The following is a 57,671-nucleotide window of genomic DNA, read 5'->3' on the forward strand; positions in this document are numbered from 1 at the left end:
TCTTTGCCTTGGACGGCGCGATCTATGCGCCCGAGAACCTGCCCGGCCTGCCGATGAACCTGGCCGGGTTCCTGATCCTCGGGTACCTGTCCTGGACGGTCATCCGCTTTGTCATGGCCAGTTTCCAACGCCAGAAACGCAACGTCGAGGCCCTGGCCGCCCAGGCCGCCAAGCTGGCCGAGGCCAATGCCGCAATGGCCCGGCGCGAGATCGAGACCCGCCGCCTGGCCACGGCCGTGCGCAACGCCAATGACAGCGTGCTGCTCTGCGGGGCCGACGGGCGGATCACCTGGGTCAACGATGCCTTCACGCGCATCACCGGCTATCCGCTGGACGAGGCCGTCGGCCGCATGCCGGGCGACCTGCTCAATACCGATGGCACCGATCCGGCGGCGATCGAGGCCATTGCCCGGGCGGTGCGCGGGGGCGTGCCCTTTCGCGGCGAGATCCTGAACCGGACCAAGACCGGCGAAGAGGTCTGGATCGAGACCAGCCAGGTGCCCGTGGTCGAAAGCGGGGCCGGTGGGCGGCCCGACATGTTCGTGTCGATCGAGCGCGACATCACCGAGGCCAAGCGCCAGGCCCGCGAGCTGGCCGAGGCCAAGCAGGCCGCCGAGGATGGTGCCCGGGCCAAGGCCGAGTTCCTGGCCACGATGAGCCACGAGATCCGCACGCCGATGAACGGGGTGATCGGCATGGCCGACCTGCTCTGCGACACCGACCTGACCGACGACCAGCGCGACTACGCCCAGACCATCCGCGGCTCGGCCCGGGCCCTGCTGAAGATCATCAACGACGTGCTCGACCTGTCGCGGCTGGAAGCCGGCAAGATGGACCTGGCCCCCGAACCCTTTGACCTGCGCCATTGCATCGACGGCGTGCTGACCTTGATGCGGCCCCAGGCCGAACAGAAGGGCCTGACCCTGGTCGGCCGGCTGCCCGTCGACATCCCGGCCCGGGTCAGGGGCGACGACGGGCGCATCCGCCAGGTGCTGGTCAACCTTCTGGGCAACGCGATCAAGTTCACCGAGACCGGCGGCGTGACCCTGACGCTGGAACTGACCCGCGAGGGGGCCGACTGGCGCGCGGTGATCGACGTGGTCGACACCGGCATCGGCATTCCGGCCGACAAGCTGGCGACGATCTTTGAAAGCTTTGCCCAGGCCGATGCCACGACAACCCGGCGCTATGGCGGCACCGGGCTGGGGCTGACCATCTCGCGCCGGCTGGTCCAGGCCATGCAGGGCGAGCTGTCGCTGACCTCGGAAGAAGGGCTGGGATCCTGTTTCCGCCTGTCTCTGCCGCTCGAAGCTGCGGCCGACCCGGTGATCGCCGAGACCGGCGGGCGGGGCGAGGGCGCCGGGCCGGACGGGGATGACATGCCCCAGCTGGCGGGCATCGACCTGCTGGTTGCCGAGGACAGCAGCGTGAACCGTTTCCTGATCGAACGCTTCCTCGCGGACACCGGCATGCGCCTGCGCTTTGCCCATGACGGCGGCCAGGCCGTCGACATGGTCGACCAGCGCGTGCCCGATGTCATCCTGATGGACATGTCCATGCCCGTGCTCAGCGGCATCGAGGCCACCCGCGAGATCCGCTCGCGCCCGGGCGCGCAGCCGCTGATCGTCGCCCTGACGGCCAATGCCTTCGACGAGGACCGCCAGGCCTGCCTTGACGCCGGGATGAACGACTTCCTGACCAAGCCGATCGACCGCGCCCGGCTGCTCGAATGCCTGACCCGGCTGTTGCCGCAGGTTGCGGAGGCCGCAGAAGCCTGATTTTCTGCGCCCCGGCGCGGGGAGAGCCCCGCGCGCACCAGGAGGGGCCCGGCCTTGGACATCGCGACGCGCGTTTATAACCACAAGTGGAAGATCGACCCGATCGTCCGTTCGCTGATCGACACCGATTTCTACAAGCTGTTGATGTGCCAGTCGGTCTTTCGCAACCGGCCCGACACCAAGGTGGAATTCTCGCTGATCAACCGCACGACAACGGTGCCCCTGGCCCGGCTGATCGACGAAGGCGAGCTGCGCGAACAGCTCGACCACATCCGCTCGCTGTCGCTGTCGCGCGGCGAAAGCACCTGGCTCCGGGGCAACACCTTTTATGGCAAGCGCCAGATGTTCCGCTCGGACTTCATGGAATGGTTCGAGAACCTGCGCCTGCCGGCCTACGAGCTGGAGCGCCGGGGCGACCAGTACGAGCTGACCTTCGAAGGCACCTGGCCCGAGGTCATGCTGTGGGAAATCCCGGCGCTGGCCGTGCTGATGGAACTGCGCTCGCGGGCGGTGCTGAACGACATGGGCCGGTTCGAGCTGCAGGTGCTCTATGCCCGGGCGATGACCCGGGTCTGGGAAAAGATCGAACGCCTGCGCGAGGTCGAGACCCTGCGCATCGCCGATTTCGGCACCCGGCGGCGGCATTCCTTCCTGTGGCAGGATTGGTGCGTGCAGGCGATGATCGAAGGGCTGGGCGAAAAGTTCACCGGCTCGTCCAACTGCCTGATCGCCATGCGCCGCGAGGTCGAGGCCATCGGCACCAATGCCCACGAGCTGCCCATGGTCTATGCCGCCCTGGCCGAGGATGACGCAGCCTTGGCCCGCGCGCCCTACGAGGTGCTGTCGGACTGGCACGAAGAGCATTCCGGCAACCTGCGCATGATCCTGCCCGATACCTATGGCACCAAGGGGTTCCTCGACCGCGCGCCCGACTGGCTGGCCGGCTGGACCGGCATCCGCATCGACAGCGGCGATCCGGCCGCCGGGGCGGAAACCGCGATCGACTGGTGGAAGGCCCGGGGCGAGGATCCGACGCAGAAGCTGGTGATCTTTTCCGACGGGCTGGATGTCGACAAGATCGTCGAGCTGCACCACCAGTTCCAGGGCCGGGTGCGGGCAAGTTTCGGCTGGGGTACGCTGCTGACCAACGATTTCCGCGGGCTGGTGCCCGGCGACCGGCTGGCGCCGTTCTCCCTGGTCTGCAAGGCGGTGTCGGCCAACGGGCGCCCGACGGTGAAACTGTCGGACAATCCGGAAAAGGCCATGGGCCCCGCCGACGAGATCGCGCGCTACAAGCGGGTCTTCGACGTGGGCGCGCAGGAACGGATGGACGTCATCGTCTGACGTCCATCGCGGTCAATGTTCGGTGGGCGTGGTCACCGCCCGCTGCTTGACCCGCTCGCGCCAGATCACGGTCAGCCCGCCGACCATGATCAGCAACCCGCCGGGAAACAGCGTGCTGAAGGGCGTTTCGCCGAAGAAGGCCCAGCCAAAGACAAAGGCCACGGGAATGCCGAAATAGGTGAACGGGGCCAGGTTCGATTGTTCGGTCATGCGGAATGAGATCACCATGACCAGCACGGCCGTGCCGCCGAATATGCCCATGGTCAGCAGCCAGAAGGCATCCGACCAGCTGGTGATCGGTGAAAAGCCCCCGGTCAGGGCGGCAATGACCAGCGAAGCCGCCATCGACACGCTGACCGAATAGAGGTTCATCAGCGGCGAGGGCACATCCGGGTCGATCAGCCGCGAGGTGATGCCCGACACGGCATAAAGCAGGGCCGACAGCAGCGGCGCCATGGTCGCCAGCTGAAAGGTCGAGGCGCCGGGCTCCATCACCAGGATCACGCCGACAAAGCCGATCAGCACGGCGAACCAGCGCACCGGCCCGACCTTTTCGCCCAGGATGGGAATGGCCAGGGCGGTCATGAACAGGGCGTTGGCATAGGTGATCGTGGTGGCGGTGGCATAGGCCATGGTGCCCAGCGAAATATAGAAGAACAGCTGGGCAAAAGAGGTCGACAGCCCGCGCGCCACGGCCATGCGCCATTGCCGCAGCCGCCATGGCCGGCCGTTGCGATGCCAGGACCGCGAGGTGGCCAGGGCGATCGCGCTGGGGAAAAGACCGAAGAAATTGCGCCAGGCCGACAATTCGGGGGCCGAGAAGCGCGGAGAGAGATGCTTGATCACCAGCCCCATGGACTGGAACAGGACCAGCGCCACGAGAGAGAGCACGATGGCCAGCACGACATTGTCGCCGTCCTTCGCGCTCATCCCCGGTCATCCATGGTGGGCGGCCACCGTCTTGAGTTGTGAAAAGCCATAGAGCGCCTCGAATCCTTTCTCTCGGCCGTGGCCCGACTTGCCGCGGCCGCCGAAGGGCAGTTCGACCCCGCCCCCGGCTCCGTAATTGTTGAGGAAGACCTGTCCGGTCTTCAGCCGTTTCGCCAGCCGCATCTGCCGCGCGCCGTCGCGGGACCAGACCGAAGACACCAAGCCGTAATCGGTGCCATTGGCAATGGCCACGGCCTCGTCTTCGGTGTCGAAGGGGACAAGCACCTGGACAGGGCCGAAAATTTCATCCTGTGCAAGGATGTGATCACACGGCACATCGGCAAAGAGCGTCGGCGTGACATACGCCCCGGAGGCGGGCGCGGATTTTGTGATCACACCGCGGCCCGCGACGGTCAGATCAGCGCCCTTGTCGAGAAAGGCAGTGACGATGTCGCGCTGCCGATGCGAGATCAGCGGGCCAAGCCGCAGGTCCTCCATGGCCGGGCCGACGGTCAGCGCGCCATAGGCCGCGCCCATCATCTCGCGGATCCGGTGATAGACCCCGCGCTGCACCAGGATCCGCGACGAGGCCGAACAGGTCTGGCCCGCGTTCTGGATGCCGGCATTGACGAGGAAGGGCAGGGCGGCCTCAAGGTCGGCATCGTCAAAGACCAGCTGGGGCGACTTGCCGCCCAGCTCCAGCGTGACGGGCACCACGTTTCGCGCGGCGGCGGCCTGTACGGCGGCGCCGGTGGCAACCGAGCCGGTAAAGGAAATGTGGTCGATGCCGGGATGGCCCGACAGCGCCGCGCCGGCCTCGGGGCCAAGGCCCGGCACGACGTTGAGCGCACCGGGGGGCAGGCCGGCCTCGGTGGCGATATGGGCAAAGGCCAGGGCGGTGAGGCAGGCCTCTTCAGCGGGTTTCAGCACGCAGGCATTGCCCATGGTCAGCGCCGCGCCGACCGAGCGGCCAATGATCTGCATCGGGTAGTTCCAGGGCACGATATGGCCCGTCACCCCGTGCGGTTCGCGCAGGGTGTAAACGGTGTAGCCATCAAGATAGGGCAGCGTTTCGCCATGCACCTTGTCGGCCGCGCCGCCGTAGAATTCCAGGTAACGGGCCAGGGCCACCGCATCGGCCCGGGCCTGGGTCAGCGGTTTGCCCACGTCCAGCGCCTCCAGCCGGGCCAGGTCGTCGACGCGGTCCAGCACGAGGCGGCTCATCTTCATCAGGATGCGGCCCCGCTCCAGCGCCGTCATCCGGCCCCAGTCGCCGTCCATGGCCGATTGCGCGGCGGCGACGGCGGCGTCGATCTCGGCCGCGCCGCCCCGGGCGATCTGGCACAGGGTCGATCCGTCGGACGGGTTGAGCAGGTCGATCGTGCCGGCCTCGGCCGGGATCCAGCGGCCGCCGACCAGGCAGGTCGTCGGGTCGAACCAGGGGGTCTGGTCTGTCATCGGGCGTCTCCTCCATCCGCCGTGAACATGAAACCGTCCGCCCCTGCCGGGGCGGGCGCGTGCGAAGCTCGGGCCGCGCGGGTCAAGCGATCTCCGGCAGGACCGGGGCGGCGTCGATCAGGCTGCGCGTGTAGGGGTGGCTCGGGGCCGAAAAGACCTGTTCGGTCGGCCCCTGTTCGACGATCTGGCCCGATTGCATGACCATGACCCGATCGGTCACGGACCGGACGACGGACAGGTCGTGGCTGATGAACAGGTAGGTCAGGCCGTGGCTGCCGCAGAGATCGGCGATCAGGTCGAGGATGCGCGCGCGGACCGAGACATCCAGCGCCGAGACGGCCTCGTCGAAGAGGATGATGTCGGGCCGGATGATCAGGGCCCGGGCAATGGCGATGCGCTGGCGCTGGCCGCCCGAGAATTCGTGGATGTACTTGCCCGCGTCCGAGGGCTGCAGGCCGACGGCATCGAGGGCGGCATCGACGGCGTGGCGGCGGGCGGCGCCGGTGGGGGGGTCGTCCAGCAGGTGGAAGGGCTCGGTGACCAGCCGTTCGACCCGGTGGCGCGGGTTGAACGAGCCGTAGGGGTCCTGGAACACGACCTGCATGCGCCGGCGGATGGAGGGATCGACGGTGCCCCGGGTCAGGATCGGCCGGCCGTCGAACAGGATGTCTCCGCCCTGCACCGGGTCGAGGCCCAGCAGGGCGCGGGTGAGGGTGGATTTGCCGCAGCCGGATTCGCCGACCAGGCCCAGCCGTTCGCCGCGGTTGAGCGTGAAGCTGACGCCCTTGACGGCCTCGAACCGGCCCGGCCGGGCAAAGGGATGGGGGCGGGGCGTGCGGTAGCTGCGCACAACGTTGCGGATTTCGAGCAGCGGCCGGGGTGGCGGGGCCGGAGGCAGGGTGACCTGGTGGGCCGAGGCGGCGAAGAGCATGCGCGTGTAGGGGTGCTGGCGTTGCCGCAGCAACTGGGCGGTCGGGCCGGTTTCGACCACGCGGCCGGTCTGCATGACCACGATGCGGTCGGCCATGTCGGCGACCACGGCCAGGTCGTGGGTGATCATCATCAGGCCCATGCCGTCTTCGGCCACGAGCTGTTTCAGCAGGGCGAGGATCTGGGCCTGGGTGGTGACGTCGAGCGCGGTTGTCGGCTCGTCGGCGATCAGCAGGCGGGGTTTCAGGGCAATGGCCATGGCAATGACCACGCGCTGGCGCTGGCCGCCGGACAATTCATGGGGAAAGCGCGACAGGGGGAAGCGGTCGGGCGGCAGGCCGACGCGGGCAAGCACCTCTTCCGCCCTTTGTCGGGCGGCCTCGGGCGTCATGGCGCGGTGCACCAGGATGGTCTCGGCCACCTGGTCGCCGATGGGGCGCACCGGGTTCAGCGCGGTCATCGGCTCCTGGAAGACCATGCCGATGTCGCGGCCCCGGATGGCGCAGAGCCGGTCTTCGCCCAGCGTGAGCAGGTCGGTGTCGCCCAGCATCAGCCGCCCGCGGGCCTTGGCCCCGTCGGGCAGCAGGCCCATGGCGGCCAGGGCGGTCAGCGACTTGCCCGACCCGCTTTCGCCGGTGATGGCCAGGATCTCGCCCGGGGCGATGGCCAGCGAGACATCGCGCAGGATCGGTGTGCCGGCGATGTCCAGGCAGAGGGAATCGATGGTCAGCAGGCTCATGCGCGGCGGGCCTTCAGCCGGGGGTCGAGCATGTCGCGCAGCCCGTCGCCCAGCAGGTTGAGGCCCAGCACGGTCAGCACGACGGCCAGCCCGGGCACCAGGGCGATGTGCGGGGCGATGGTGACCAGGGTCTGGGCATCGGCCAGCATCCGGCCCAGCGATGGCGTCGGGGGCTGGACGCCCAGGCCGACAAAGGACAGGGCGGCTTCGACCTGGATGCCCAGGGCGAACTGGATCGTGCCCTGGACGATCAGCAGGTCGGAGACATTGGGCAGGATATGTTCGACCGAGATCCGCGTGGCCGACTTGCCCGACACCCGGGCGGCCATGATGAACTCGCGCTGCCACAGCGACAGGGCGGCGCCCCGGGTGACCCGGGCGCAGACCGGGATGTTGAAGATGCCGAAGGCCAGCACGGCATTGATGGCCGAGGGGCCGAAGACGGCGGTGATCAGGATGGCCATGACGAGGAAGGGAAAGGCAAAGACGATGTCGTTGCCCCGCATGATCAGCTCGTCCGGCCAGCGCCCGCGGTTGGCCGCGGCGGCCAGGCCCAGGGGGATGCCCGCGGCCAGGCCCACAGCAATGGCCAGGGCGGCCACGGCGATCGAGGTGCGCAGCCCGGCCATGGTCATCGACAGCAGGTCGCGGCCCAGCTGATCGGTGCCCAGGGGATGGGCGGCCGAGGGGCCCTGCAGCTTGTTGGGGATGTCGAGAACGGTGACGTCGTAGGGGGTCCAGACCAGCGAGACCAAGGCCAGGGCGGCCATCGTCGCGCTGAGCGCCGCGCCGATCAGGAAGTTGCGGCTCATGTCCGGGCTCTCAGGCGGGGGTCGATCAGGGCATAGGCCAGGTCGACGGCAAAGTTGATGACGATCACGGCGAAGACGATGAGCATGATGACCGATTCCACGACGATCAGGTCACGGGCCGAGATCGACTGAAAGATCAGCCGGCCCAGCCCGGGCAGGTAGAAGACCTGTTCGATGATGATCGTGCCGGCGATGAGGAACGAGAATTGCATGCCGACGATGGTCAGCACGGGGATCAGGGCATTGCGCAGGGCATGGCGCCACAGGGCCTGGCGGCGCGACAGGCCCTTGGCCCGGGCGGTGCGCATGAAATCCTGGCCCAGCACGTCGATCAGGGCCGAGCGCATGACCCGGGCCAGGATGGCGCCCTGGGGCAGGGCCAGGGCGATGGCCGGCAGGGTCAGGGCGCGCAGGCCGGCAAACAGGCCGTTGTCCCAGCCCGGGAAGCCTCCGGCGTTGAACCAGCGCAGGCGGATGGCAAAGATCAGGACGAGGAACATGGCGAACCAGAAGTTCGGGATGGCCACGCCCAGCTGGGTGGCGCCCATGACGGCGGTATCGCCGGCCCGGCCCCGGCGGGCGGCAGCATAGATCCCGGCGGGAAAGGCGATGACCAGCGACAGGACCAGGGCATAGCCGGCCAGGGGCAGGGTGATCCACAGCCGGTCGGCAACCATGCGGGCGACCGGCGTGCGATAGGTATAGGACGTGCCGAAATCCCCGGCGAGCATGCCGGTGATCCAGCTGACGTAGCGGTCCAGCCGCGACTGGTCGAGGCCCAGCTCGGCGCGCAGGGCGGCCAGGGTGTCGGGCTGGACATTGATGCCCAGCATGTAGCTGGCCGGATCGCCGGGCACGATTTCGATGACGAAGAAGATGGCCAGCGAGGCAACGGCCAGGCTGATGACCAGGGAGGCCAGTCGTTTGATCGTGTAGTGCAGCATCGGCGGCAGGTTAGGGGCGGTCCCGGGGGCGGTCCAGTGGCAAAACCCGTGGCAGGCCCGGGGGATGGCCTGCCGCAAAGGTGACTTGCCTGCTCTGCCCGTCAGGAGGCACCATCGGGGCGGAAAACGCGCAGGAGCGGGGCAGGAGGCCGGATGGCTGACCTTTTCTACGATGGGCTGACGCCGGTTGCGGCCTTCGACGCGCTGCTGCGCGACGCGGCCTATCGGCCGTTGCCCGATGATTGGTGGGTCGGGGTGGCCGATATTGCCGACAGCACCCGGGCGATTGCCGAAGGGGCCTATAAAACGGTCAACATGGTGGGCGCGGCGGTGATCTCGGCCCAGCGGAACGCCCGGCCGGGGCGGGCCTTTCCCTTTGTCTTCGGAGGCGACGGGGCGTCCTTTGCCGTGCCCGACGGTGACGCCGACAGCGCACGGGCGGCGTTGCAGGCCGTGCAGGGCTGGGCGCAGGAGGCCTTTGGGCTGCATCTGCGCGTGGCGCTGGTGCCGGTGGCGCGGATCCGGGCGGCGGGCAAGGAGCTGGGCGTGGCGCGTTACCAGGTGGCCGAGGCCGTGGATTACGCGATGTTCTCGGGCGGAGGCATGGCCTGGGCCGAGGCCGAGCTGAAGGCCGGGCGGATCGGCATGGATGTGGTGCCCGGGGCGACCGGCACGGCCCGGCCCGACCTGACGGGCCTGTCCTGCCGGTGGTCGCACATGAAGGCGCGCCACGGCCATATCGTGTCGCTGCTGGTGTTGCCCGTCGAGGGGGGCGATGCACGGGCCTTCCGGGCGCTCTGCCGCGAGGTGCTGACCCTGACCGGCGCGCTGGACCGGGGCGGCCACCCGGTGCCCGAGACCGGCGGGCGGGTGCGCTTTCCGTCGCCGGGGCTCAAGCTGGAGCTGGCGGCTTCGGGGCGGGGGCGGCTGGCCGTGCTGAAGGAGAGCTTTGCGGCCTGGGCGGTGCTGCGCACGGGGCTGGGGCCGCGGGGGTTCGACGTGGCGCGCTACGTGCGCGACACCAGCCGCAACGCCGATTTCCGCAAGTTCGACGACGGGTTGAAGATGACGCTGGATTGCGACCGGGCGACGGTCGAGGCGCTGACCGGGTTGCTGGACCGGGGTGCGGCCGAGGGTGTGCTGCGCTATGGGCTGGAGTTGCAGGACGAGGCGATGATGACCTGCATCGTGCCGTCGGCCTTCGATGACGACCACATGCATTTCGTCGACGGGGCGGCCGGGGGCTATACCCGGGCGGCGGCGCGGCTGAAAGGGCGGGGTTGAGGTACTTGGGCCAAGAAGAAGACAGGGGCGCGGCGCGGGGGCCCGACCCGCGGCACCGGCCTTTGTTCATCGGCAACGAGATCTATCGGCGGTCGACCTATGGTGGTTGGCATCCGCTGAAGGTGCCCAGGGTATCGACGGTGATGGACCTGTCGCGGGCGATGGGCTGGCTGCCGGGCGCGGCCTACCTGACCTCGCCACGGGCCAAGCCGCACCTGCTGGAGGCCTGGCACCATCGCGATTACATCGCCGCCCTGCAACGGGCCGAGGCGCGGCAGGCGGTGAGCCGGGAGGAGACGGCGCGCTTTGGGATCGGGACGGTGTCGAACCCGGTCTACCCGGAGGTCTTTCGGCGGCCAGCGACGGCGGCGGGCGGGTCGATCCTGGCCGGCGAGCTGCTGGCACGCGGGGGCGTCGTCTATCATCCGGCCGGGGGTACGCATCACGGCATGCCCGGGCGGGCCAACGGGTTCTGCTTTCTCAACGATCCGGTCCTGGCGATGCTGTCGCTGCGCCATCACGGGGTGCGGCGGATCGCTTATGTGGACATCGATGCCCATCATTGCGACGGGGTCGAGGTGGGCTTTGCCGGCGATCCCGATTGCCTGATGGTGTCGGTCCACGAAGAGGGGCTGTGGCCGCGCACCGGGGCGCTGGAAGACCGGGCCGGGGGATCGGGGCTGAACCTGCCGGTGCCGAGGGGGCTGAACGACGACGAGATGGCGGCGATCCGCGACGGGCTGATCCTGCCGGCGGTGGCCGGGTTCCGGCCCGAGGCGGTGGTGGTGCAATGCGGGGCGGATGCGGTCGAGGAGGACCCGCTGTCGCACCTGGGCCTGTCGAACAATGCCCACCGGGGAGTGGTGCGCGGGCTGATGGGCCTGGCCCCGCGGCTGCTGGTGCTGGGCGGGGGCGGGTACAATCCGTGGTCGGTGGGGCGGCTGTGGACCGGGGTCTGGGCCGAGCTCAACGGGATCGCGCTGCCCGACCGGGTGACGGGCGCGGCCGAGGCGGTGCTGCGGGCGCTGACGTTCGAGGGCAACCGGAGGGGGAAGAACCCGCCGGAGCATTGGTTCACTACGCTGGCCGATGCGCCGAGGGGCGGGCCGGTCAGGGCGGAGATCCGGGAGAGGATCGCGGTGCTGCAGGACGGGATACGGGCCTGGGCCTGATTGAGAGGCGGGCGTTTGACATCATGCGGTTGCTGGCGGGGCGGTTCCGGGTCTGGCGTCGCGCGGGTTGAGGCGGCGGCGGGCCGAGGCCCGCCCTACGGGGCCGGGGCGCCTGGGTGCGGTGTTTTTTGCCCGGGGGGCGGTATGGCCCTGGGGCCGAGGGGGCGGATTGACAGGGGGGAGGTCGATGCCCTTGCATGGGGTCGGACGGCGACATGGCGATCATGTGGCTGCAATTGACGACAATTGAGGGGATGACGATGGACAAGACCGATGCCGGCGCGGCCTATATCCTTGCGGCGCTGTTGCCCCGCCTCGAAGAGATCCGGCCCGGCCTGCTGGACGATCTGGTGTCCGGCCTGGCGGCGGACAGGGAGGCCATCACGGACGATGGCAAGATGACCCCCGAGCTGGACGCTGTGTTCCTGTCGGCCGAGCGCATCCTGGGCCGGCCCTTGCAGTGAGGCCGTCAGGGGGCGGGCAGGGCTTGGCCGGATCGATGCGCGGCCCCGAGCGATGGCATGATCGGCCCCTGGTTGAACCGACCGGTGCCCGGTTGTCGGCCGGACGGGTCGCCAATAGGGTGAGTGGGACAGGGTCCATCATGTAGGTGTCGCGCAGATGTCGTGTTTCAAAGCTGCGGTGGTCGCCGCATTCCTGACCTCGGCCGCTTCCGCCCTGCAAGGGCAGGAGGCCGGGCCGATCCTGTTCACCAACGTCAATGTCTTCGACGGTGTGAACGAAACGCTGATCGAAAATGCCAACGTCGTCGTGACCGGCAATCTGGTCACCGAGATATCGACCGATGACCTTGTCGTTGCCGGCGGCCGGGTGATCGACGGTGGCGGGCGCACGATGATCCCCGGCCTGATCGACGTCCATTGGCACACGTCCTATTGCTGCGCCGCGCAGAGTACGGTGGTCACCGGCGACATCCTGGAAGTCGCGATCCGGGGCGCGCTGGGCTCCGAGGCCACGTTGATGCGCGGGTTCACCACCGTGCGCGACGTCGGTGGCAACCCGTTTGCCACCAAGAAGATGATCGACGCCGGCGAGATCCCCGGCCCGCGCATCCTGCCGTCGGGGCCGCCAATCGGCCAGACCGGCGGCCATTTCGACTATCGCCCCTACCAGGCGGTGCCGACCAACCCGGGGGATTCGCAATGGTACTGGTATGGCGTCGGGCTGATGGCCATGGCCGACGGCGTGGCCGAGGTGACAAAGCGCACCCGCGAGGTCATGCGGATGGGCGCGTCGCAGATCAAGATCTCGGGCGGGGGCGGGGTGTCTTCGGTCTATGACCCGCTCGACGTGCGGCAATACACGTTCGACGAGCTCAAGGCCTTTGTCGAGGTCGCCGATACCTACAACACCTATGTCGCCTCGCACCTGTTCACCGACGAGGCCGTGCAGCTGGCCATCGAGGCCGGGGTGAAATCGGTCGAGCACGGGTTTCTCGTCAGCCGCGAGACCATGGAAATGATGCGCGACTACGATGTCTGGCTGTCGATCCAGCCGCTGCTGGACGACGAGGACGGGTTCACCTTTGACGATCCGTTCAGCCAGGCCAAGTGGATCGCGGTGACCAATGGCACGGACAGGGCCTATCGGACGGCCAGGGAGGTCGGCGTCAAGGTTGCCTTTGGCACCGACATCCTGTTCGACCCGGCCCTGGCGGCGCGGCAGGGCGCGTTCCTGGCCAAGTTGCAGCGCTGGTACACGCCCTACGAGGTGATGCGCATGGCAACCTCGACCAATGCCGAGTTGCTTGAGCTGTCCGGGCCCCGCCATCCCTACCAGGATGGCCCGCTGGGTGTGCTGGAGCCGGGAGCCTATGCCGACCTGATCCTTGTCGATGGCAACCCGCTGGAGGACATTGACCTGGTGGCCGACCCGGAGGCCAATTTCGACCTGATCATGAAGGACGGCAAGATCTACAAGAACGCGGTCGACTAGGCCGCGCAACAGGCGGTCGGGCCCCGCCGCGCGTTTGGACGACAGGTGAACAAGGCCCCGGACCCCGGGGCCTTGTGTCGTTTGCGGCAGGCGCGATCACTCGTCCCAGGTCACGCCGGTCAGGTCGACGGCCGCGGTCGGGGCGTTGGCCCACAGGCCGTTGATCCCGGCCTTGGCCACGGTCAGGGCGGCGAGCTGGAAGAGATAGCCGTTGACGTAATCCTCGGCGATGATCGTCTGGGCCTGGCCCAGCATCTCGGCCCGGGCATCGGGGTCGGTGGTGGCATCCAGCTCGGCCATCAGGGCCTGGAGCTCGGGGTTGTCATACTGGAAGTAATAATCAGGCCGGGCATAGATGCCGATGTCCATGGGCTCGGTATGGGACACGATGGTCAGGCCGAAATCCTTGCCCTTGAAGACCTGTTCCAGCCATTGCGCCCATTCGAGGTTGGAAATCTCGGTCTCGATCCCCACGGCGCGCAGCTGGGCGGCGACGATCTCGCCCCCGCGCCGCGCATAGGAGGGCGGCGGCAGTTTCAGCGTGGTGGTGAAGCCGTCGGGCAGGCCGGCCTCGGCCAGCAGGGCCTTGGCTGTCTCGGGGTCATAGCTGGACAGGCCGGTCAGGTCGACATAGGCCGGGTTGTGCGGGGCGAAATGGGTGCCGATCGGCGTGCCATAGCCGTACATCGCGCCGTCGATGATGGCCTGGCGGTCGATGGCATGGGCAATGGCCTGGCGCACCAGCGGGTTGTCGAGCGGGGGCAGGGCGTTGTTGGTCGACAGGATGGTCTCGCCCTCGGTCGAGCCGACAAGCACCTGGAACCGGGGATCGGCCTCGAACTGGGGCAGGTTTTCCGGGGCGGGGAAGCCGGTGAAGACATCGACATCCTCGGCCATCATCGCGGCAAAGGCGGCGGTGGGATCGGAGATGAACTTGAAGGTCGCCGTGGCCATGGCCGGCTGGTCGCCCCAGTAATCGGGGTTGCGGGCCAGGTCGATGCGGTCGCCCTGGACCCAGTCGGCAAAGGTATAGGGCCCGGTGCCGACGGGATTTGTCGTGATGGTCTCGATGGTTTCGGGGGCGACGATGACGGCATCTCCCCAGGCCAGGTTGAACAGCAGCGAGCCGTTGGGTTCGGACAGGGTGACCACGGCGGTCAGGGGATCGGGGGTCTCGACGCTGGCGATACCGGCAAAGAGCGCCTTCTGGGCGTTCTGGCTGTCATCGGCGCGGGCCCGGTCGAGCGAGAACTTGACGTCGGCGCTGTCCATGGTGGTGCCGTCGTGAAAGGTGACGCCGTCGCGCAGGTGGAAGGTATAGGTCAGGCCGTCGTCCGAGATGTCCCAGCTTTCGGCCAGGCCGGGCACGACCGAACCGTCGCCCATGAAGCGGGTGAGGCCTTCGAAGATGTTGGTATAGACCACCTGGTCGATGGCCTGGGCGGCGGCCGAGGTGGGATCGAGATGCGGCGGTTCAAGCTGCATGGCGATGGTGATGGCATCGCGGGCCTGGGCGGCGCCCATCCCGGCGACAAGCGCCAGGGCGCTGGCAAGGCCAAGGCGCAGGGTCGGGCGGCGCGCGGGGCGGGATGCGGGGCGCAGGGTGAAACGGGTCATCGTGGAGGCTCCCTGTTGGTGGCCAGCCTGTGCGCGGCGGCCTTCCGGGGGGGAGTTTTGGCAAGAAGTGTCGGTGAGACAAGTGTTTTGTCCCGGTTTGGCGTGGTTTGGCCCGGTCGCAGGCGGCGCGCGCCGGGCGGGGCCCAGGGGCTGGGCGAGGGACATGCGCGGGTGTGGGCCATGGGCGGAAGGCAGGGGACCTGCGGGGGCGTGGCGGGGCCGGCGGGCGGGATACGCGCCGGGGATGTGGCGAGGACGGGAGCGGGGAACACCAGGGCCGCACGGGGCCGGGATCGCGCAAGTGCGGCGTGGACCGTGGCGGGGACCCTGCGGGCGCGTGGCGGAGCCGGGTTGCACGGGGCCGGGATCGCATGAGTGCGGCGTGGACCATGGCAAGGAACCTGCGAGCGCGTGGCGGAGCCGGGGTGCGAGGGGGCTGTGACGAGGGCTTAGGCGGGGACCGCATGGGGCGTAGGGATGTCGGGCAGGGGGCGCGGGCGCGGCAGGGGGCACGCGGGCCGTGGTGGAGGTTCGCGGGGATCTGCGAAGGGGGCGGGGGTCGGTTCACGCGATTGTGGCGTGAAGGCGGATGATCGGCGGGGCCGGGCGGGCTATTCTCGGGGCGACGATTGTCCGTGACACCCCGCTGCGGCCGCGTCGCCGCGCCCTTGCTGGCGCGTCTCGGCGCAGGGGCACCAAGGGAGATGACCCGATGACCACCCCTTTCCACGACCGACGTTCCTTTCTGATCGCTGCCGGGATGGCCGGCGCGGGGGCGCTGATGCGGCCGGTGCCGGCCCGGGCCGCCGGGCTGGCGCCGACGCAGACCATGCGCGGGGGCAGCAACAATTACCGGCCCGATGCGCCGATGGTCGACCGGCTGGGCCGGGGCTTTTTCGTGCGGGGCAAGGTGCTGCGGGCCGGTGACGGCGCGGCGCTGCAGAACGTGCGCATCCAGATCTGGGCCGCGACGACCCTGGGCGGCGAGCGCGAGCCGCGCAACCATGGCTCGGTCCTGACCGGGCCGGGCGGGCGGTTCGAACTGGAGATGGAGCAGATCGTGCCCAATTTCGGCCAGCCCCATGCCCACCTGGCCTATGATGACGGCCAGTTCCGCACGGTGTTCCTGCGCCCGGTCATGCCCTCGGCCAGCGACACCTCGGTCAGTGCCGATTTCGTCCTGGCCCCGGCGTGAGGTCTCGGCGCGGTCGACCCTGAACATCTGGCCGCCTGAACACCTCGGTCGCATCCCGTGAGCATCCGAACGCCTCGATGAGCCCAACGCCCCGATGAGCCCAACGCCCCGATGAGCCCAACGCCCCGATGAGCCCAACGCCCCGATGAGCCCTGTGACACAACAGCGGCCCGGCGCGATCCGGGCGGCGCTGGCCTGGGCGCTGGTGGCGGGCCTGATGGTCGGGCCGGTCGTCGTGGCCGCGTTCAGCCCCTACCTGGCCTGGCGCAGCGCGGCCTATGTCATCGGCGGCTTTGCCGGCATCCTCTGCCTGTCGCTGATGCTGATCCAGCCGCTCCTGGCCGCCGGCTACATGCCCGGCCTGGCGCCGGCCCTGGCCCGGCGCTGGCACCGGCGGATCGGCACCGGGCTGGTGGCCCTGGTGGCCGTCCATGTCGGCGGGCTGTTCCTGACCAGCCCGATGGACACGCTGGACGTGCTGCTGCTGCGCGCGCCGACGCCCTTTGCCGTGCACGGGTTCCTGGCCATGTGGGGCATCGTCCTGACCGCCCTGCTGGTCGCCCTGCGCCGGCGCCTGGCCCGCCGGACGATCCTGTCCGACACGGCCTGGCGCTGGTTGCACAACCTGCTGGCCCTGGGCGTCGTGGCCACCACCTGCATCCACGCCGCCCGGATCGACGGCGCCATGGGCCCGGTGTCGAAAGCCGTTCTGCTGGTGGCCGTGGCGCTGGCCGGCGGGCTGGCCGCGCTTGACCTGCGCCTGCTGCGCCCGGCCCGGCATCGGCGAAAACCCCCGGATTCCGGCCATCTGGGTCCTTGAAGCCCGGGCTGTTAGCGCCTTACACAGGGCAGGCGAACGCAGGACAAGTGGAGTTGGGCGGGCATGCAGGACATCTTTGTCATCGGAGGCGGGATCAACGGTTGCGGCATTGCCCGCGACGCCGCCGGGCGCGGCCTGTCGGTCACCCTGGCCGAAAAGGGCGATTTGGCCCAGGCCACGTCCTCGGCCTCGACCAAGCTGTTCCACGGCGGTCTGCGCTATCTCGAATACTTCGAGATCCGCCTGGTGCGCGAGGCCCTGCAGGAACGGGAAACCCTGCTGCGGGCCATGCCGCATATCTCGTGGCCGATGCGCTTTGTCCTGCCCCTGTCGTCCGACATGCGCTTCGACACCGAAACCCCGGCGGCCCGGCTGCTGAACACGTTCATGCCCTGGATGAAGGGCAAGCGGCCGTCCTGGATGATCCGCGCCGGGCTGATGCTTTATGATACCCTGGGCGGGCGCCAGATCCTGCCGGGCACCAAACGGCTGGACCTGACCCGCGATGCGGCCGGCCAGCCGCTGCAGGACCGCTTTGCCACGGCGTTTGAATATTCCGATTGCTGGGTGCAGGACGCCCGGCTTGTCGTGCTGAACGCCCGCGATGCCGAGGCCCGCGGCGCCCGGATCATGACCCGCACCGAAGTCGTGTCGACCGTGCGCGAGGCCGATCACTGGCGGGTGACCTGCCGCGATTCGGCCGGCACCGAGACCGAGCACAGGGCCCGGCTGCTGGTCAATGCCGCCGGGCCCTGGGCGGCCGACGTGCTGGGCCGCGTGGCCCATGTGAACAGCCGCGAAAAGGTGCGGCTGGTGCGGGGCAGCCATGTCGTGACGAAACGCCTGTTCGACCACGACCGGGCCTATTTCTTCCAGGGATCCGACGGGCGGATCATCTTCGCCATTCCCTATGAACAGGATTTCACCCTGATCGGCACGACCGACCAGGACCATGGCGATGCCGACACGCCGCCCGAATGCACCGATGCCGAGGCCGATTACCTGCTGGCCTTTGCCTCGGGCTATTTCCGCCGGCCGCTGACGCGGGCGGATATCGTCTGGCGCTATTCCGGGGTGCGGCCGCTTTACGACGACGGGGCCAGCTCGGCCACGGCGGCGACGCGCGATTACGTGCTGACGCTGGATCGGACCGGGGCGCCCCTGCTGTCGGTCTTCGGAGGCAAGATCACGACCTATCGGCGGCTGGCCGAATCGGCGCTGGAGAAAATCGGCGGGGTGATCGACGTGGCCCGGGGCCCCTGGACGGCCGGCGTGGCCCTGCCCGGCGGGGACATCGAGGTGGCCGGGGTCGACCCGGCGGTGGCCGCCCTGCAGGAGCGCTATCCGTTCCTGGCGCCGGGCGAGGCGCTTCGGCTGTTCCGCACCTATGGCACCGAAACGGCCGAGGTGCTGGGCGCGGCGACGGATCGGGCCGGGCTGGGCCGCGATTTCGGAGGCGGGCTCAGCGAGGCCGAGGTGCGCTGGCTGATGACGCGGGAATATGCCCGCACGGCGGCCGACGTGCTCTGGCGGCGCACCAAGCTGGGGCTGCGGCTGAGCGAGGACGAGGCCCGGGCGCTGGAGGTCTTCATGGCCGGGGCGGTGCCGGGCGTCGGGCGTGACGAGGAGGAGACAGCACAATGAGCCATATCGTGGCGATCGACCAGGGCACGACATCGTCGCGGGCCATCGTCTTCGACGGCGAGATGCGCGCGGTGGCAACGGCCCAGCGGGAATTCCCCCAGCATTACCCGGCCTCGGGCCAGGTCGAGCACGAGGTGTCCGACATCTGGGACAGCGTGGCCGCAACGCTGCGCGAGGCGGTCGAGCGGGCCGGGCTGGAGGCCGGCGACATTGCCGGGATCGGCATCACCAACCAGCGTGAAACCACCCTGGTCTGGGATCGCGAGACGGGCGAAACCCTGGGCCGGGCGATCGTCTGGCAGGACCGCCGCACCGCGCCGACCTGCGCCCGCCTGCGCGACGCCGGCCACGAGGCGCTGGTGACCGACACGACGGGGCTGCTGCTCGATCCCTATTTCTCGGCGACCAAGCTGGCCTGGATCCTCGATGCCCATCCCGGCAGCCGCGAGCGGGCCGCCCGGGGCGAGCTGCTCTTCGGCACGGTCGACAGCTACCTGATCTGGCGCCTGACCGGCGGCCGGCGCCATGTGACCGATGCGACCAATGCCGCGCGCACGGCGCTCTACGACATCAACAGCGGCGACTGGAGCAGCGAGCTTTGCGCGCTCTTCGACGTGCCGATGCGCATGCTGCCCGAGGTGCTGGATTGCGCGGCCGATTTCGGCACGACCGACATCCTGGGCGGGGCGGTGCCGATCCTGGGCGTGGCCGGCGACCAGCAGGCGGCCACCCTGGGCCAGGCCTGTTTCGAACCGGGCATGCTGAAATCCACCTATGGCACCGGGTGTTTCGCCCTGATGAACACCGGGGCCACACGGGTCGCCTCGACCCACCGGCTGCTCTCGACGATTGCCTACCGGCTGGACGGCCAGGTGACCTATGCGCTCGAAGGCTCGATCTTCGTGGCCGGGGCGGTGGTGCAATGGCTGCGCGACGCGCTGCAGATCATCGAGGCCGCCGGCGACAGCGGGCCGCTGGCCGAAGCGGCCGACGCGGCCCAGGGCGTGACGCTGGTGCCGGCCTTCACCGGGCTCGGCGCGCCCTATTGGGCGCCCGATAGCCGGGGCGCGGTCTTTGGCCTGACGCGCGGTTCGGGCCGGGCCGAATTTGCCCGGGCGGCGCTGGAAAGCGTGGCCTTCCAGACGCGCGATCTCTGGGAAGCCATGCGGGCCGACGGGGCGGGCAGCGGCGATACCGTCCTGCGCGTCGATGGTGGCATGGTGGCCTCCGACTGGACGATGCAGCGCCTGTCCGACGTGCTGGGCGCGCCGGTCGACCGGCCGGTCATGGCCGAGACCACGGCGCTCGGCGCGGCCTGGCTGGCCGGCATGCGGGCCGGGATCTATCCCGATGCCCGGGGCTTTGCCGACCGCTGGGCGCTGGACCGCCGGTTCGAACCGCAGGCCGACGAGGCCACGCGCCAGGCCGATTACACCCGCTGGAAACGCGCCGTCGACGCCGCCCTCTCTTTCTGAGCGGCGCCGGCCCCGGCTCACCTGGCCCCGTTCCCGGCCCCGATTCTGGCCGTGCCCCACCACGCACCCGGCCCGGACCTTGTCCACCGACCCGGCTCACCCGGCCCCGGCAATGCCACTCTGCGCGCCTCAACCATGTCCCCGCGCATCTCCGGCCCCGATGCCGGGTGCCGCCCTGCTGCTTCTTTCTCTTCCCAAGTATCCGGCCGCTCGCCCTCCGCCCGTGCCGTCCCCAGGCAAAGGCCACACCCCTGCTTCTTTCTCTTTGAAAATATCCGGCCGTCCGCCTGCCCCCGGGCCATGTCCCCGGTCAGGCGCGCCATACAACCTCGCGTCCCGTCACACCGCCGGTGTCACACGGCTGGTGTCACACCGCCTCGGCAACGCCGACACGCAGCCTCGCTCACGCAACCCCGTCACACCGCTGCCATCACGCCGCGCCCAGGATCCCGTCCCGGTGCTGTTCCAGGTAGATCCGCAGCCAGGGCGTGAACCGCTCCGGCGCCGCGCCGATCTCGTCCAGCAGCGCCGGCAGGCCGACCCAGCGCGTGGCCATCACCTCGCCCGGATCGGGCGCCAGGACCGGCGGGTCGCGCACATCGGCCAGGAACACGTCGACCACCTCGTGCTCGATCATCCCCCCGCCGACCTCGGCCCGGTATTCCAGCTGCTGGCGAAAGACCGGCGCCACCCCGGTCAGCCCCAGCTCTTCGCCCAGGCGCCGCACCGCGCAGGCCCGGGCGGGTTCGTCCCAATGGGGATGGGTGCAGCAGGTGTTCGCCCAGAGCCCGGGCGTGTGGTACTTGCCCAGGGCCCGCTGCTGCAGCAGGATCTCGTCTCCGCGCCGCACAAAGACCGACACGGCCTTGTGGCGCAGCCCCGCGACATGGGCATGCAGCTTGTCCACCGGGGTCAGCCGGCCGTCGATCCAGGCGGGTATCATCGTCATCCGCGGGCAGATAGGCCGCCGGCCCGCCCTGCGCAAGCCCCCTGCCGGCGCTTCCCCCACTGCCGAAAGATGCGGCGTTTCGGCGCTGCCCGGGGCAGGGATGACCCATGGGCGCCGCCGCCCGACCGGCCTATGCTGAAGCCTCTGGACCGAGCCTAAGGTGCCGTTGACTCTGGTCCGGTGCCCCATACAACTTCGTCGAGAAGAAACAGGAGTGAGGAAACCATGCATCGCATCGTTGCAACCGTGATCGCCGGCCTGCTGGCCGCACCGGTCCTGGCAGCTGGACACGAAACCGGCGACGCTGGGAAGGGCGAGAAGGAGTTCCGCAAGTGCAAGTCCTGCCACGAGATCGTTGCCGACAACGGTGACGTCATCGTCAAGGGCGGCAAGACCGGACCCAACCTTTACGGCGTGATCGGCCGGCAAGTGGCTGGTGGAGACTACAATTACGGCGACAGCATCGTGGCCGTCGGCGAGACCGGAACGGTCTGGGAGTTCGACAATTTCACGGCCTACCTGCTCGACCCCAGCGCCTGGCTCGAAGAGCAGCTGGACGACAGCGGGGCCAAGTCCAAGATGGCCTTCAAGTTGCGCAAGGGCGGCGATGACATCTATGCCTACCTGGTGAGCGTCTCGGGCGAATGATCCGCCCGCAGACGGATTGATGCCGAAAGGCCGGGCCCCGTGCCCGGCCTTTCGCTTTTGCGGCGGTCTGTCGGGGGCGGGTGATCTCGGGGTATCCCCGCCACCGGGCGACCACCCGTCAACAGGCCGGGCGTCGGCCCCGCCAATCGACCTTGCAGATGCCCCGCCCTTGGCCGGGCGTGCCTCAAACCCGATTGGCCTCTTTCCCCTTCGCCGGGGCACGTCTCCCCGTGCTCCGCCGGCATGTTGTCTCGGGCCGATAGTCGTGGTGTCCCGCTGCGCCGGCAAGTTGTCCCGGTGCCGTTGATCTCGTTGTTCCGGAGGGGCCGGCCTTTTTACCCCGATCCGCTGGCCATTGGCCCCGGTGCCGGCCGCCTTGTCGGTCCAGTACAAACCGCCCTGTTCCCCCGGCGGACCGGGGGCACCACGCGTCAGCCGTTCAGCTCGGCCCAGCAGGGCAGCAGGTCGCCCGGGGCCGGCCTTGCCAGGTAGACCGCCCGGGCGATCGCCCGCGACAGGCACAGCGCGGCGGCATGGCAGATCGTGTCCAGCGCCCGGCTCTCGGGCGTCACGGGCCGCGCGCCGGTCGACAGGGCAAAGACCAGGTCGCCGTCGCCGGGCGCATGGGCCGGCAGGGTGGCCCTCCCGATGCCGTCATGGGCGGCAATGGCCAGCCGCTGGCATTCGGCCTTGGTCAGCGCGGCATCGGTGCCGACGATGGCAATTGTCGTGTTGGCCCGCTCGCCCGGCGCCTGGCCGGCCTGTTGCAGGAAGGCCCGGGTCTTGAGGCTGTCGAGCCGGCGGCCCAGCCCGGAGGCCGGGTCCGGCCCCAGCCCGCCGAACTCGCCGTCGATCTCGAAGGGCGCGGCCCAGAAATGCCGGTCGCCGGGCGTGGTCACCGCGCCCATCGGGTTGGACACGACCAGCGCGCCCACGGTCACCCCGTCGTCGAGCACCAGCGAGGCCGAGCCCAGCCCGCCCTTCATCCGCGCGGTCAGCGCGCCGGTGCCACCACCGACCGAGCCCATGGCAAAATCCGGCCGGGCATCGCGGCAGGCCGCATGGCCGAGCGCGGCATAGGGGTTGGCGGCCCAGGCCTTGTCGCCGCCGTTGAGCAGGTCGAAGACAATGGCCCCGGGCACCAGCGGGATGACCGCCGGGCCGATGCGATAGCCCCGCCCCTCGGCCCGCAGGGCCTCCATCACGCCGCCGCAGGCGTCGAGGCCGAAGGCCGAGCCGCCCGACAGGACCAGCGCATCGACGCGCGCCACCGACTTGTCGGGGGCAAGCAGGTCGGTTTCGCGGGTGCCCGGCCCGCCGCCCATGACATGGACCGAGGCCGTGAAGGGCGCATCGGCGGTCAGCACCGTGGTGCCGGATTTCAGCGCCGCATCGGCGGCATGGCCGACCCGCAGGCCGGCGATATCGGTGATCTGGTTGCGCGGTCCGGGTGTCATCTGGTCGTCCGTCTGGCGCGCGCCTGCGGCGCGCGGGTGGTCAGGGCGCCCCTTCGGGGCGGGGGTGAGGGAAGCGCCCCTTCGGGGCGAGGAGAGGGGGGCGCCCCTGCGGGGCGGGTTGTTACTGGTGGGCCTTCGGGGGAGGTTAACTCTGGCGCTCCTGTGGCAAGCTTATCTCAAGCGCTCCTTCGGGCAACATTACCTTTAGCGCCCCTCCGGGGAAGTTTGTTTCTAGCGCCCCTTCGGGGCGACACACCAAAAACACCCGCGCAGCGCCGACGGCAGAAAAGGCGGGTTCAGGTGTCAGATGCAGCGGCCTCCGTCGATTTCCATGGCCACGCCGGTGACCATCGAGGCCTCGTCCGAACAGAGATAGCAGGCGGCGTTGGCAATGTCCTCGGGGGTCGAGAACCGGCCGATGGGAATGGTGGACAGGAACTTGGCCCGCATCTCGGGCGTATCCTCGCCCAGGAAGGATTTCAGCAAGGGCGTCTCGCCGGCCACGGGATTGACGGCATTGACGCGGATCCCCTCTGGGGCCAGCTCGACGGCCATTGTACGCGTGGCGGTGATCATCCAGCCCTTGGACGCATTGTACCAGTTCAGCCGCGGCCGGGGCGAGACGCCGGCCGTCGAGGCCACGTTCAGGATGGCCCCCGAGTGGCGCGATTTCATGTGGGGCACCAGCGCCCGGGCGGTCAGGTAGACCGATTTGCAATTGACGGCAAAGACCCGGTCAAAGGCGTCTTCGTCGACCTCTTCCATCGGCGTCGGCAGGTGGGTCATGCCGGCGTTGTTGACCAGGATGTCGACATGGCCCAGCCCGTCGATCGCCGTCCGGGCCATGGCCTCGACGCTGGCTGCATCGCTGACATCCACTTCCTGGGCTAGCGCGCCCAGCTCGGCGGCCACGGTCTCGGCGGCCTCGGTGTTGATGTCGGCGATCATGACCCGGGCGCCCTCGGCGATGAACTTGGCGGCAATGCCGGCGCCGAAGCCGGAGCCGCCCCCGGTGATGATCGCGGTCTTGTCCTTCAGGCGCATGATGTCCCCTCCTCCTGGTCCTGGCCCGCACCTTGGGCCGGTCGGGCGGACAGTGCAAGACGGGGGAAGAGCCCTTGCGAACCGGGGGAACGGGGTTGGGTGCGTGGCCGGCTCAAGACCAGGCAGAGGGCCGGGCGGGCGGCCGTTACAGGACGCGGGAACGAGGCCGGGTGGGCAAGCCGTTCAAACCGGGAAAACGGATTAGGGCGGCCGGTTCCAGGCAATGGAACGGGGGCAATCAAGCGACCGGCGCAGGATGCGGGAACAGGGCGGGTCAGGCGACCAGCACAGGCGCGGGCGATGGCGCGGCGATCAATCGTCGCTGACGCGCCCGCGCAGGGCCTTGACCGCGCCGCGTTGTTTCTTGGCATCGACCCGCCGGCGCTGTGAACCGCGCGTCGGTTTGGTCGGGATGCGGCGCTTGGGGGCGACAAGCGCCTTGCGAACCAGTTCGGCCAGGCGCTCGCGGGCGATCTCGCGGTTGCGGGCCTGGCTGCGGGTTTCGTCGCAGAACAGCACGATGGCGCCTTCCAGGGTCCAGCGCCGGCCGGCCAGCCGCTTGAGCCGGGCCTTGACCGGCGGGGTCAGCGCGGGCGAGCGTTCGGCCTCGAAGCGCAGTTCGACGGCCGTCGAGACCTTGTTGACGTTCTGGCCACCCGGCCCGCTGGCCCGAACGAATTGTTCGGTCAGCTCCCAGTCTTCCAGCGCGATCTTGTCGGTTATCCGCAACATGGGGTCATCCATACGCCAAGTGGGGCAGGGGAAAAAGGCCACCGCGCGCGTGGTCAGGGCGTGGGGGTGCAAGGCCATACGGCATAGCGATGAGGCCACGAGGTCATGACGCGCCCGGGCTGGGCCTCACGCGCCCGTGTTCATGCGGCGGTTTGGCGGGGCCCATGTCCCTGTGGTGATGCGGCGACGGGGGTAGGGGCATCATTGTGCTGCGGTGATGCGGCGACGGGGTGATGTCCGTGCCCTACGGTCGTACGGCGATGGGCCCGTGCCCATGTGATCATTCGACGGAGAATCGCCGGCCAGCGGCGCGGTTTTCGCCACTTTGCCGGGCGGTCCGGCGCCCGGTGCGGGGGCGAAACGGAAAAGGGCCGCCCGGTCATGCCCGGACGGCCCTTTCGAAAGTTTTCGGAGGTGGGTCGGTCAGACCTTGATCCGGTCATCCGGACGGTCAACCGCCAAGGGCTGCCTCAGTTGGCTGCCTCCGGACCTGTCCCGACACCTCGCTCCAATACCTTTCTTGACACTGGACCACCTCCTTTCACGCTGTTGCTGTTAGACCCAGCGTGGCACGGACCCGGCGATCCACCAAGAAAAATCTTCAGACAAATGCCGATTTCGCCGTCAGCCGCCGCACGATCAGGCGGAACGGCACCAGGGCGATCAGGGCCAGCGACAGCTTGACGGCCCAGTCGGCCACGGCCAGCGAGACCCACAGCGGGGCCACCGGGCCGGTGCCCAGCAGGGGCAGGGCTTCGTTGGCCCAGGCCACGTCATTGGCCGGTTCGACGAAGGCCAGCGCGGCAGAAAAGGCCACCGAGAAGAAGATCGCCGTGTCGAGCGTGGCGCCGATGAGGGTCGAGGCCAGCGGGGCCTGCCACCAGGCCCGGCCGCGCAGCGAGGTAAAGACCGCCACGTCGACCATCTGCGCGCAGAGGAAGGCCGCGCCCGAGGCGATGGCGATGCGCAGGGTGACCAGCGGGCCGAACTCGCCCATGATCTGGGTGCCGACGAAGGAACAGGCGACGCCGACGGCAAAGCCGGCCAGCACGACCCTGCGGGCCTGGGCCGGACCATAGAGCCGATTGGTCAGGTCGGTGACCAGGAAGGCCAGCGGATAGGTAAAGGCGCCCCAGGTCAGCCATTGGCCAAAGAGGAATTGTACGAGGATGTTCGAGGCCACCACGATGGCGGCCATGGCCAGGATGCCCGGCCAGAGAGTGCGTGTCATGTCAGATGCCCGTTTTTACAAGGTTGCGGCGACTTGGTCCGCCGCTTCGCCGGCGGATGGGGGGCCTTAATCGCCCTGCGCGCCGGATGCAAGGGCCGCGTTGCCGGCCAGCCGGGGCTGGCGGCCGGGCGTTGCGGCCTCGTGTGTCGCGGCTGCCGTTGCCTGCGTCGCCCCGGTTGCCGTGCCTTGTCTGGCGCCCTGCGCCGCGCTGTCTGCTCTCTGGCGCGCGGCCCCGTGTGCCGCCGCGCCGGGCGGCTCGGGCAGCAGGTATTCGACCAGCTCGGTGCGCTGGAACCAGTTCAGGTTGTCGTCCGAGATCATCGTGGCGATCAGCCGGCCGTCCCCGTCGCGCCAGACCGACACGCCTTCGAGGTTGTCATGGGTGCCGGGGCCGGTCTGCAGCAGGACCTGCGGCGTGACGGGCGCGGTGGAGGCCCCATCGGGCAGTGGCAGGCGGATCAGGCGCGAGCGAAAGCCGATGCCCGAGAACCGGCGCAGCAGCAGGTAGAGCTGGCCGTCGTGGATATCGGCACCGACCGGGACAAAGCCGCCCTGGTCGGGCAGGTGCAGGACCACCGACCACGCCTGCCCGTCCCAGCGATAGACCGGGATGCGGCCATCGGCGCTGCGCATCTGTTCGGACAGGGTATAGAGCCGGCCGCGGTCATCGGCGGCCAGGGCTTCGAGCCCGCCGTTCTCGGGCATCAGGCCGAAATCGCCGATCCTGGGCAGGGGGTGGGCCGGGGCATCGGGCCGGGCGTGGCAATCGACCCGGGTTTCGCCTTCGTAGGACAGGCACAGCGTGCCGTCGGGCAGCCGGGCCAGGCCCTCGGCATCGGTAAAGCCCCGGGGCCAGGGGCGGCCATCGGGGTCCTTGATCCGCGCGCTGGTCCAGCCTTCGGCGGCCACGGCCTGTCCGTCGCGGCGCACCAGCCGGGCCCGGGCCCAGCGGCCCCGGTCGCCCAGCAGCAGCAGGTCGGTGCCGGTGTCGCGCAGGTCGATGCCCGAGAACCCGCCGAACCAGCGCCCCGGGTGGGTCAGGGTCAGCGCGCCGATCAGCTCGGCCCGGGGCAGGCCGTCATCGGCCGTCTGGGCGGCCGTGCGCGCGACGGCCAGCGCAAGGATGGCCGGGCAGAGGAACACGGCCAGGACAAGGCCGGCCAGGCGCAGGGGTTTCACGGGGCGGTCGCAGCCTTGCGGGCCGGGCGTCGGGTCATTGCGGGTTCAGCACGATTGCGCAGGCCTGGGGCAGGTCGGCCAGGACGTATTCGCGGCGCGGCGTCGGCCGGGGCGCATTGGGATCGCGGGGCTTGGGCGGCGGCGGGTTGAGGATGTTGTTGACCCAGGTCTGGGCCTCGGCACAGCCGTCGCCGGCCGGCGGGGCGGCCTGTTCGACACAGCCGTCGGCTCCGCGCGGGCAGTTCAGCCGGACGTGGAAATGGTAATTGTGGGCCGGCCAGGACCGGATCTTGCGCAGCCAGTTGCGGTTGCCCTTTTCCTGGGCACACATCTGGACCTTGATGCCCGGCGAGACAAAGATCCGGGCGGTGCGCCGGTCCTTGGCGGCCTTGCGGATGATCTCGAAATGGGCCTGCGACCAGTTGTCGTTGACATAGGCCTCGTTGCGCGTGGTCACCAGGATCGACGACAGGTTCTCGCGCATGTTGCGCGACAGCTGGACATTGTCGGCCGGGCGCATCCAGATATCGACATCCAGCCCGACCTGGTGGCTGCGGTGGCCCGAGGTCATCGGCCCGCCGCGGGGCTGGCTGATGTCGCCGATGTAAAGCCCGTTCCAGCCCGGCTGGCGGGCGGCAAAGGCCGAAAGATCCTGGATGAAATCGATGGTTTCGGCATGGCCCCAGTTGCGGTTGCGCGACAGGCGCATGGCCTGCCAGGTCGGGCCGGTCTCGGGCAATTGCTGGCCGCCGGCCAGGCAGCCCTTGGAATAGCCGCCAAAGGGCTCGGACACATGCGGCGACCCGGTGCGCTCGGCGCCGAAGAGCTGCTTGGCCAGGGGCTGGGCCGTGGCGGCGGCCGGCAGGGCCACGGCCAGGGACAGCGACAGGGCGGCCAGGGTGGCGCGGAACGGGGAGATCGTCAGGACACTAGGCATGCTCGGGCTCGTTGCAGAAGGAATCGCCGTCGGGTTTGACCCATATGAGCAGGATCAGCCCGATCAGGAAAAGGGCAATGAGCGGGCTGACGCCGATCTGCTGGCTGCCGGTGGCCCAGGTGACGATGCCGATCGACAGCGGGGCGATGAAACTGGTCGACTTGCCGGCCAGGGCATAGAGGCCGAAGGATTCGGTCATCCGGTCGGGCCGGGCCTGGCGCACCATCATCGACCGGCTGGTCGATTGCAGCACGCCCCCGGCCGCGCCGATCAGGGCGCCGAAGACATACATCACGACATCGGGCAGGGCCGATGTCTCGGCCACGGCCAGGCCGAAGACGCGGGTCCGGTCGACGAAGACGATGCCGATGGCCACGGCCGTCAGGACGAGGATGCACAGGGTGATGACGGGCTTGGGGCCGAAACGGTCGTCGGCCCGGCCCCCGGCCCAGGCAAAGACCGCGCCGAAGATGATCGAGGCAATGCCGAAGATGCCCACGTCGACGACGCTCCAGCCCAGCACGCCCGAGGCATAGATGCCGCCAAAGGCATACATGCCGTTCAGCCCGTCGCGGTAGAACATCGACGAGCCGAGGAAGGAAAAGAGCGACGGCGCGCGGGGCAGGTTGCGCAGGGTGGTGCCGACATCGCGCAGGGCGGCGCCAAGCGCGCCGCGGGGGGCCTTGCGCGGGGCCGGATCGCGGACCCAGAGGAAGAAGGGCACCATGAAGACGATGTACCACAGGGCAGTCAGCGGGCCGACGAAACGGGTGCCCTCGCGCTGGTCGGGATCGAGCCCCAGCCCGGGCGCCAGGCCGACAAAGGTGCGCCCGGTCTCGGCGCTTTCGGCGAAGAAGACCAGCATGACGACCAGGGCCAGCAGGCCGCCGACATAGCCGAAGGCCCAGCCATTGCCCGAGATGCGCCCGATTTCCGTGCGCGCGCCCAGGTCGGGCAGCATGGAATTGGTGAAAATCGTGGCAAATTCCATGCCGATCATGCCCAGGGCGAACAGGCCCAGGGTGACGGGCAGGTTATAGCTGTCGGGAGCGGCAAACCACAGCCCGGCGGCGCCCAGGACGTAAAGTATGGAAAATCCCCATATCCAGCGCAGGCGGTTTCCGGATAGATCTGCCATGGCGCCCAGCACCGGGGCCAGCAGGGCGATGATCAGCCCGGCGGCCCCCACGCCAAAGCCCCATGCCGATTGCGCGGCCGAGCCGTCGCCCAGCAACTCCCTGATGTAGGGGGCGAATACGAACGTGACGAGCAAGGTGTTATAGGGCTGGCTTGCCCAGTCGAAGAAGTACCAGCCCCAGGTTCTCCGGCGCTTGGTTGGGGTATCGGTCATTGCCTGTTCCAGGTTGTCGCCCCGGTTATGGCAACGAAGCCAAACTTTCCGCAAGACAAGTTTCCGACCAACCTGTCCAAGACGCGTGCCGGGCCCGTGGCTCTTGCCCTCGGTCGCGCGCGCAATTAGGTGGAAAGGGCCCTGCACGGGATGCGGGACTGGCGAGGAAGGAGAACGGGGCGATGATGGCGATCTACGGGCCGCTGCAGCTGATCCTGAGCGTTGTGTATTTCATCATGATCGTGCACATCATCATGAGTTGGCTGATCAATTTCCAGGTGCTCAACACCCGGCAGCCACTGGTCTACCAGATCTGGTCCGGCCTGAACCAGCTGGTCGAACCGATCTACCGGCCGATCCGCAACATCCTGCCCAACACCGGCACGCTGGACCTGGCGCCGCTGGTCGCGCTGATCATCGTGATCTCGCTGCGGCAATACGTGCTGCCGACGATCTTCGGGTTTTATTGATCCGCATTTTATCTTTCCGGTTAACGGGCCGTGGTTCGGCCCGGGACCTGGCCGGTGACCAGACGGCCGTAGAAAGAACGCGGCCCAAGAAAATTCGGCGAATTTTCTTGGGCGGCCTGGCCTGACCGGCTGGTTCCCTGTCCGGCATGGGGCGGTGCGCCGGGCCGGATGGACCGATTGCCGCATGACCGGGCGTTGCGCCGGTCGGAACCGGCCTTGTTCACCGAATCTTCATCTGCGATGATTCCCAATCGAAAACAGGCAAAAATCCCGAGGTAGACCATGACCGGCGCCCTTCCGCTGTTGCGCGACGTTTTCGGCTTCGATGCGTTCCGCCCCGGCCAGGAAGAGATCGTGACCGCCGTGGCCACCGGCGAGAACGTCCTGGCCATCATGCCGACCGGCGGGGGCAAGTCGCTGTGTTACCAGCTGCCCGCCCTGCTGCGCGACGGCGTGACGCTAGTCGTCTCCCCGCTGATCGCGCTGATGCGCGACCAGGTCCGCGCCCTGCAGGAGGCCGGCATCGCCGCCGGGGCGCTGACCTCGGGCAATACCGAAGAAGAGACGGCCGCCGTGCACCAGGCCCTGCAGGACGGCACGCTGAAACTGCTCTACATGGCGCCCGAGCGGCTGGCCTCGTCGGGCACGGTGGCCTCGCTGCGCCGGGCCGGGGTGTCGATGATTGCCGTCGACGAGGCCCATTGCGTCAGCCAGTGGGGCCATGATTTCCGGCCCGATTACCTGCGCATCGGCGCCCTGCGCCAGGCGCTGGACGTGCCGGTTTCGGCCTTCACGGCCACGGCCGATGCTGAAACCCGGGCCGAGATCGTCGAAAAGCTGTTTGCCGGGGGGGACGCGCCGCGCCAGTTCCTGCGCGGGTTCGACCGGCCCAACATCCACCTGGCCTTTACCGTCAAGGACCGGCCGCGCCAGCAGATCCTGGATTTCGCCGAGGCCCGGCGCGGGCAATGCGGCATCGTCTATTGCGCCACGCGGGCCAAGACCGAAGACCTGGCCCGGGCGCTGGATGCCCAGGGCCACCTGGCCGTGGCCTATCACGGGGGCATGGATCCGGCCGACCGGCGGGCCGTCGAAGAGCGGTTCGCCCGCGAGGACGGGCTGATCGTCGTGGCCACGGTGGCCTTTGGCATGGGTGTCGACAAGCCCGACATCCGCTGGGTGGCCCATGCCGACCTGCCGAAATCCATCGAAGGTTATTACCAGGAGATCGGCCGGGCCGGGCGCGACGGCGGGCCGGCCGAGACGATGACTCTCTTCGGCCCCGAGGACATCCGCCTGCGCCGGGCCCAGATCGATGAAGGCCAGGCCCCGCCCGAACGGCGGGCGGCGGATCACGGGCGGCTGAACGCCCTGCTGGGCCTGGCCGAGGCCATGGAATGCCGGCGCAGCACGTTGCTGGGCTATTTCGGCGAGACCGGGGTGACCTGTGGTCAATGCGACCTGTGCGACCGCCCGGCCGAGACCTTCGACGGCACCACGCCGGTGCGCATGGCCCTGTCGGCGATCCTGCGCACGGGTGAATATTTCGGCACCGGCCACTTGGTCGACATCCTGCTGGGCCAGATGACCGACAAGGTGCGCGACCGGGGCCATGACGGGCTGCCGACCTTCGGGGTGGGCAAGGCCTATGACAAGCGGCAATGGCAGGCGATCTTCCGGCAGATGATGGGTCGCGACCTGGTGCGGCCGGACCCGGAGCGCCACGGGGCCCTGCGGATGACAGATACCGCGCGACCCATCCTACGCGGCGAGCAAGAGATCCTGTTGCGGGCCGACAGCGTCAAGAAGGCCGTGTCGACCCCGGCGGTGCGGGCCATGGTCTCGGACGAGGATGCGCCGCTGTTCTCGGCGCTGAAGGCCAAGCGCCGGGCGCTGGCCGAGGCGGCCCAGGTGCCGGCCTATATCATCTTCAACGACCGCACGCTGATCGAGATGGCCGAGGCCCGGCCCGAAACGCTGGACCAGATGGCCCGGATCGGCGGGGTGGGGGCCAAGAAGCTGGAACGCTACGGCGGCGATTTCCTCGAAGTCATCCGCGGCGCCGGTGACGGCGATGTCCACCCGGCGCGGCGCAAGCTGGCGGCGAGTGGCGCGGGCGACGTGTTCGACCGGTTGCAGGAGGCCCAGACCGGTCTGTTGCGCGGGCCCGACGGCACCGACAAGCCGCTGTCCTGTTCGGCCGGCGAGCTGGCCCGGGTGGCCGAGCTGCGCGGTGGCGACGCGGCCAAGCTGGAACGGCTGCTGGGCGCGCGCAAGGCCGAACGCTTCGGGGCGGCTTTCCTCGACGTGTTGCGTGACGCGGTCTGACAAACGCCCTATCTTGCGGGGCGCGGCAAAGATGGAGTTGACGGGATGCTCGTGGTGATTTCGCCGGCCAAGCGGCTGGACTGGACGGAACAGGCGGTCGGGACGACCCGCCCGGAATTCGAGGCCGATGCCCAGCGGCTGGCCCGGACGATGCGGAACCTGACGCTGAAGGACCTCAAGGGGCTGATGGGCCTGTCCGACGACCTGGCCCGGCTGAACCGCGACCGGTTCCGGGCCTTTGCCGATGCGCCCGCGGCCGAAGACCTGCGCCCGGCGGTGCTGTGTTTTGCCGGAGATACCTACCAGGGGCTGGATGCGGCCTCGCTTGAGGCCGAGGAGATGGGCTGGGCGCAGGAGCACCTGCGCATCCTGTCGGGGCTTTACGGCGTGCTGCGCCCGCTCGACGCGATCCAGGCCTACCGGCTGGAAATGGGCAGCCGGTTGAAAACCCGGCGGGGCAAGAACCTCTATGATTACTGGCGCGACGGGCCGGCCCGGGCGCTGAAGGCCCAGGCCGAGACGCTGGGCACCGACACGTTGGTCAATTGCGCCAGCCAGGAATATTTCGGGGCGGTCGATCCCAAGGCGCTGGGGCTGCGGATCGTCACGCCGACCTTCCTCGAAGACAAGGACGGCGAGGCCAAGATCGTGTCGTTCTTTGCCAAGCGTGCGCGGGGCAGCATGGCCCGGTTCGTCATCCAGCACCGGCTGACCGATGCCGCCGGGCTGGAGGATTTCGACTATGGCGGCTATCGCTATGATGCCGAGCGGTCGGAGGCCGACAAGCCGGTCTTCGTGCGCCCCTACGAGGCTGCGGGCCTGGCGGCCTGACCGCGCAACGCGAACGCCGGGCCTGATCGCCGAAATTGATCACGGTGCCCTGATTCCGGGCGCCGCGGGTCAGGCCGGTTCGGGCAGGGGCGGGCGCACGCCTTCGGGGCAATATTGGGCGATGCGGTCGTGGATCGTCTGCTTGCGCAGGGGCTTGGTCAGGTAATCGTCCAGCCCGGCCTGCAGGATGTCTTCGCGATCGCCGTCCATGGCATGGGCGGTCATGGCGATGATCGGCACGTGATCGCCGGCGCGGGCCTCGGATTCGGCCTTGCGGATGGCGCGGGCGGCTTCCTTGCCGTCCATCCCGGGCATCGAGATATCCATGAAGATCAGGTCAGGTCGGAAATCGTGAAAGGCCGCGACGGCCTCGCGCCCGTTGGCCGCAAAGCTCAGCTCGATGTCGAGATCCTTGATCATCTTGCGAAAGACCAGCTGGTTGGTCTTGTTGTCCTCGGCGGCCAGCACCCGAAGGGTGCGCGGGCCATCGGGCTCGGGCGGTTGGTCGGGCGTGTCGGGTGATTGCGCCGCTTCGGGCGGGCCGGGCGGATCGGCCGGGGCTGCGGCGGTTGAGGACGGCGCGGTGGCGGCCGGGGGAGCTGCGGCGGCCGGCGGCGCCGGATCGGGCAGGTCTGCGAGCGCGGCGAAAAGCTCGGCCCGGGACAGCGGCTTTTGCAGGACGCCCGTGACCAGCCCGCGAGCCGGATCGTTCTCGGCGAAATCGGGCGTCGAGCTGAGCATCAGGATCGGCGCCTCGACGCCCTTGTCGCGCAGCGCCTCGGCCAGCTCGAACCCGTCCATCCGGGCCATGGAATGTTCGCACAGGATCAGCCCGACCGACGCGTCGGCCCGGTCCAGCGCCCGTGGGGTGCTGTCGCAGCAGATCACGTCTATCCCCAGCTGGCGCAACTGTTTTTCCAGGATCGACGCATTCACCGCATGGTGGTCGACGACCATGGCCCGGGCCAGGCCGGCGGGCAGGTGGGGCGATTGCGGCTGGCCGCATTCGGCCACCGGAATGCCCAGCTGAAAGCCGAAACAGGCGCCCTTGCCCTCGTCGCTGTCGACCCAGATCCGGCCGTTCATCATCTCGACCAGCCGGCGGGTGATGGCCAGGCCCAGCCCGGTGCCTTCGAACTGGCGGTTCTGGGCGCCTTCGACCTGGTTGAACTCGCCGAAGATCAGGTCGATCTTGTCAGCCGCGATGCCGATGCCCGTATCCTCGACCGTCACGTGGATCGAGGCCTCGTCGCCGGGCGCTTCGGGCACGCCGGTCACGCGGATCAGCACGTGGCCCTGCAGGGTGAATTTCACCGCGTTGCCGATCAGGTTGGTCAGGATCTGGCGGATGCGCCCGGGGTCGCCGACAAAGCGCGTGGGCAGGAAGATGTCGTAGTCGATCAGCATGACCAGCCCCTTGTCGCGGGCGGTCGGCTGCAACAGGGTGACAACCTCGTGGATGCAGCGTTCCAGGTCGAAGGGCTCGGGATGCAGCGTCAGCTTGTCGGCCTCGATCTTGGAATAATCCAGCACGTCGTTGATGATGACCAGCAAGGCCTCGCCCGAATTGCGGATGGTCGAGACATAGAGCCGCTGTTCCTCGGTCAGGTCGGAATCGGCCAGCAACTCGGCCATGCCGACCACGCCGTTCATCGGCGTGCGGATCTCGTGGCTCATGTTCGCCAGGAAGGCCGACTTGGCCCGGTTTGCGGTTTCGGCCCGTTCGCGTTCGGCCTTCAGCCGTTCCTCGTAGCGCACGGTTTCGGTGATGTTCAGCGCCAGCGACACGACGTCGCCGCCATGGCCGCGCTGGTCGACCAGGCGCAGGTATTCGTCGTTCCACAGGCGGATGTTGATCGGCTCGGGCGTGGGCTTGTGCCAGCGGTCGGCCATCATCTGGCGCCAGTCGGCGGGATGCAGGTCGCCGGTGTCGACGATGCCTTCCTCGGTCATGACCTGCAGGATGCGCGTATAGGCCACGCCGGGCGCGATTTCATCCATGCCGTCGAACAGGGCCAGGTAGGCCGAATTGGCCCCGATCATGATGTTGTCGGCATCGAAGAAGGCAAAGCCGTCGCGGATCGACTGGATCGAATGCCACAGCCGCCGCTCGGCCAGCTCGATCTTCTGGTTGGCGGCCGACAGGTCCGAACGGAAGCGCGCGTTCTCGTCGCGCACGGTGGTCATCTCGGCCTCGGTGCGGCCGATCTTGCGGGTCAGGGCCAGGGCATGGCGGCCAAGCTTGCGGTTGGCGGCCGACAATTCGGCCTGTTTCAGTTCCAGCAGCCGTTCGGCGGCCAGGCGCGCGCGCCGTTCCTCGGCGAGTTTGTTGGCAAGAGTCATGGCCGGATGCTCCCTCTGTCGGTGCGGCGCATCCTGCGAGAACACGGTGAAGAATGGCTTAAGCGCCGGGGGAATCGTTGCCAGGACGCCGGCGGCCATGCGACCTTTCGGGCATTACGGCGAAGGAGACGGTCATGGATTGGGCAAAGGCGTTCGCGAAGGGCATCGTTCGGGGCGCGTTTGGCGCCTTGCTGGCCGGATCGGGGCTGATCGCCGGGGGCGGACCGGCGCGGGCCCAGGCCGTGCCCGAATCGCGCTTTGTCGTGTCACGCGATGTGGATTTCTATGGCTCCGACCTGCAGCCGCTCTTTGACACCGATCTCGACAGCTGCCTGCGCCAATGCGCGGCCGACACGGCCTGCGCGGCCTTTACCTTCAACAGCCGGGCCGGGGCCTGTTTCCCCAAGCGCAGCATTTCCGACCGCCAGCCCTATGACGGGGCGGTGTCGGCCGCGCGGGTGGCCACCGATCCGGCGGTGCTGGGCCGGGCCGGCGACCGGGCGGCGCAGCTGGATTTCCTGGGCGACGAGACGCTGGGCCGGGCAGCGGCCGAGGCCCGCGACCTGGGCCTGCGCCATCCGGCGGGCCAGGCCGGGCTGGACGAGCTGTTGCAGGGCGCGCGGGGTGCCAGCCAGGCCGGCGACGACCAGCGCGCGGCCCGGTACATCGGCACGGCGGTGTCGGTGTCCGACCGGAGCGACCTGTGGACCGAATATGCCCGGCTGCTGCTGGCCCTGCCCGGCGATGGCGGTGACCAGCGGCGCAATGGCGAACGGGCGGTGCTGGCCGCGACCAATGGCTATCTGCGGGCCGACGGCGCCGGCCAGCAGGCCGCGGCGCTGATGGCCCTGGCCCCGGCGCTGGAACGGGTCGGGCGCGGGCGCGACATGATCCCGGCTCTTCGGCTGGCCCGGGCGGCCCAGCCCCGGGATGATATCGATGCGGCGCTGCAGGATGCGATCGGCAAGTATGGTTTCCGCGTGGCCGACACGCGGGTCGACAGCGATGCCGCCGCGCCACGGATCTGTGTCGAATTCACCGAAGACCTGGTGCGGGCGGGCCAGGATTACGCGCCGTTCGTCGGCGGGATCGATGACCGGCTGGCCGTGGGCGTCGACGGCCGGGCGCTGTGCCTCGACGGGGTGGAACACGGCGAACGCTATCGGTTCACCCTGCGCGAAGGTCTGCCGGCGGCCAGTGGCGAGCAGCTGTGGAAGGATGTCGAGATCACGCTCTATGTCCGCGACCGCGCGCCGATGGTGCGCTTTCCGGGCCGGTCCTACGTGTTGCCCCGGGCGGCCGGGGCCAACCTGCCGGTCGAGACGGTCAACCTGGAGGCGCTGGAGCTGGTGCTGCGCCGGGTCTCCGACCGCAACCTGGTGCGCGCGATGCAGGAGGATGTCTTTGGCCGGCCGCTGTCCTATTGGCAGGACCAGCAGTTCGAAAGCGAGATGGCCGAAGAGGTCTGGACGGGCACGGCCGAGGTCGAGAGCCAGCTGAACCGCGACATGACCACGCGCCTGCCCATGGGCGCGGCCATCGCCGACCAGCCGCCGGGCATCTATGCCCTGACCGCGCGCATTCCGGGGGCCGATCCCTATGACCAGCCCGGGGCGACGCAATGGTTCGTGCTGACCGACCTGGGTCTATCGACCCTGTCGGGCAGTGACGGGCTGCATGTGGATACGCGCAGCCTAGCCGGCACCGGGCCGGTGGCCGGGGTCAGCGTGCAGCTGGTGTCGCGGGCCAATGCCGTGCTGGCCACGGCCGAAAGCGATGCAACGGGCCGGGTGGTCTTTGGCCCGGGGCTGAGCCGGGGCACGGGGGCCGCCGCGCCGGCGATGATCGTGGCGCGGACCGGGGATGACATGGCCTTCCTGTCGCTGACCGACCCGGCCTTCGACCTGTCGGACCGGGGTGTCGAAGGCCGCCCGGCGCCCGGGCCGGTCGATGTCTTCCTGACCACCGATCGCGGGGCCTATCGCGCCGGCGAGACCATCCATGCCACGGCCCTGGCGCGCGATGGCGCGGCGCGGGCGGTGGGGGGGCTGCCGCTGGTGGCCATCCTGAAGCGGCCTGATGGGGTAGAACACCTGCGCCGGGTGTCGGCCGGCGGTGTGGCGGGGGGCCATGTCTTTGCCATCGAACTGGGTGACACGGTGCCCCGCGGGGCCTGGACGCTGGACCTGCATGTCGATGCCGATGCGCCGCCGCTGGCCTCGGCCGCGCTGCTGGTCGAGGATTTCCTGCCAGAGCGGATCGATTTCGACATGGCCCTGCCCGATCTGCCCCTGCGCCCGGGTGATACGCCCGAGCTGACCCTGCAGGCGCGGTATCTCTTTGGCGCGCCGGGGGCTGACCTGGCCGTCGAAGGCTCGGTCCAGCTGGTTGCAGCCGAAGAGGTGGCAGGCTGGGAGGGCTATCGCTTTGGCCGCCATGACACGGCACCGTCGCCGGTGCGCAGCTATTTCGGTGGGGCAAGGACCGATGCGGCCGGCACGGCGCGGATCGATGTCGAGATCCCCGCGGCCCCGGCGGCCGACCGGCCGTTGCAGGCCCGGGTGGTCGCCCGTGTGGCCGATGGCGCGGCGCGGCCGGTCGAGCGCAGGATCAGCGCGCCGGTCCTGCCCGACGGGCCGGTGATCGGCATCCGTCCGCGCTTTGACGGGGTGGTGGCCGAAGGCGGCGAGGCCGGGTTCGACATCATCGCCCTGTCGCCGGCGCTGGAACCTGTCGAGATGCAGGTGCAATGGACGCTGAACCGGGTCGAGACGCGGTATCAATGGTACCAGCTTTACGGCAACTGGAACTGGGAGCCGGTGGAACGCCGGGTGCGCGTGGCCGGGGGGGTGACCTCGCCGAGCCGGCTGGCCGGCTCCGTCTCGGCGCCGGTGGATTGGGGACGCTATGAGCTGGTCGTCGAGCGGCTGGACGGGCCCTGGGCGGCGGCCTCGGTGCAATTCGATGCCGGTTGGTATGCCCCGGCCGATGGCGGGGCCACGCCCGACCGGCTGGAGATGTCGCTGGATGCCGACAGCTACGTGCCGGGCGATACGGCGGTCCTGCGGCTGGTCGCCCGCCAGGCCGGCACGGCGCTGGTTTCGGTGTTGTCGGACGGGGTGATCGCGCGGCAGGCCGTCGAGGTGCCCGAGGGCGCATCGGCCGTCCCGCTGGAGGTGACCGAGGCCTGGGGCACCGGGGCCTATGTCACGGCCAGCCTGTTGCGGCCGATGGATGTGGACGGGGCGATGGGGCCGGCCCGGGCCCTGGGCGTGGCCCATGCGGCAATCGCTCCGGGTGACCGGGCGCTGGCCGTGCGCCTCGACGTGCCCGAAACGGCCCGGCCGCGCGGGCCGGTGTCGGTGGGCATTGCCGTGGATGGCGTGGCCCCGGGCGAGACGGCCCATGTCACGCTGGCGGCGGTGGACGTGGGTATCCTGAACCTGACCGGTTTCACGCCGCCCGATCCGCAGGCCCATTACTTTGGCCAGCGGCGGCTGGGCGTCGAGATGCGCGATGTCTATGGCCGGCTGATCGACGGCATGACCGGGGCGCTCGGCCGGGTGCGCTCGGGCGGTGATGCGGGCAACGGCCTGCGCCGCGAAAGCCCGCCGCCGACCCAGGAGCTGATGGCCGTCTTCCAGGGGCCTGTGACCGTCGGACCCGACGGGCGGGCCGAGATCCCGGTCGACCTGCCGGCCTTCAACGGCACCGTGCGGCTGATGGCCGTGGCCTGGTCGGACAGTGGCGTGGGACAGGCCACGGCCGACATGCTGGTGCGCGATCCGGTGGTGGCCACGCTGATCACCCCGCGGTTCCTGGCCCCGGGCGACAGCAGCCGCGTGCTGCTGGAACTGGTCCATGCCGACGGGCCGGCCGGGGATGTCGGGCTGGACCTGCAGGCGCCGGGGCTGGCGATCGGCGCGCTGCCGGCGTCGGTGAGCCTGGGCGACGGGGCGACGGAGCGGCTGGCCATGGATGTCACGGCCGGCGAGGTCGGCGATTACCCGATCACCCTGCGGGTCACTGCGCCGGATGGCCAGGTGCTGGACCAGGTCATCACCCTGCCGGTGCGCTCCAACGATCCCGAAATCGCCGTGACCCGGCGGTTCCGGCTGTCGGCGGGCCAGGAATTTACCTTTGATGACAACGTTTTGGCCGGGATGCGCCCGGGCACGGGCACGGCGCTGATCTCGGCCGGGCCGCTGGCGCGGTTCGACGTGCCGGGGCTGCTGGCCCAGCTTGAGCGCTATCCCCATGGCTGCACCGAGCAGGTCACCAGCCAGGCCCTGCCGCTGTTGTACCTGTCGTCGGTCGCCGGGGCGATGGACCTGCCCCGGGCCCGGGTCGATGCGCGGATCGATGCGGCGGTGGCCCAGGTGCTGACCCGGCAGGCGCCGGATGGCGGCTTTGGTCTCTGGGCGCCGGTGTCGGGAGAGTTCTGGCTGGATGCCTATGTCACCGATTTCCTGTCGCGCGCCCGGGCGGCGGGCCATGCCGTGCCCGACCTGGCCTTCCGCCAGGCGTTGGACAACCTGCGCAACCGGGTCAATTATGCGCCTGATTTCGATGCCGGCGGCGGAGACATCGCCTATGCGCTGATGGTCCTGGCCCGCGAGGGCGAGGCGGCGATGGCCGATCTGCGCTACTTTGCCGACGTCAAGGCCGGGGCGTTTTCCTCGGCGCTCAGCCTGGCCCAGCTGGGCGCGGCGCTGGCGTCTTATGGCGATCAGCTGCGGGCCGACGAGATGTTTGCCGCCGCCGCGGCCCGGCTGGCGCGGCCGGCCGTGGCCGAAGAGGTGTGGCGGGCCGATTTCGGCAGCGATCTGCGCGACAGCGCCGGGGTGCTGCGGTTGGCCGCGGCCAGCGGGTCGCAGGCGGTGGACCTCGTCCCGCTTGCGCAGCGGGTCTCGGAGGCGGTGGGCGTGCGGCGGTTGTCGACCCAGGAAGCGGCCTGGACGTTGCTGGCGGCCGAGGCCCTGGCCCGGGCGCCCGAGGCCGCCGGCCTGCGGATCGACGGGGTGCCGGCCGAAGGGCCTTTTGTCCGGCGGCTGGGTGATGGCGCGGGCGGGCCCTTTGTGATCACAGCCGAGGACGGACGCGATGTCGACCTGACGCTGACCACCCTGGGCGTGCCCGAAACGCCGCCCGATGCCGGCGGCGCGGGTTTTGTGATCACACGCGATTACTACGACATGCAGGGCCAGGCGCTGGACCCGGGCCAATGGCGCGTGGGCGACCGGTTTGTCACCGTCCTGCGGGTGACGGCGGCGGAACGGATCGGCGCGCGGCTGATCATCGACGATCCGCTGCCCGCCGGGATCGAGATCGACAACCCGTCGCTGCTGCGCTCGGGGGATATCGGTGCGCTGTCCTGGCTCGACCCCAGCGAGGTCGACCATGCCGAGTTCCGCAGCGACCGGTTTGTCGCGGCGGTCAACAGCTACGGCGGCGCGCCGGTCACGCTGGCCTATGTCGCCCGGGCTGTCAGCCCCGGGGTTTTCCACCACCCGGCGGCCACGGTCGAGGCGATGTACAGCCCCGACCGCCGGGCCCGCACCGCAACCGGCCGCGTGACCATCGCCGAATGAGGCGGCGGCGGGCAGGGAACGGGGCGGAGAGGGCGCCGCGGCGGCCGACGGCGCTGTTGTGGCTGGGCCTGGTCCTGGCGCTGGGGGCCGGGCTGCGCGACGGGTTCGACGATTGGGTCGATGCCACGGTGCTGCCCGACACGCTGGCCGAGATTTCGGTCGAGATGCGCGACCGCGACGGCGCCCTTTTGCGGGCCTTTCCGGTGGCCGATGGCCTGTGGCGGTTGCAGCCCGGGGCGGTCGATCCGGCCTTCGTGGACATGCTGCTGGCCTATGAGGACCGGCGGTTCGACCGGCATTCCGGGGTCGATCTGCGGGCCATGGCCCGGGCCGTGGGCCAGGCCCTGTGGTACGGCCGGGCGGTGTCGGGCGGCTCGACCCTGACGATGCAGGTGGCCCGGCTGCTGGAAGACGGCACCACCGGGCAGGTCGCCGGCAAGCTGCGCCAGATGCGCGTGGCCTGGGCGCTGGAACGGCGGCTGGGCAAGGCCCGGGTGCTTGAGCTGTACCTGACCCATGCGCCTTATGGCGGCAATCTCGAAGGCGTGCGGGCGGCGGCCCAGGCCTGGTTCGGCAAGCCTCCGGCCCGGCTGGACCCGGCCGAGGCGGCGATGCTGGTGGCCCTGCCGCAATCGCCCGTGGCCCACAGGCCCGATCGCCACCCGGTCCGCGCCCGGGCGGCCCGCGACAAGGTGTTGCGCCTGGCCGAAGCGGCCGGCCTGTTGCAGGCCGAGGATGCCGCGCGCGCGCTGGCCCGGCCGGTGCCCGGGCGGATGCTGCCCTTCCCTCTGCAGGCCGCCCACCTGGGCGATGCCCTGCGTGCGGCTGCGCCCGACCGGCTGCGGTTCGACCTGACCCTCGACCGCGACCTGCAGATCCGGCTGGAAACGCTGGCCCGCCAGGTCGCGCAGGAGGCCGGCGACAAGCTGTCGGTGGCGATCCTGGCGGCGGATCACCGAACCGGCGAGATCCTGGGCCGGGTGGGCTCGCCCGGCTATGCCGACATGGACGGGCGGCAGGGGTATGTCGACATGGTCACGGCCCTGCGCTCGCCCGGGTCGACGCTGAAACCGCTGATCTATGCGCTGGCCTTCGACCGGGGGCTGGGCCACCCCGAGACGGTGATCCGCGATGCGCCGGCGACGTTCCGGGGCTATGCGCCGCAGAATTTCGACGGCACGTTCCGGGGTGATTTGCGCATGCGCGAGGCGCTGCAGATGTCGCTGAACGTGCCGGTGGTCAAGCTGACCGAAGCGCTTGGCCCGGCCCATGTCATGGCCGCGCTGCAACGGGCCGGGGCGGATCCGGTGCTGCCCGGCGGAGCGCCGGGGCTGGCGCTGGCGCTTGGCGGGGTCGGGCTGCGGTTGCAGGACCTGGTGCAGCTGTATGCCGGGCTGGCCCGGGGCGGGGCGGCCCCGGCGCTGCATGTCGAGGGCGGGGCGGGCGCCCCGGGGCTGGCGCTGGTGTCCGAGGTCGCGGCCTGGCAGGTCGGCCATATCCTGTCCGGGCTGGCCCCGCCGCCGGGCGCGCCGGCGCATCGGCTGGCCTACAAGACGGGCACGTCCTATGGCTATCGCGATGCCTGGGCGGTGGGGTTCGACGGGCGGCACGTGGTCGGCGTCTGGGTCGGGCGGGCCGATGGCACGCCGGTGCCGGGCCTGTCGGGGGCCGCGTCGGCCGCTCCGGTGCTGTTCGCGGCCTTCGGGCGGCTGGGCCGGGCGCCGGTGCCCCTGCCGCCGCCGCCGCCGTCCACGCTGATCCTGGGCAATGCCGACCTGCCTGAACCGCTGCGCCGCTTCGGGCCTGACCGGTTGCGCGCCGAGGGTCCGGCCCCGCGGCTGGCCTTTCCGCCCGACGGGGCGATCTTTGGCGAAGGGCCGCTGGTCCTGAAACTGGACGGGGGGATCGCGCCCTTCACCCTGCTGGCCAATGGCGCGCCGGTGGTCACCGGCCTGCGCGGGCGGGTGGTCGACCTGGCCGGGCCGGGGCCGGGGTTCTCGACCCTGACGGTGATCGATGCGACCGGCCGGTCCGACCGGGTGACGATCCGGGTCAAGTGATGGCCGGCCCGGGTGTCGGCATCCGGTCGGGTCGACAGCGGCATGACACCAGGGGCCAGCGTGACGGTTTCAGGTGCCGATGGGGCTGGCCATTGGGCCATGTGGCGGCGGGCCACGGGGTATTCGGCAAGCGAAACAGCGACATGCTGGACAAGACCCCGGGCCGGGGCGCACAAAGGGGCATGACACGCAGATTGCTTTCCTTCGGCCACGGCTTTTCGGCCCGGGCCCTGGTGCCCCGGCTCGACGGGGCGTGGCAGGTCATCGGCACGACGCGCTCGGCCGACAAGGCCGCCGAGATCGCGGCCACCGGGGTAACCCCCCGGATCTGGCCGGGCGACGACATCACGCTGGACGGGGTCAGCCACCTGCTGGTGTCGATCGGCCCGCGCGAGGACGGCGACCCGGTGCTGAACGCCCTGCAGGACGAGATCACCGCCCGCGCCGGGCAGTTCGACTGGGTCGGCTACCTGTCGACGACCGGGGTCTACGGTGACCAGGACGGCGGCTGGGTGGACGAATCGGCCCCGCTGAACCCGTCGACCCGGCGCGGCCAGTGGCGCCGCGATGCCGAGGCGCGCTGGTCGGCGATCCCGGGCCTGCCGTTGCATATCTTTCGCCTGGCCGGGATCTATGGCCCCGGGCGCGGGCCCTTTGCCAAGGTGCGCCAGGGCACGGCCCGGCGGATCGTCAAGCCGGGGCAGGTGTTCTCGCGCATCCATGTCGACGACATCGCCCAGGTGCTGGCGGCCTCGATCGCCCGGCCGCGGCCCGGGGCGATCTATAACGTCTGTGACGACGATCCGGCCCCGCCGCAGGATGTCATTGCCCATGCCGCCGAACTGCTGGGCGTGCCGGTGCCGCCCGAGATCCCGATCGACGAGGCCGAGATGACGCCCATGGCCCGCAGTTTCTATGCCGAGAGCAAGCGGGTGCGAAACGACCGGATCAAGGACGAGCTGGGCGTGCGGCTGGCCTATCCCGATTATCGCACCGGTCTGGCCGCGCTGTTGCAGGCCGAGGGTTAGGCCGGGTCAGTAGACCTCTTTCAGCACGGCATCGGCCCGCTTGACCCAATCCCACAGCGGCTTGCGCTGGTGGTTCAGGCGCAGGCCCGAGCTGCGCAGCAGGGCCAGGGCCTTGAGATGGTGCGAGAAATCGCCGGGAAGGGTCTTGAGCCGGCGATGCAGCCGGCCCGTCCGTTCGACCATGCCCGCCGGATCGATCAGGCCCGACCGCAGGGCCCGGTCGATATCGGCGCGCAGGTCGCCCAGCCGGCGCACGGCGGCCGGAATGCGGCATTGGGCGGCGGCCATCTGGGCCCGTTCGAAGCGCGAGACCATGGTGGCATGCGAACACATGTGGTCCTGGCAGGTCCGGGTGAGATCCATGATCTCGTTGATGCCACCGGGCCCGTCGGCGACGAAATCGGCCATGGCATCGCGCAGGCGCTGCTGGCGGGTGGTGATGACCTGGGGCTTGAGCAGCGGGGCAAAGCCCATGTGGGCCAGGGCTTCCTGGCCGACGGCGGCCAGCCGGCAATCCTCGACATGGTCGAGGGCGAACCAGGCGGTGCGATAGGCGGCAAAGGCCGATTTGTCATCGACGCTGGCAGTGGCAAGCAAGGTGAGAAAGGCGCGTTCGGCGGCGGAATAGGCCTTGAGCGCGGCGCCCATGCCGGTGCGGCCCAAGGTATGCGGCCTGTTCTGCGCCCACCAATCGTAGGTGAGGGTCCAACCCATGACGAACTCCATGCAACAAAGACCTGTCTGCCCCGGGGGGCGGAAAATATGGGTTCAGGATGCGCCAGAACCGGCGGTCGGTCCATGAAATGGATCACACAGCCGTGAATTGTTCACCGGATCGCAATGTTTTCGGGCGATACGTCCCGCGATCTCGGCGAAGGAGGCGGGCGCCCGCCCCTGTTGATCGGCGCCGGACTGCGGTTGATCGGTGCCCGGGCTGCCCGGCCCGGCGTTGGACAGGGGCATGGCTGGCAGATGTCGTGGCACGGCCGGGGATGGCCCGGATGCCCGGGTGGCTTGGGCGATGGAACGGCCTGTGCCGGCCATCGGGTCAGGAATGGCCGAGGTACACGGTCCTATTGACGCCGGACTGCCCAGGCAGTCGGGGCGGCGGAACAGCCCGTGGCGGCCACAGGGCAAAAGCCGGCCGGTCCGGCAAGGGGTTGGCTGGTTCGGTCAGCGGCCCGATCGCGGCGGGGCAACACGGTGGGCTTGGCCTGCAGGCAGCGTCCGGGGTGCGGCAGCCGCCTGCGGGGCAGTGCGGGCGCCAGGATCGGGGCCGCCTGTCCGGTCAGGCCCGCAATTCGCCCAGGGTGGCCACACCCAGCGTGTCCAGCACCTTGGCCTCGATCTGGGCGGCGCTCATGCCGGCGATCTCGTACATGGCGGCGGGGCTGGCCTGGTCAATGAAGATGTCGGGCAGGACCATCGAGCGGTACTTCAGCCCCCGGTCAAAGACGCCCTCTTCGGCCAAAAGCTGGGCGACATGGCTGCCGAAACCGCCGATGGCGCCTTCCTCGATGGTGATCAGCGCCTCGTGGTGGGTGGCCAGTTGCAGGATCAGGTCGCGATCCAGCGGCTTGGCAAACCGTGCGTCGGCCACGGTGGGCGACAGGCCGGCGGCCTCCAGCGCCTCGGCGGCCTTGAGCGTTTCGGCCAGGCGGGTGCCGAAGGACAGCAGCGCTACGCGGCCGCCCTCGCGCAGGATGCGGCCCTTGCCCAGGGCCAGGGGCACGCCGCGTTCGGGCATGTCGACGCCAACGCCCTCGCCCCGGGGGAAACGGAAGGCAATCGGCCCCTCGTCATGGGCCGCGGCGGTGGCCACCATGTGGACCAGCTCGGCCTCGTCGGCGGCGGCCATGATCGTGAAGCCCGGCAGGTTGGCCAGGAAGGCCACGTCGAACGAGCCGGCATGGGTCGCCCCGTCGGCCCCGACCAGCCCGGCCCGGTCGATGGCGAACCGCACGGGCAGGCGCTGTATGGCCACGTCATGCACGACCTGGTCGTAGCCGCGCTGCAGAAAGGTCGAATACATCGCGCAGAAGGGTTTCATGCCGCCCGCAGCCAGCCCGGCGCAGAAGGTCACGCCATGCTGTTCGGCAATGCCCACGTCGAAGCAGCGCGAGGGATAGCGTTCGGCAAAGAGGTTCAGCCCGGTGCCGTCGGGCATGGCCGCGGTGACGGCACAGATCCGGTCGTCGGTCTCGGCCTCGCGCAGCAGGCTCCTGGCAAAGACCGAGGTATAGCTGGGCGCGTTAGACGGGGCCTTTTTCTGTTCGCCGGTGATCACGTCGAACTTGGCCGTGGCATGGCCCTTGTCGCGGGCGCCCTCGGCCGGGGCATAGCCCTTGCCCTTCTTCGTGATGACATGCAGCAGGATCGGCCCGGTGGCCCGCGACCGGATGGTGCGCAGGACGGGCAGAAGCTGGGTCATGTCGTGGCCGTCGATCGGGCCAAGATAGGAAAAGCCCAGCTCTTCGAACATGGTGCCGCCGACGGCCATGCCCTTGAGCATTTCCTTGGCGCGCTTGGCGCCTTCGCGGAACGGCCCGGGCAGCATCGACACGGCGGCCTTGGCCGCGGTCTTGAGATCCTGGAACGGGGCCTCGGCATAGAGCCGCGACAGGTAGGTCGACAGCGCGCCGGTGGGCGGGGCGATCGACATGTCGTTGTCGTTGAGGATGACGACCAGGCGCTTGCCCAGGTGGCCGGCGTTGTTCATGGCCTCGAAGGCCATGCCCGCGCTCATCGAACCGTCGCCGATGACGGCAATGGCGTCGCCGATGCCCTCGGGGGTCTGGCCGCCCAGGTCGCGGGCCACGGCAAAGCCCAGGGCGGCCGAGATCGAGGTCGAGGAATGGGCCGCGCCGAACGGGTCGAAGGGGCTTTCCGAGCGCTTGGTGAAGCCCGACAGCCCGTCCTGCTGGCGCAGGGTGCGGATGCGGTCGCGCCGGCCGGTCAGGATCTTGTGGGGGTAGGATTGGTGGCTGACGTCCCAGATCAGCCGGTCGCGCGGCGTGTCGAAGACCGCGTGCAGGGCGACGGTCAGTTCGACCACGCCCAGCCCGGCGCCCAGGTGGCCGCCGGTCTCGGACACGGCCGAGATCGTCTCGGCGCGCAGCTCGTGGGCGATCTGGGTCAGCTCGGCATCGGAGAACCGCTTGAGATCGGCGGGAAGATGGACCTGGTCCAGCAGCGGGGTCTTGGGTCGGTCGGTCATCGGCGGCGCCTCCCTTCGGCGCGGGATTCAGCTTTCGCGGGCAATAACGAAGCGGGCGGCCTGTCGCAAGCAATCGGCACCGGCCCCGTAGGAGGACAGCGCGTCGCAGGCCCGGTCGATCAGCTCTTCCGCCCGGGTACGGGCGGCCTCGCGGCCCAGGAGCGACACGAAGGTGGCCTTGCCGGCCTCGGCATCCTTGCGCAGGCGCTTGCCGGTCTTGGCCGCGTCGCCCTCGACATCAAGGATATCGTCATGGATCTGAAAGGCCAGCCCCAGCGCATCGGCATAGGCGCGCAGCGGTGCGGGATCGGCCCCGGCCAGGCGCGGGCCGGCCATGGCGGCCCAGCCGAACAGCGCGCCGGTCTTGCCGGCCTGCAAGGCGCTGATCTGCTCCAGGTTCAGCGGGGTCTCGGCGGTTTCGGCGGCAATATCAAGCGCCTGGCCCAGGACCATGCCCCGGGCTCCGGCCGCGCGGGCCAGGGTCAGCGACAGCTCGGCCCGGATGTCGGCCGGGCCGGCATCGGCATGGCCGGCCAGTTCAAAGGCCAGGGCCTGCAGCGCGTCGCCGGCCAGGATGGCCGTGGCCTCGTCCCATTTGACGTGCACGGTGGGCTGGCCCCGGCGCAGGTCGTCGTCATCCATCGCGGGCAGGTCGTCATGGACCAGCGAATAGGCATGCATGGCCTCGATCGCCGCAGCCGGCCAGATCGCCCGGTCGGGCGCGACATCATGCAGCCGGGCGCCTTCGAGCACCAGGAAACCGCGCAGGGCCTTGCCGCCCCGGGTGGCCCAGTGCATGGCCCGGGTGACGGGCAGGTCATCCAGCCCGGACAGAACGTCATCCAGATGCGCCGCGATGGCGCGGGCATCGGCCTGCAGCCGCTCGGTAAACATGCCCTACTGGCCGTCGACCGGTTTCAGCCCCACGGGCGTGCCATCGGCGTCGGTGGTGATTGCGGCGACTTTTTCCTCGGCGCTCTTCAGCAGGGTCTCGCAGCGTTTCTTCAGATGCGCGCCGCGCTCGTAAAGCGCGATCGAGGCTTCCAGGGCCACGTCGCCGCGTTCCAGCTGCTGGACCACGCCGTCCAGTTCCTTCATCGCTTCCTCGAAGCTCATCTCGTCGACGGGTGTGTCGGTCATCCTGCGGCCTTCATCAGTTCTTCCACATGCGCCTTTGCCGAGGCGGCCAGGGCCTGCAGGTCGTAGCCGCCTTCAAGGCACGACACAATGCGTCCGCCGCAGGTCTCGGCGGCAATCGCGCAAAGTTGGGCCGTGAGCCAGCGGAAATCCTCTTCGTCCCAGTCGAGATTGGCCAGCGGATCGGCGGCATGGGCGTCGAAGCCGGCCGAGACCAGGATCAGCTCGGGGCGGAAGGACCGCAGGCGGGGGAAGGCCTGGCCGGTATAGGCCGCACGCATGTCGGCCCCGTTCGAGCCCGGGGCAAGGGGCAGGTTCAGCACGTTGCCATGGGCCCCGGTTTCGGCCGGCGTCCCGGTTCCGGGAAAGAGCGGCATCTGCTGGGATGTGATCACAAGCGCGCGATGCTCGTCCCACAGCAGGTCCTGGGTGCCGTTGCCATGGTGGACATCGAAATCGACAATGGCCACGCGGGACAGCCCATGGTGATCCAACGCATGCTTTGCGGCGATGGCGACCGACCCGAAGATGCAAAAGCCCATGGCCGTAGCGGTTTCGGCATGGTGACCGGGCGGGCGCACGGCGGCAAAGGCATTGGGTGCCTCGCCGCCCAGCACCATGTCGACGCCCCGGATCGCCGCGCCGACACAGCGATAGGCGGCGTTCAGCGAACCCGGCGACAGGTAGGTGTCGCCATCGACCTGGGTGATGCCCTCGGCGGGCAGGGCGGATTTCATCCCGGCGACATAAGACGCCGGGTGACAGCGCAGGATGTCGTCATCGGCCGCCAGCGGCGCGGTGACGCGGGCCAGGTCCAGCGGTTCGAGCGCATGCAGCACATGTTCCAGCCGGGCCACCCGTTCTGGATGGCCGTCGGGCGTGACATGGGTCAGGCAATCGGCATGGGTGATCAGGGCGGTTGTCATGCCCCCACGCTAGCAACCCGTTTGCCGTCGCACAACATGCGCGCGGCCGGGCCCGGGGCGCAGCGCCCTGTCTTCTTCTTGGCTGAAGTACCCTATACCGGCCTCTCCGCCCGTGATGGCGGTTGAGTAGAGGTACTTGGGCCAAGAAGAAGCAGCAGGTCCGGGCCCTTGCCCGGCGGCTGGCCCGGCGGCACCGGGGTCAGTCCGGATTGGTCAGGCGTGGGCCGGCATTCAATCGGGGGCCAGCATGTAGCCCGCACCGCGCACGGTCTGCAGGTAGCGCGGCTGTTTCGGATCGCTTTCGATCTTGCGGCGCAGGCGGGTGATCTGCACATCCACCGCGCGTTCCTGGGCCTGGCCCCGGTCGCGGCCCAGGTCCTCGACCAGGCGCGTGCGGCTGACCGGCTCGCCCGGGCAGGACGAGAAGATGCGCATCAGCTGGCTTTCGGTGGCCGTCAGGCGCACCGGCTGGTCGCCCTGCCACATCTCGCCCTTCTCGATGTCATAGCGGATCGGGCCCAGGTGCAGGATCTTGGGCGTGGCCACCTCGGTCGGGGCCTCGGGCATGCGCCGCAGGATGGCATTGATCCGCAGCAGCAGTTCCTTGGGCTCGAAGGGCTTGGACAGGTAATCGTCGGCCCCCGCTTCCAGCCCCTGGATCCGGTGTTCGGTATCGCCCTTGGCCGTCAGCAGCAGGATCGGCGTGTTCGAGGTCTGGCGCAGGGCGGCCGTCAGGGTGATGCCGTCTTCGCCCGGCATCATGACGTCCATCACGATCAGGTCGAAATCCAGCCCCGACAGCACCCGCCGGGCGTGCGCCGCATCGCGGGCCGCCGTGACCAGGAAACCGTGTCGCATCAGGAACTTCTTCAGAAGTTCCCGGATCCGCTCGTCATCGTCGACGATCAGCAGATGGGCGTCGAGTTCGCTCATGTCACCTCAGCCGGACTTGTCCTTCAGACGTTTATAGGCGCGGCGCATATCCACGTCCATCATCGCTTCCAGCACCTTGCGGAAGCCGGCCACCGCCTCGGGTCCGGCATCCTTGTAGGCCGCCCGCATCCGCGCCCGCTGGGCATCGGACAGCTGCTGTTCCAGGGCCGATCCGGCCGCCGTCAGGAACAGGTGGCGTTCGCGCTTGTCGTGGGCGCCGACCCGGCTTTCGACCAGCCCGTCGTCGATCAGCGTGCGCAGCACCCGGTTGAGCGACTGCTTGGTCACGCCCAGGATGCGCAGCAGGTTGTTGACCGTCGTGCCCGGCGCGCGATTGATGAAATGGATCGCCCGGTGGTGGGCCCGGCCATAGCCCTGTTCGGCCAGGATCCGGTCGGGATCGGCGGTGAACCCGCGGTAGGCGAAGAACATCGCTTCGATACCCTGCCGCAATTGTTCGTCGGTCAGGAACAGCAGGGTTTCCCCGCTGACCCCCTGAGGCATGCGTCCATCGGCCATGACATCCCCTCTTCGCCTGTCTTTTGAGCTTTATATGTCAGCCTTGTTGACATTCCAAGAGTGAAGCGGTAACGAATCGCGTCCTTGGCGCAACATTATGTCCGATGCGGCCTCAAGGTTTGAAATTTTCGTAAAAGCATGAGGGGAGTGAATCTCATGGCAGGATATGACGATCGCGACGGCCTGATCTGGATGGACGGCAAACTGGTGAACTGGCGGGACGCGAATGTACACATTCTGACCCATGCGCTTCACTACGCCTCGTCGGTCTTTGAAGGCGAACGCTGCTACAGCGGCAAGATCTTCAAGGGGCGGGCGCATTCCGAGCGCCTGCGCAACTCGGCGCAATTGCTGGATTTCGAGATCCCCTACACGGTCGATGAAATCGAGGCGGCCAAATATGCCATGCTCGAGGCCAACGGCTGGAGCGATGCCTATGTGCGGGCCGTGGCCTGGCGCGGCGCGGGCGAGGACATGGGGGTGTCGGCCGCCCGCAACCCCGTGCGACTGGCCATCGCCGGCTGGGAATGGGGCAATTACTATGGCGATGCCAAGTTCAAGGGCGCCAAGCTGGACATTTCCAAGTGGAAACGGCCGTCGCCCGAGACGATTCCGGTCCATGCCAAGGCCGCCGGCCTCTACATGATCTGCACGATGTCCAAGCACGCGGCCGAGGCCAAGGGCTGTTCGGATGCGCTGTTCATGGATTACCGGGGCTACGTGGCCGAGGCGACGGGGGCCAACATCTTCTTCGTCAAGGATGGCGAGGTGCATACGCCCGACGCCGATTGCTTCCTCAATGGCATCACCCGGCAGACCGTCATCGGCATGCTGAAGGACAAGCAGATCAAGGTGCACGAGCGCCGGATCGAGCCGGGCGAGATGGAAAGCTTCGAGCAATGCTGGCTGACCGGCACCGCGGCCGAAGTCACGCCGGTGGGCCAGATCGGCGATTACAATTTCGAGGTCGGCGCGCTGACCCGCGACATCTCGGACAGCTATGAAAAGCTGGTGCGGGCCTGAGGGGCTGCGTAGGGCGGGCCTTGGCCCGCCGCCGGTTCAGGGAAGGGCGCAGGGATCACCTGCGCCCTTTCGCGTTTCAGGCCACAGTGGTGGTCACGTCGATATTGCCCTTCACGGCGTTGGAATAGGGGCAGATCTTGTGGCCGGCCTCGGCGATCTTCTCGGCTTCGGCCTTGTCCAGCCCGGGCATCGTGACCTTCAGCGCGACGGTCAGGCCAAAGCCGCCATCGGGGCGCGGGCCGATGCCCACGGTGGCGTCGACGCTTGTGTCGGCCGGCACCTTGGCCAGGCTGTCGTCCTGGGTCGTCGCGAATTTCATGGCGCCGATGTAGCAGGCCGCGTAGCCGGCGGCGAAGAGCTGCTCGGGGTTGTTGCCCTTGCCGTCGCCGCCCATTTCCGTCGGCGGGGCCAGCTTGACCTCGAAATCGCCGGTGGCGGTGCGGGCGGTGCCGTCGCGGCCGCCGGTGGCCGTTGCGGTGGTGGTGTAGACCGGATCGATGGACATGGGGTGTCTCCCTTTATGAATGTCGTGCACGATTAGATCGTGCACGACTAATCTGGGGCCAGTCCGCTGTCGTTTCAACCGCCGGGGCGGTTGTCGGACAGATAAATCGTGCGCGACCCATCTTGCGCGCCTGTCGCTGCGCACCCTATCTTGCGCCCATGTCGCAGACACCCCAAACGCCACCCCAGCCCGCCGACGGCAGCGCGGCCACCGTGCCGGCGCCCGATCCGCGCATGACCACGCGCGACATGATCTGTTTCGCGCTCTATTCGGCCAGCCATGCGATGACGCGATTCTACCGGCCGTTGCTGGACGAGATGGGCCTGACCTATCCGCAATTCCTCGTGCTGGTCGAACTCTGGGCCGAGGACGGCCAGAGCCTGTCGCGGCTGGGCGAGGCGCTGGCGCTGGAATCCAACACGCTGACGCCGCTGATCCGGCGGATGGGTGAGGCGGGGCTGGTGACCAAGCGGCGCGACGAGCTCGACGAGCGGATGGTGCGCATTCACCTGACCGACCGGGGCCGGGCGTTGCAGGGCGAGGCCGACCGGATCACGGCCTGTGTCTTCGAGGCGACGGGGCTGGACCTGGCCGAGCTGGTCGACCTGCGCGAAAAGGTCACCCGCCTGCGCGACCGGCTGCGCGACCTGGACTGAGACCACCCGGGCCCCGGTCCCTGGCCGGGAAGGAACAGCCGTAGACTGGCCCCCTGGGCCGATTTCGGGACCGGCACTGGCCCCTGAACCGGCATTGACCCCGGCCAGGATGGGTTGCCAACCCATCCTACGACGTCCCGTCCGACGACACCGGCACCGAAACCGGCCCGGCGCCGAGCCAGCCGTGCACGAAGGCCAGCTTGTCGCGCACGCCGTCGGTCAGCACGAAGGGATAGATGTCACCCAGCCCGATCGACCGGTTGATGTGGTTGACGCCCATGGCGTAATCGGCGCCCAGGGTGATGACCTTCTGGCCGTCCAGCTCGGCATAGGCGTCGTATCCCGCCGGCGCCTCGGCCGAAATCCAACCGGCGGCCACGGCGCAATCGATGATGTCGACCAGGTGCAGCAGGTGGGCCAGGGTCTCGGCCCAGTCCTCGTGCGGATGGGCGCTGGCATAGGGCGTGACATGGGCCGCGCCCCAGCCTTCGGGCGGGCCTGCGTCGTAATGGCGGGCCAGGGCGGCGGCGTAATCGGCGGTTTCGTCGCCCATCAGGGCGCGGAAGGCCGGCAGGAAGTCGGGCGCATCGCACAGGCGCAGGAAGAGGAAATGCGCGATCTCGTGGCGGATGTGGCCGATCATCGTGCGCAGCTTCTCGCCCAGCTCTTCGCGCCGTTCCATCCGTTCCAGCACGTCGGCTTCGGTGACGTTAATCGTGATCTCGCCGTCGCCATGGGCCATGACCACGTCGCGCGGCCCGTCGGACGTGACCTCGGACAGCATGCGGAACACGGGCAGCCGGCCGGTGTCGGCCGGGGTGAACCAGCCCCAGCGGCCCAGCTGGGCCAGCACCCGGCGCTTGGCGGTTTCCGATTTGGCCCAGTGCAGGCGGTTTTCGCCTTCCATCGTTTCGGGGATCACCCGGGTCATGGCGCAGGACCAGCAGAGCCCGCTGTCACCGGCCACCCAGTTGCAGCCGATCGCCGGGCGGTTGGTGCAATCGGCGCCCGCGGCGACAAAATCGCCGACGGCGATGTCGAAATGCAGGGGCTGGCCGCAGGCCAGGCAATCGGTGTTGGAAAAGTTCACTTCGCCCCCGCAGGAGGGGCAGGAGAAGATGCGCATCGGGGTCCGGACCTCATGAACCAGCGGGTCAATCAACGCATGATACACGCCGGGGTTCCCGGCGGGTGGGTTTTCGGGCGTGGGAATGCCGGGGCAGTGACGGGAGGGGGCGGTGTGGCGTGGTGGCGTCCGCGGGCTGGATGCTGGGGCGCAGGCGGGAGCGGCGGCATGGGCAGGGCGGCACGCCTGGGCAGGGCGTATCGGTGCCTGGTCGGGCTTGCCGATGCCGAGACGCGTGCAGAGCGGCCTGGACGGGTGCAGCGGAGCGGTGTCGATCGCAAGGTGTCGCGACAATTGCCGGCTGCCGCGACTGGATCGCGATGTCGGGCAGGGCACAGCGGTGCCGGGCCGTGCGCAGCGGTGTTGCGGCGGGCGAGGCGTGCGGCGGGGGATGGTCCGGGCACGGGCCCCCTTGCCCGGGATCGGGTGGCGGGCTACCAATCGGGGCACAGGCCCGGCCCGGGCCTCCTCCCTCCGATCCGGGGAAGCAGCCGACCTGCGGGGCAGACGCGATGACATGTCCGCCCGCCGGGCCGCCGCAGAAGGAGGGGATGCGCTGACCGCCCGTAGCAGGAGCGTCACGACATGACAGATTTTACCCTTTCGCTGCCCGTTCACCGGCTGAAACGCCTGGCTCGCGACCGGGCCCGGGCCAGCGGCCGCAAGCTGGCCCCGGTGCTCGACGAGATCGCCCGCGAGGAAGGCTTTCGGGCCTGGAGCCACCTGGCCGCCTCGCTGCCCCGGGCCGGGGCGGCCTTGTTCGACCGGCTGGTGCCCGGCGACCTGGTCTTGCTGGGCGCGCGGCCGGGGCAGGGCAAGACCCTGCTGGGCCTCGAACTGGCGGCCATCGCCGCGGCGCGGGGCCTGCGCGGCGAGGTGCTGACGCTGGAATACCATGCCGGAGAGGTGGCCGCCCGGCTGCGCGGCCTGGGCTTCGATCCGCGCGGGCTGGGGCCGGGGTTTGCGGTCGACGCTTCGGACGGGATCTGCGCCGACCATGTGCTGGCCCGGATGCAAGGCGCGCCCCGGGGCAGCGTGGCGGTGATCGACTACCTGCAATTGCTGGACCAGAAGCGCAGCCATCCGCCGCTGGACGACCAGGTGCGCCAGCTGCGGGCCGGCGCGGCGCGCGCGGGGCTGATCATCGTGGCTCTGTCGCAGATCGACCGGGCCTTCGACCTGTCGGGCCGGGCGCATCCGGGGCCGCAGGACATCCGCATGCCCAATCCGCTGGACCCGGAGCTTTTCACGCGCTGTGTCTTCATTGGCGACGGCGTGCTGCGCATGGCCGGGTGAACGAGCCGGGGTCGGATGCGCGGGACGGTGCGGGATGCGCGAGGGCTGGGCTGGATGCCGGGGGACGGATGCGCGGGGCCGGCTGAGCAGTGCGGGGCGCGGCCAAGGACCCGGGTGAGCGGACCCGGGCGGCGGGGCCGGGCAATCGTGCCGTTGGGCACAGTCGTTTACACAAGATTGACGGAACCGTTACCGGGCTGACGACCAGCCGTCATGCTGGGGGTGTTCAACGTGGCACGTTCGAATCGCCCGCCATGGGCCAGCAACCGGGACACCCCCAGCCATGACCAAGCTTCTCCGCCCCTCCCGCCGTGCCGTGCTGGCCGGTGGCACCGCCTTTGCCGCCGGCCTTGCCATGCCCGCGATCAGCCGCGCCCAGGCCCGGCCCGTCTTCAGCCACGGGGTCCAGTCGGGCGACGTGGACACGATGTCGGGCATGATCTGGACCCGCACCGACCGGCCCGCGCAGGTGATGATGGAAGTCTCGACCACCGAGAGCTTTGCCAATGCCCGCCAGCTGGCGCCGCTGACCGCCACGCCTCAGACCGATTTCGCCGTCAAGCGCCTGGTCGAGGGGCTGCCGTCGGACCAGGATATCTTTTACCGCTTCGTGGCCGCCGACCTGGACGACATGAAGGCCACGTCCGAGCCGGTCGTGGGCCAGTTCCGCACCGCGCCGGCCTCGCGCCGGGACGTGCGCTTTGCCTGGTCGGGTGACACCGCCGGCCAGGGCTGGGGCATCGACGAGACGGGCATGAAGACCTATGCGACCATGGCCCAGCACAAGCCCGATTTCTTCATCCATTCCGGCGACACGATCTATGCTGACGGGCCGATGCAGGACGAGGTGATCAATGCCGCCGGCGAGGTGGTCTGGAAGAACGCCGTGCTGATCCCCGAAAAGCGCAAGGTGGCGGAAACGCTGGAAGAATACAGGGGCCAGTGGAAATACAACATGATGGACGAACATGTGCGGGCGATGAATGCCGTCTGCCCGACGTTCTATCAATGGGACGACCACGAGGTGGTGAACAACTGGTCGGCGTCCAAGGACCTGACCGGCGATGACCGCTACACCGAGAAATCGGTGCATGTGCTGGCCGCCCGGGCGGCGCGGGCCTTCCACGAGCTGACGCCGATCCGCTACCAGCCGGCCGAGCCGGGCCGGGTCTATCGCAAGATCGCCTATGGCCCGATGGTCGACGTGTTCTTCCTGGACCTGCGGTCCTATCGCGGGCCCAACGGCCCGGCCATGGAAGAGACGATCACGGCCGACAGCCAGGTGCTGGGCCGCGCGCAGATGGATTGGCTCAAGCGCGAGCTGGTCAATTCGACGGCGACCTGGAAGGTCATTGCCTGCGACATGCCGATCGGCGTGGTGGTCTGGGACAACTGGGCCGAGCAGGCCGGGGCCGAGGCCGTGGCCAATGGCGACAACGGCGCGGCCCGGGGCCGCGAGCTGGAATTCGCCGAGCTGCTGCGGTTCATCAAGGCGGCGGACATCCGCAACACGGTGTGGTTCACGGCCGACGTGCATTACACGGCGGCGCATTACTACAACCCGGACAAGGCGGCCTTTCAGGATTTCGAGCCGTTCTGGGAATTCGTGTCGGGCCCGCTGCATGCCGGGACCTTCGGGCCGAACGGGCTGGACATGACCTTTGGGCCGGAAGTCAAGTTCGTGAAGGCGCCGGAAGAAGGGCAGGGCCAGAACCTGTCACCGACCGAGGGTCTGCAGTTCTTCGGGCTGGTGGATATCGACGGGGCGACCCAGCAGATGACCGTGCGGCTGATGGACCGCGACGATGTCGAGCTGTGGAAGATCACGCTGGATCCGCAGGTCTGATCCGCGGCACGTGACGACATGGCCCGCGGCCCGGGGACGGGGCGCGGGCGGCAGCGGGGCCGTTGCCCTTGCCCGGGGACGGTTCCGGATGGCTGGTGGACGGCCGGATATTTGAGAAGAGAAAGAAGCAGCAGGGCGGCGCGCAGGCCCGACGCCGGTACGGGGCGGCGGGCCGAGGGGCGCGGGCCGGGGCGGTTTGCCTGGCTGGGA

At 69.3% G+C, this 57,671-nt stretch carries 45 protein-coding genes (1 of these 45 cut by a window edge); 21 read left to right on the forward strand and 24 right to left on the reverse strand.

Annotation, left to right across the window (positions count from 1 at the left end; translation table 11 throughout):
- Together ACK3BB_RS03915 and pncB are read left to right on the forward strand one after the other, a co-directional pair.
- Positions 1-1,778 carry the 3' portion of an ATP-binding protein gene (locus ACK3BB_RS03915; protein ID WP_428927425.1) on the forward strand. It extends 493 nt beyond the left edge of the window, so 1,778 of the gene's 2,271 nt are visible here — the last part of the coding sequence; its start codon lies beyond the left edge, outside the window; its stop codon occupies positions 1,776-1,778.
- Between the two features lie 54 nt (positions 1,779-1,832).
- Positions 1,833-3,122: a nicotinate phosphoribosyltransferase gene (gene pncB, locus ACK3BB_RS03920; protein WP_428927426.1), complete on the forward strand. Its 1,290-nt coding sequence runs from the start codon at positions 1,833-1,835 to the stop codon at positions 3,120-3,122.
- A 12-nt stretch (positions 3,123-3,134) separates the two neighbouring features.
- Here pncB and ACK3BB_RS03925 read toward each other — a convergent pair whose 3' ends face one another.
- The 5 genes from ACK3BB_RS03925 to ACK3BB_RS03945 form a co-directional block, all read right to left on the reverse strand.
- A complete protein-coding gene (locus ACK3BB_RS03925) occupies positions 3,135-4,052 on the reverse strand; it encodes a DMT family transporter (RefSeq protein ID WP_428927427.1) in 918 nt (305 codons plus the stop codon).
- A gap of 6 nt (positions 4,053-4,058) precedes the next feature.
- Positions 4,059-5,510 carry an aldehyde dehydrogenase family protein gene (locus ACK3BB_RS03930; protein WP_428927428.1) on the reverse strand — a complete coding sequence of 484 codons (1,452 nt, stop codon included), beginning with the start codon at positions 5,508-5,510 and terminating at the stop codon, positions 4,059-4,061.
- 82 nt (positions 5,511-5,592) lie between these two features.
- Positions 5,593-7,179: an ABC transporter ATP-binding protein gene (locus ACK3BB_RS03935; RefSeq protein ID WP_428927429.1), complete on the reverse strand. Its 1,587-nt coding sequence runs from the start codon at positions 7,177-7,179 to the stop codon at positions 5,593-5,595.
- Positions 7,176-7,991 carry an ABC transporter permease gene (locus ACK3BB_RS03940; RefSeq protein ID WP_428927430.1) on the reverse strand — a complete coding sequence of 272 codons (816 nt, stop codon included), beginning with the start codon at positions 7,989-7,991 and terminating at the stop codon, positions 7,176-7,178. Before ACK3BB_RS03940 ends, ACK3BB_RS03935 begins: the two co-directional genes overlap by 4 nt.
- Entirely contained in the window at positions 7,988-8,935 is a 948-nt protein-coding gene (locus tag ACK3BB_RS03945) for an ABC transporter permease (RefSeq protein WP_428927431.1), read from the reverse strand. Before ACK3BB_RS03945 ends, ACK3BB_RS03940 begins: the two co-directional genes overlap by 4 nt.
- 153 nt (positions 8,936-9,088) lie before the next feature.
- On the opposite strand from ACK3BB_RS03945, the gene ACK3BB_RS03950 reads away from it, so the two are divergent.
- The 4 genes from ACK3BB_RS03950 (at position 9,089) to ACK3BB_RS03965 (ending at position 13,347) form a co-directional block, all read left to right on the forward strand.
- Entirely contained in the window at positions 9,089-10,219 is a 1,131-nt protein-coding gene (locus ACK3BB_RS03950; protein WP_428927432.1) for a DUF3095 domain-containing protein, read from the forward strand.
- A 5-nt stretch (positions 10,220-10,224) separates the two neighbouring features.
- Positions 10,225-11,391 carry an acetoin utilization protein AcuC gene (locus ACK3BB_RS03955; RefSeq protein WP_428927433.1) on the forward strand — a complete coding sequence of 389 codons (1,167 nt, stop codon included), beginning with the start codon at positions 10,225-10,227 and terminating at the stop codon, positions 11,389-11,391.
- 215 nt (positions 11,392-11,606) lie between these two features.
- Positions 11,607-11,855, forward strand: a complete 249-nt coding sequence (locus ACK3BB_RS03960) for a hypothetical protein (RefSeq protein WP_428927434.1) — start codon at positions 11,607-11,609, stop codon at positions 11,853-11,855.
- Between the two features lie 157 nt (positions 11,856-12,012).
- Positions 12,013-13,347, forward strand: coding sequence for an amidohydrolase family protein (locus ACK3BB_RS03965; RefSeq protein WP_428927435.1), 1,335 nt, complete (start codon positions 12,013-12,015; stop codon positions 13,345-13,347).
- Positions 13,348-13,443: 96 nt separating this feature from the next.
- Here ACK3BB_RS03965 and ACK3BB_RS03970 read toward each other — a convergent pair whose 3' ends face one another.
- Positions 13,444-14,871, reverse strand: coding sequence for an ABC transporter substrate-binding protein (locus ACK3BB_RS03970; protein ID WP_428928815.1), 1,428 nt, complete (start codon positions 14,869-14,871; stop codon positions 13,444-13,446).
- An 805-nt stretch (positions 14,872-15,676) separates the two neighbouring features.
- On the opposite strand from ACK3BB_RS03970, the gene ACK3BB_RS03975 reads away from it, so the two are divergent.
- From ACK3BB_RS03975 to glpK, 4 genes are all read left to right on the forward strand, one after another.
- Positions 15,677-16,159 carry a twin-arginine translocation pathway signal gene (locus tag ACK3BB_RS03975; protein WP_428927436.1) on the forward strand — a complete coding sequence of 161 codons (483 nt, stop codon included), beginning with the start codon at positions 15,677-15,679 and terminating at the stop codon, positions 16,157-16,159.
- Positions 16,160-16,304: 145 nt separating this feature from the next.
- Positions 16,305-16,979 (forward strand): hypothetical protein, encoded by a 675-nt coding sequence (locus ACK3BB_RS03980; protein WP_428927437.1) that lies wholly within the window; start codon positions 16,305-16,307, stop codon positions 16,977-16,979.
- A gap of 63 nt (positions 16,980-17,042) precedes the next feature.
- Positions 17,043-18,623 carry a glycerol-3-phosphate dehydrogenase gene (gene glpD, locus ACK3BB_RS03985; protein WP_428927438.1) on the forward strand — a complete coding sequence of 527 codons (1,581 nt, stop codon included), beginning with the start codon at positions 17,043-17,045 and terminating at the stop codon, positions 18,621-18,623.
- Positions 18,620-20,098 (forward strand): glycerol kinase GlpK, encoded by a 1,479-nt coding sequence (gene glpK, locus ACK3BB_RS03990; protein ID WP_428927439.1) that lies wholly within the window; start codon positions 18,620-18,622, stop codon positions 20,096-20,098. The genes glpD and glpK overlap by 4 nt, the downstream gene beginning before the upstream one ends.
- A 430-nt stretch (positions 20,099-20,528) precedes the next feature.
- On the opposite strand, the gene ACK3BB_RS03995 is transcribed toward glpK, so the two are convergent.
- Entirely contained in the window at positions 20,529-21,047 is a 519-nt protein-coding gene (locus ACK3BB_RS03995) for an isopentenyl-diphosphate Delta-isomerase (RefSeq protein WP_428927440.1), read from the reverse strand.
- Between the two features lie 225 nt (positions 21,048-21,272).
- Here ACK3BB_RS03995 and ACK3BB_RS04000 point away from each other — a divergent pair, with 225 nt between their 5' ends.
- Entirely contained in the window at positions 21,273-21,695 is a 423-nt protein-coding gene (locus ACK3BB_RS04000) for a c-type cytochrome (protein WP_428927441.1), read from the forward strand.
- A gap of 431 nt (positions 21,696-22,126) precedes the next feature.
- On the opposite strand, the gene ACK3BB_RS04005 is transcribed toward ACK3BB_RS04000, so the two are convergent.
- The 7 genes from ACK3BB_RS04005 to ACK3BB_RS04035 form a co-directional block, all read right to left on the reverse strand.
- Complete coding sequence (locus ACK3BB_RS04005; protein WP_428927442.1) at positions 22,127-23,152, reverse strand: P1 family peptidase; 1,026 nt, start codon at positions 23,150-23,152, stop codon at positions 22,127-22,129.
- A 303-nt stretch (positions 23,153-23,455) separates the two neighbouring features.
- Positions 23,456-24,196 (reverse strand): SDR family oxidoreductase, encoded by a 741-nt coding sequence (locus ACK3BB_RS04010; protein WP_428927443.1) that lies wholly within the window; start codon positions 24,194-24,196, stop codon positions 23,456-23,458.
- Positions 24,197-24,508: 312 nt separating this feature from the next.
- Positions 24,509-24,928, reverse strand: coding sequence for an alternative ribosome rescue aminoacyl-tRNA hydrolase ArfB (gene arfB, locus ACK3BB_RS04015; RefSeq protein ID WP_428927444.1), 420 nt, complete (start codon positions 24,926-24,928; stop codon positions 24,509-24,511).
- Positions 24,929-25,529: 601 nt separating this feature from the next.
- Positions 25,530-26,159, reverse strand: coding sequence for a queuosine precursor transporter (locus ACK3BB_RS04020; protein ID WP_428927445.1), 630 nt, complete (start codon positions 26,157-26,159; stop codon positions 25,530-25,532).
- Positions 26,160-26,225: 66 nt separating this feature from the next.
- Positions 26,226-27,338, reverse strand: coding sequence for an esterase-like activity of phytase family protein (locus ACK3BB_RS04025; RefSeq protein WP_428927446.1), 1,113 nt, complete (start codon positions 27,336-27,338; stop codon positions 26,226-26,228).
- Positions 27,339-27,372: 34 nt separating this feature from the next.
- Entirely contained in the window at positions 27,373-28,275 is a 903-nt protein-coding gene (mepA, locus tag ACK3BB_RS04030; RefSeq protein WP_428927447.1) for a penicillin-insensitive murein endopeptidase, read from the reverse strand.
- A complete protein-coding gene (locus tag ACK3BB_RS04035; RefSeq protein ID WP_428927448.1) occupies positions 28,268-29,626 on the reverse strand; it encodes an MFS transporter in 1,359 nt (452 codons plus the stop codon). Before ACK3BB_RS04035 ends, mepA begins: the two co-directional genes overlap by 8 nt.
- A gap of 182 nt (positions 29,627-29,808) precedes the next feature.
- Here ACK3BB_RS04035 and ACK3BB_RS04040 point away from each other — a divergent pair, with 182 nt between their 5' ends.
- From ACK3BB_RS04040 to yaaA, 3 genes are all read left to right on the forward strand, one after another.
- Positions 29,809-30,096, forward strand: coding sequence for a YggT family protein (locus ACK3BB_RS04040; protein ID WP_428927449.1), 288 nt, complete (start codon positions 29,809-29,811; stop codon positions 30,094-30,096).
- A 282-nt stretch (positions 30,097-30,378) separates the two neighbouring features.
- Positions 30,379-32,424 carry a DNA helicase RecQ gene (gene recQ, locus ACK3BB_RS04045; protein WP_428927450.1) on the forward strand — a complete coding sequence of 682 codons (2,046 nt, stop codon included), beginning with the start codon at positions 30,379-30,381 and terminating at the stop codon, positions 32,422-32,424.
- 45 nt (positions 32,425-32,469) lie between these two features.
- Positions 32,470-33,255: a peroxide stress protein YaaA gene (yaaA, locus tag ACK3BB_RS04050; RefSeq protein WP_428927451.1), complete on the forward strand. Its 786-nt coding sequence runs from the start codon at positions 32,470-32,472 to the stop codon at positions 33,253-33,255.
- A gap of 69 nt (positions 33,256-33,324) precedes the next feature.
- Here the strand turns inward: yaaA and ACK3BB_RS04055 are convergent, their stop codons facing one another.
- Positions 33,325-35,598, reverse strand: a complete 2,274-nt coding sequence (locus tag ACK3BB_RS04055) for a response regulator (RefSeq protein WP_428927452.1) — start codon at positions 35,596-35,598, stop codon at positions 33,325-33,327.
- A 134-nt stretch (positions 35,599-35,732) separates the two neighbouring features.
- Between ACK3BB_RS04055 and ACK3BB_RS04060 the strand changes: the two genes are divergently transcribed.
- The 3 genes from ACK3BB_RS04060 to ACK3BB_RS04070 all read left to right on the forward strand — a co-directional run bounded on the left by ACK3BB_RS04060 (position 35,733) and on the right by ACK3BB_RS04070 (position 44,277).
- Positions 35,733-41,189, forward strand: coding sequence for an alpha-2-macroglobulin family protein (locus ACK3BB_RS04060; RefSeq protein ID WP_428927453.1), 5,457 nt, complete (start codon positions 35,733-35,735; stop codon positions 41,187-41,189).
- Positions 41,186-43,249, forward strand: a complete 2,064-nt coding sequence (gene pbpC / locus ACK3BB_RS04065) for a penicillin-binding protein 1C (RefSeq protein WP_428927454.1) — start codon at positions 41,186-41,188, stop codon at positions 43,247-43,249. The genes ACK3BB_RS04060 and pbpC overlap by 4 nt, the downstream gene beginning before the upstream one ends.
- Before the next feature lie 182 nt (positions 43,250-43,431).
- Entirely contained in the window at positions 43,432-44,277 is an 846-nt protein-coding gene (locus tag ACK3BB_RS04070; protein WP_428927455.1) for an SDR family oxidoreductase, read from the forward strand.
- 6 nt (positions 44,278-44,283) lie between these two features.
- On the opposite strand, the gene ACK3BB_RS04075 is transcribed toward ACK3BB_RS04070, so the two are convergent.
- The 7 genes from ACK3BB_RS04075 to ACK3BB_RS04105 all read right to left on the reverse strand — a co-directional run bounded on the left by ACK3BB_RS04075 (position 44,284) and on the right by ACK3BB_RS04105 (position 51,009).
- On the reverse strand, positions 44,284-44,991 hold the full coding sequence (locus ACK3BB_RS04075; protein ID WP_428927456.1) for a hypothetical protein: 708 nt from the start codon (positions 44,989-44,991) through the stop codon (positions 44,284-44,286).
- 574 nt (positions 44,992-45,565) lie between these two features.
- Positions 45,566-47,494: a 1-deoxy-D-xylulose-5-phosphate synthase gene (gene dxs, locus ACK3BB_RS04080; protein WP_428927457.1), complete on the reverse strand. Its 1,929-nt coding sequence runs from the start codon at positions 47,492-47,494 to the stop codon at positions 45,566-45,568.
- A gap of 27 nt (positions 47,495-47,521) precedes the next feature.
- Positions 47,522-48,388, reverse strand: a complete 867-nt coding sequence (locus ACK3BB_RS04085; RefSeq protein ID WP_428927458.1) for a polyprenyl synthetase family protein — start codon at positions 48,386-48,388, stop codon at positions 47,522-47,524.
- A 3-nt stretch (positions 48,389-48,391) separates the two neighbouring features.
- Complete coding sequence (locus ACK3BB_RS04090) at positions 48,392-48,634, reverse strand: exodeoxyribonuclease VII small subunit (protein ID WP_428927459.1); 243 nt, start codon at positions 48,632-48,634, stop codon at positions 48,392-48,394.
- Positions 48,631-49,557, reverse strand: a complete 927-nt coding sequence (locus ACK3BB_RS04095) for a histone deacetylase family protein (RefSeq protein ID WP_428927460.1) — start codon at positions 49,555-49,557, stop codon at positions 48,631-48,633. Before ACK3BB_RS04095 ends, ACK3BB_RS04090 begins: the two co-directional genes overlap by 4 nt.
- A 231-nt stretch (positions 49,558-49,788) precedes the next feature.
- Positions 49,789-50,490, reverse strand: a complete 702-nt coding sequence (locus ACK3BB_RS04100) for a response regulator (protein WP_428927461.1) — start codon at positions 50,488-50,490, stop codon at positions 49,789-49,791.
- A 6-nt stretch (positions 50,491-50,496) separates the two neighbouring features.
- Complete coding sequence (locus tag ACK3BB_RS04105) at positions 50,497-51,009, reverse strand: MarR family winged helix-turn-helix transcriptional regulator (RefSeq protein WP_428927462.1); 513 nt, start codon at positions 51,007-51,009, stop codon at positions 50,497-50,499.
- A gap of 156 nt (positions 51,010-51,165) precedes the next feature.
- On the opposite strand from ACK3BB_RS04105, the gene ACK3BB_RS04110 reads away from it, so the two are divergent.
- Positions 51,166-52,032, forward strand: a complete 867-nt coding sequence (locus ACK3BB_RS04110; protein ID WP_428927463.1) for a branched-chain amino acid aminotransferase — start codon at positions 51,166-51,168, stop codon at positions 52,030-52,032.
- 76 nt (positions 52,033-52,108) lie between these two features.
- Here ACK3BB_RS04110 and ACK3BB_RS04115 read toward each other — a convergent pair whose 3' ends face one another.
- Positions 52,109-52,537 (reverse strand): organic hydroperoxide resistance protein, encoded by a 429-nt coding sequence (locus ACK3BB_RS04115; protein WP_428927464.1) that lies wholly within the window; start codon positions 52,535-52,537, stop codon positions 52,109-52,111.
- Between the two features lie 158 nt (positions 52,538-52,695).
- Here ACK3BB_RS04115 and ACK3BB_RS04120 point away from each other — a divergent pair, with 158 nt between their 5' ends.
- Positions 52,696-53,193, forward strand: a complete 498-nt coding sequence (locus ACK3BB_RS04120; protein ID WP_428927465.1) for a MarR family winged helix-turn-helix transcriptional regulator — start codon at positions 52,696-52,698, stop codon at positions 53,191-53,193.
- Positions 53,194-53,320: 127 nt separating this feature from the next.
- On the opposite strand, the gene ACK3BB_RS04125 is transcribed toward ACK3BB_RS04120, so the two are convergent.
- Positions 53,321-54,319, reverse strand: coding sequence for a zinc-binding metallopeptidase family protein (locus tag ACK3BB_RS04125; protein WP_428927466.1), 999 nt, complete (start codon positions 54,317-54,319; stop codon positions 53,321-53,323).
- Positions 54,320-54,904: 585 nt separating this feature from the next.
- On the opposite strand from ACK3BB_RS04125, the gene ACK3BB_RS04130 reads away from it, so the two are divergent.
- The gene (locus ACK3BB_RS04130; RefSeq protein ID WP_428927467.1) at positions 54,905-55,615 is read left to right on the forward strand and encodes a DNA helicase; all 711 of its coding nucleotides are present in this window, start codon (positions 54,905-54,907) and stop codon (positions 55,613-55,615) included.
- A gap of 283 nt (positions 55,616-55,898) precedes the next feature.
- Positions 55,899-57,461 (forward strand): alkaline phosphatase D family protein, encoded by a 1,563-nt coding sequence (locus ACK3BB_RS04135; protein ID WP_428927468.1) that lies wholly within the window; start codon positions 55,899-55,901, stop codon positions 57,459-57,461.
- Positions 57,462-57,671 lie beyond the last annotated feature (210 nt).

It is taken from the genome of Marinibacterium sp. SX1 (genome assembly GCF_050389775.1).
Classification (GTDB): Bacteria; Pseudomonadota; Alphaproteobacteria; order Rhodobacterales; family Rhodobacteraceae; genus Marinibacterium.

Bases quoted from the DNA above. Each gene is read 5' to 3' on its own strand.
- ACK3BB_RS04120 (WP_428927465.1), top strand. From the start codon at position 52,696: ATGTCGCAGACACCCCAAACGCCACCCCAGCCCGCCGACGGCAGCGCG.
- ACK3BB_RS04130 (WP_428927467.1), top strand. From the start codon at position 54,905: ATGACAGATTTTACCCTTTCGCTGCCCGTTCACCGGCTGAAACGCCTG.
- glpK (WP_428927439.1), top strand. From the start codon at position 18,620: ATGAGCCATATCGTGGCGATCGACCAGGGCACGACATCGTCGCGGGCC.
- ACK3BB_RS04070 (WP_428927455.1), top strand. From the start codon at position 43,432: ATGACACGCAGATTGCTTTCCTTCGGCCACGGCTTTTCGGCCCGGGCC.
- ACK3BB_RS04060 (WP_428927453.1), top strand. From the start codon at position 35,733: ATGGATTGGGCAAAGGCGTTCGCGAAGGGCATCGTTCGGGGCGCGTTT.
- ACK3BB_RS03960 (WP_428927434.1), top strand. From the start codon at position 11,607: ATGGCGATCATGTGGCTGCAATTGACGACAATTGAGGGGATGACGATG.
- ACK3BB_RS04110 (WP_428927463.1), top strand. From the start codon at position 51,166: ATGGCAGGATATGACGATCGCGACGGCCTGATCTGGATGGACGGCAAA.
- recQ (WP_428927450.1), top strand. From the start codon at position 30,379: ATGACCGGCGCCCTTCCGCTGTTGCGCGACGTTTTCGGCTTCGATGCG.
- ACK3BB_RS04040 (WP_428927449.1), top strand. From the start codon at position 29,809: ATGATGGCGATCTACGGGCCGCTGCAGCTGATCCTGAGCGTTGTGTAT.
- ACK3BB_RS04020 (WP_428927445.1), bottom strand. From the start codon at position 26,159: ATGACACGCACTCTCTGGCCGGGCATCCTGGCCATGGCCGCCATCGTG.
- glpD (WP_428927438.1), top strand. From the start codon at position 17,043: ATGCAGGACATCTTTGTCATCGGAGGCGGGATCAACGGTTGCGGCATT.
- ACK3BB_RS03965 (WP_428927435.1), top strand. From the start codon at position 12,013: ATGTCGTGTTTCAAAGCTGCGGTGGTCGCCGCATTCCTGACCTCGGCC.
- ACK3BB_RS04100 (WP_428927461.1), bottom strand. From the start codon at position 50,490: ATGAGCGAACTCGACGCCCATCTGCTGATCGTCGACGATGACGAGCGG.
- ACK3BB_RS04095 (WP_428927460.1), bottom strand. From the start codon at position 49,557: ATGACAACCGCCCTGATCACCCATGCCGATTGCCTGACCCATGTCACG.
- arfB (WP_428927444.1), bottom strand. From the start codon at position 24,928: ATGTTGCGGATAACCGACAAGATCGCGCTGGAAGACTGGGAGCTGACC.
- ACK3BB_RS03945 (WP_428927431.1), bottom strand. From the start codon at position 8,935: ATGCTGCACTACACGATCAAACGACTGGCCTCCCTGGTCATCAGCCTG.
- ACK3BB_RS04055 (WP_428927452.1), bottom strand. From the start codon at position 35,598: ATGACTCTTGCCAACAAACTCGCCGAGGAACGGCGCGCGCGCCTGGCC.
- ACK3BB_RS03925 (WP_428927427.1), bottom strand. From the start codon at position 4,052: ATGAGCGCGAAGGACGGCGACAATGTCGTGCTGGCCATCGTGCTCTCT.
- ACK3BB_RS04105 (WP_428927462.1), bottom strand. From the start codon at position 51,009: ATGGCCGATGGACGCATGCCTCAGGGGGTCAGCGGGGAAACCCTGCTG.
- mepA (WP_428927447.1), bottom strand. From the start codon at position 28,275: ATGCCTAGTGTCCTGACGATCTCCCCGTTCCGCGCCACCCTGGCCGCC.
- ACK3BB_RS04090 (WP_428927459.1), bottom strand. From the start codon at position 48,634: ATGACCGACACACCCGTCGACGAGATGAGCTTCGAGGAAGCGATGAAG.
- ACK3BB_RS04005 (WP_428927442.1), bottom strand. From the start codon at position 23,152: ATGACACCCGGACCGCGCAACCAGATCACCGATATCGCCGGCCTGCGG.
- yaaA (WP_428927451.1), top strand. From the start codon at position 32,470: ATGCTCGTGGTGATTTCGCCGGCCAAGCGGCTGGACTGGACGGAACAG.
- ACK3BB_RS04000 (WP_428927441.1), top strand. From the start codon at position 21,273: ATGCATCGCATCGTTGCAACCGTGATCGCCGGCCTGCTGGCCGCACCG.
- ACK3BB_RS03950 (WP_428927432.1), top strand. From the start codon at position 9,089: ATGGCTGACCTTTTCTACGATGGGCTGACGCCGGTTGCGGCCTTCGAC.
- ACK3BB_RS03975 (WP_428927436.1), top strand. From the start codon at position 15,677: ATGACCACCCCTTTCCACGACCGACGTTCCTTTCTGATCGCTGCCGGG.
- ACK3BB_RS04035 (WP_428927448.1), bottom strand. From the start codon at position 29,626: ATGACCGATACCCCAACCAAGCGCCGGAGAACCTGGGGCTGGTACTTC.
- ACK3BB_RS04135 (WP_428927468.1), top strand. From the start codon at position 55,899: ATGACCAAGCTTCTCCGCCCCTCCCGCCGTGCCGTGCTGGCCGGTGGC.
- ACK3BB_RS04115 (WP_428927464.1), bottom strand. From the start codon at position 52,537: ATGTCCATCGATCCGGTCTACACCACCACCGCAACGGCCACCGGCGGC.
- ACK3BB_RS04075 (WP_428927456.1), bottom strand. From the start codon at position 44,991: ATGGGTTGGACCCTCACCTACGATTGGTGGGCGCAGAACAGGCCGCAT.
- ACK3BB_RS04010 (WP_428927443.1), bottom strand. From the start codon at position 24,196: ATGCGCCTGAAGGACAAGACCGCGATCATCACCGGGGGCGGCTCCGGC.
- ACK3BB_RS03980 (WP_428927437.1), top strand. From the start codon at position 16,305: ATGAGCCCTGTGACACAACAGCGGCCCGGCGCGATCCGGGCGGCGCTG.
- ACK3BB_RS04085 (WP_428927458.1), bottom strand. From the start codon at position 48,388: ATGTTTACCGAGCGGCTGCAGGCCGATGCCCGCGCCATCGCGGCGCAT.
- dxs (WP_428927457.1), bottom strand. From the start codon at position 47,494: ATGACCGACCGACCCAAGACCCCGCTGCTGGACCAGGTCCATCTTCCC.
- pbpC (WP_428927454.1), top strand. From the start codon at position 41,186: ATGAGGCGGCGGCGGGCAGGGAACGGGGCGGAGAGGGCGCCGCGGCGG.
- ACK3BB_RS04125 (WP_428927466.1), bottom strand. From the start codon at position 54,319: ATGCGCATCTTCTCCTGCCCCTCCTGCGGGGGCGAAGTGAACTTTTCC.
- ACK3BB_RS03935 (WP_428927429.1), bottom strand. From the start codon at position 7,179: ATGAGCCTGCTGACCATCGATTCCCTCTGCCTGGACATCGCCGGCACA.
- ACK3BB_RS03995 (WP_428927440.1), bottom strand. From the start codon at position 21,047: ATGACGATGATACCCGCCTGGATCGACGGCCGGCTGACCCCGGTGGAC.
- ACK3BB_RS03940 (WP_428927430.1), bottom strand. From the start codon at position 7,991: ATGAGCCGCAACTTCCTGATCGGCGCGGCGCTCAGCGCGACGATGGCC.
- ACK3BB_RS03930 (WP_428927428.1), bottom strand. From the start codon at position 5,510: ATGACAGACCAGACCCCCTGGTTCGACCCGACGACCTGCCTGGTCGGC.
- ACK3BB_RS03970 (WP_428928815.1), bottom strand. From the start codon at position 14,871: ATGGGCGCCGCCCAGGCCCGCGATGCCATCACCATCGCCATGCAGCTT.